The sequence below is a fragment of the Acinetobacter sp. YH12069 genome (assembly GCF_013419675.1).
Lineage (GTDB): Bacteria > Pseudomonadota > Gammaproteobacteria > Pseudomonadales > Moraxellaceae > Acinetobacter > Acinetobacter amyesii.
The window spans coordinates 1-57,671 of the sequence record NZ_VOZS01000010.1; the positions used below are offsets into that span (position 1 = coordinate 1).

Annotated in this window: 53 protein-coding genes and 1 pseudogene (1 of these 54 running past the window's edge); 19 read left to right on the forward strand and 35 right to left on the reverse strand. The window is 41.3% G+C overall.

Annotated features, from left to right (window positions below):
• Positions 1-158 precede the first annotated feature (158 nt).
• The 3 genes from FTU16_RS08785 to FTU16_RS08795 all read left to right on the forward strand — a co-directional run bounded on the left by FTU16_RS08785 (position 159) and on the right by FTU16_RS08795 (position 1,484).
• Positions 159-521 carry an ASCH domain-containing protein gene (locus FTU16_RS08785; RefSeq protein WP_180010189.1) on the forward strand — a complete coding sequence of 121 codons (363 nt, stop codon included), beginning with the start codon at positions 159-161 and terminating at the stop codon, positions 519-521.
• A gap of 75 nt (positions 522-596) precedes the next feature.
• Positions 597-1,100: a DUF6586 family protein gene (locus FTU16_RS08790; RefSeq protein WP_078189695.1), complete on the forward strand. Its 504-nt coding sequence runs from the start codon at positions 597-599 to the stop codon at positions 1,098-1,100.
• Positions 1,101-1,205: 105 nt separating this feature from the next.
• Complete coding sequence (locus tag FTU16_RS08795; protein ID WP_078192732.1) at positions 1,206-1,484, forward strand: hypothetical protein; 279 nt, start codon at positions 1,206-1,208, stop codon at positions 1,482-1,484.
• A 78-nt stretch (positions 1,485-1,562) separates the two neighbouring features.
• On the opposite strand, the gene FTU16_RS08800 is transcribed toward FTU16_RS08795, so the two are convergent.
• The 5 genes from FTU16_RS08800 to FTU16_RS08820 form a co-directional block, all read right to left on the reverse strand.
• A complete protein-coding gene (locus FTU16_RS08800; RefSeq protein ID WP_078192731.1) occupies positions 1,563-1,805 on the reverse strand; it encodes a hypothetical protein in 243 nt (80 codons plus the stop codon).
• Positions 1,806-1,992: 187 nt separating this feature from the next.
• The gene (locus tag FTU16_RS08805; protein ID WP_180073299.1) at positions 1,993-3,711 is read right to left on the reverse strand and encodes a cation:proton antiporter; all 1,719 of its coding nucleotides are present in this window, start codon (positions 3,709-3,711) and stop codon (positions 1,993-1,995) included.
• A 142-nt stretch (positions 3,712-3,853) separates the two neighbouring features.
• Entirely contained in the window at positions 3,854-4,009 is a 156-nt protein-coding gene (gene rpmG / locus FTU16_RS08810; RefSeq protein WP_001205031.1) for a 50S ribosomal protein L33, read from the reverse strand.
• A gap of 12 nt (positions 4,010-4,021) precedes the next feature.
• Positions 4,022-4,258: a 50S ribosomal protein L28 gene (rpmB, locus tag FTU16_RS08815; protein WP_000048256.1), complete on the reverse strand. Its 237-nt coding sequence runs from the start codon at positions 4,256-4,258 to the stop codon at positions 4,022-4,024.
• A 162-nt stretch (positions 4,259-4,420) separates the two neighbouring features.
• Positions 4,421-5,869, reverse strand: a complete 1,449-nt coding sequence (locus FTU16_RS08820; RefSeq protein WP_180163097.1) for a coniferyl aldehyde dehydrogenase — start codon at positions 5,867-5,869, stop codon at positions 4,421-4,423.
• Between the two features lie 116 nt (positions 5,870-5,985).
• Between FTU16_RS08820 and FTU16_RS08825 the strand changes: the two genes are divergently transcribed.
• The 5 genes from FTU16_RS08825 to FTU16_RS08845 all read left to right on the forward strand — a co-directional run bounded on the left by FTU16_RS08825 (position 5,986) and on the right by FTU16_RS08845 (position 9,666).
• Positions 5,986-6,687: a TetR/AcrR family transcriptional regulator gene (locus FTU16_RS08825; RefSeq protein WP_078189690.1), complete on the forward strand. Its 702-nt coding sequence runs from the start codon at positions 5,986-5,988 to the stop codon at positions 6,685-6,687.
• A gap of 79 nt (positions 6,688-6,766) precedes the next feature.
• Entirely contained in the window at positions 6,767-7,633 is an 867-nt protein-coding gene (gene purU, locus FTU16_RS08830; protein ID WP_078192727.1) for a formyltetrahydrofolate deformylase, read from the forward strand.
• 210 nt (positions 7,634-7,843) lie between these two features.
• Entirely contained in the window at positions 7,844-8,608 is a 765-nt protein-coding gene (locus FTU16_RS08835; RefSeq protein WP_180010194.1) for a TonB family protein, read from the forward strand.
• Positions 8,609-8,638: 30 nt separating this feature from the next.
• The gene (locus FTU16_RS08840; protein ID WP_168377886.1) at positions 8,639-9,262 is read left to right on the forward strand and encodes a MotA/TolQ/ExbB proton channel family protein; all 624 of its coding nucleotides are present in this window, start codon (positions 8,639-8,641) and stop codon (positions 9,260-9,262) included.
• Positions 9,262-9,666: a biopolymer transporter ExbD gene (locus FTU16_RS08845; protein WP_078189686.1), complete on the forward strand. Its 405-nt coding sequence runs from the start codon at positions 9,262-9,264 to the stop codon at positions 9,664-9,666. Before FTU16_RS08840 ends, FTU16_RS08845 begins: the two co-directional genes overlap by 1 nt.
• A gap of 86 nt (positions 9,667-9,752) precedes the next feature.
• Here FTU16_RS08845 and msrA read toward each other — a convergent pair whose 3' ends face one another.
• The 5 genes from msrA to thyA form a co-directional block, all read right to left on the reverse strand.
• Positions 9,753-10,277, reverse strand: coding sequence for a peptide-methionine (S)-S-oxide reductase MsrA (gene msrA / locus FTU16_RS08850; RefSeq protein WP_180163098.1), 525 nt, complete (start codon positions 10,275-10,277; stop codon positions 9,753-9,755).
• 159 nt (positions 10,278-10,436) lie between these two features.
• Complete coding sequence (locus FTU16_RS08855) at positions 10,437-10,895, reverse strand: META domain-containing protein (protein ID WP_168377884.1); 459 nt, start codon at positions 10,893-10,895, stop codon at positions 10,437-10,439.
• An 84-nt stretch (positions 10,896-10,979) separates the two neighbouring features.
• On the reverse strand, positions 10,980-12,050 hold the full coding sequence (locus tag FTU16_RS08860) for a DUF4105 domain-containing protein (protein WP_168377883.1): 1,071 nt from the start codon (positions 12,048-12,050) through the stop codon (positions 10,980-10,982).
• 27 nt (positions 12,051-12,077) lie between these two features.
• Positions 12,078-12,590: a dihydrofolate reductase gene (locus tag FTU16_RS08865; RefSeq protein WP_168377882.1), complete on the reverse strand. Its 513-nt coding sequence runs from the start codon at positions 12,588-12,590 to the stop codon at positions 12,078-12,080.
• Positions 12,591-12,689: 99 nt separating this feature from the next.
• Positions 12,690-13,532: a thymidylate synthase gene (gene thyA / locus FTU16_RS08870; RefSeq protein WP_180163099.1), complete on the reverse strand. Its 843-nt coding sequence runs from the start codon at positions 13,530-13,532 to the stop codon at positions 12,690-12,692.
• A 560-nt stretch (positions 13,533-14,092) separates the two neighbouring features.
• On the opposite strand from thyA, the gene FTU16_RS08875 reads away from it, so the two are divergent.
• On the forward strand, positions 14,093-14,605 hold the full coding sequence (locus tag FTU16_RS08875; RefSeq protein WP_168377881.1) for a peptidoglycan amidohydrolase family protein: 513 nt from the start codon (positions 14,093-14,095) through the stop codon (positions 14,603-14,605).
• 21 nt (positions 14,606-14,626) lie between these two features.
• Here FTU16_RS08875 and FTU16_RS08880 read toward each other — a convergent pair whose 3' ends face one another.
• From FTU16_RS08880 to lgt, 3 genes are all read right to left on the reverse strand, one after another.
• Positions 14,627-14,995, reverse strand: a complete 369-nt coding sequence (locus tag FTU16_RS08880) for a hypothetical protein (RefSeq protein WP_180010198.1) — start codon at positions 14,993-14,995, stop codon at positions 14,627-14,629.
• Positions 14,996-15,388 (reverse strand): hypothetical protein, encoded by a 393-nt coding sequence (locus FTU16_RS08885; RefSeq protein ID WP_180004560.1) that lies wholly within the window; start codon positions 15,386-15,388, stop codon positions 14,996-14,998. It abuts the gene before it with no gap.
• A 156-nt stretch (positions 15,389-15,544) separates the two neighbouring features.
• A complete protein-coding gene (gene lgt / locus FTU16_RS08890; RefSeq protein WP_180088993.1) occupies positions 15,545-16,357 on the reverse strand; it encodes a prolipoprotein diacylglyceryl transferase in 813 nt (270 codons plus the stop codon).
• 93 nt (positions 16,358-16,450) lie between these two features.
• On the opposite strand from lgt, the gene FTU16_RS08895 reads away from it, so the two are divergent.
• Positions 16,451-17,230 carry an NRDE family protein gene (locus FTU16_RS08895; RefSeq protein WP_180163100.1) on the forward strand — a complete coding sequence of 260 codons (780 nt, stop codon included), beginning with the start codon at positions 16,451-16,453 and terminating at the stop codon, positions 17,228-17,230.
• Between the two features lie 42 nt (positions 17,231-17,272).
• Here FTU16_RS08895 and FTU16_RS08900 read toward each other — a convergent pair whose 3' ends face one another.
• From FTU16_RS08900 to tatA, 4 genes are all read right to left on the reverse strand, one after another.
• Positions 17,273-19,489 carry a PhoX family phosphatase gene (locus tag FTU16_RS08900; RefSeq protein WP_180163101.1) on the reverse strand — a complete coding sequence of 739 codons (2,217 nt, stop codon included), beginning with the start codon at positions 19,487-19,489 and terminating at the stop codon, positions 17,273-17,275.
• 221 nt (positions 19,490-19,710) lie between these two features.
• Positions 19,711-20,481 (reverse strand): twin-arginine translocase subunit TatC, encoded by a 771-nt coding sequence (gene tatC, locus FTU16_RS08905; RefSeq protein WP_180163102.1) that lies wholly within the window; start codon positions 20,479-20,481, stop codon positions 19,711-19,713.
• Positions 20,478-20,954, reverse strand: a complete 477-nt coding sequence (gene tatB, locus FTU16_RS16625; protein ID WP_180163103.1) for a Sec-independent protein translocase protein TatB — start codon at positions 20,952-20,954, stop codon at positions 20,478-20,480. Before tatB ends, tatC begins: the two co-directional genes overlap by 4 nt.
• Before the next feature lie 12 nt (positions 20,955-20,966).
• On the reverse strand, positions 20,967-21,188 hold the full coding sequence (gene tatA / locus FTU16_RS08915; RefSeq protein WP_168377874.1) for a Sec-independent protein translocase subunit TatA: 222 nt from the start codon (positions 21,186-21,188) through the stop codon (positions 20,967-20,969).
• Positions 21,189-21,329: 141 nt separating this feature from the next.
• Between tatA and FTU16_RS08920 the strand changes: the two genes are divergently transcribed.
• Positions 21,330-22,211, forward strand: coding sequence for a permease (locus tag FTU16_RS08920; protein ID WP_180021189.1), 882 nt, complete (start codon positions 21,330-21,332; stop codon positions 22,209-22,211).
• Positions 22,212-22,247: 36 nt separating this feature from the next.
• Here FTU16_RS08920 and FTU16_RS08925 read toward each other — a convergent pair whose 3' ends face one another.
• From FTU16_RS08925 to FTU16_RS08970, 10 genes are all read right to left on the reverse strand, one after another.
• Complete coding sequence (locus FTU16_RS08925) at positions 22,248-22,541, reverse strand: hypothetical protein (RefSeq protein WP_180124483.1); 294 nt, start codon at positions 22,539-22,541, stop codon at positions 22,248-22,250.
• Between the two features lie 65 nt (positions 22,542-22,606).
• Entirely contained in the window at positions 22,607-23,230 is a 624-nt protein-coding gene (gene rdgB, locus FTU16_RS08930) for an RdgB/HAM1 family non-canonical purine NTP pyrophosphatase (protein WP_180055642.1), read from the reverse strand.
• Between the two features lie 104 nt (positions 23,231-23,334).
• Positions 23,335-23,925, reverse strand: coding sequence for a tetratricopeptide repeat protein (locus tag FTU16_RS08935; RefSeq protein ID WP_078189669.1), 591 nt, complete (start codon positions 23,923-23,925; stop codon positions 23,335-23,337).
• Positions 23,922-24,515 carry a methionine biosynthesis protein MetW gene (gene metW, locus FTU16_RS08940; protein WP_067763682.1) on the reverse strand — a complete coding sequence of 198 codons (594 nt, stop codon included), beginning with the start codon at positions 24,513-24,515 and terminating at the stop codon, positions 23,922-23,924. The genes FTU16_RS08935 and metW overlap by 4 nt, the downstream gene beginning before the upstream one ends.
• Entirely contained in the window at positions 24,515-25,675 is a 1,161-nt protein-coding gene (locus FTU16_RS08945; RefSeq protein WP_168377871.1) for a homoserine O-acetyltransferase, read from the reverse strand. The genes metW and FTU16_RS08945 overlap by 1 nt, the downstream gene beginning before the upstream one ends.
• A 104-nt stretch (positions 25,676-25,779) precedes the next feature.
• A complete protein-coding gene (gene leuA, locus FTU16_RS08950; RefSeq protein ID WP_111884051.1) occupies positions 25,780-27,477 on the reverse strand; it encodes a 2-isopropylmalate synthase in 1,698 nt (565 codons plus the stop codon).
• 263 nt (positions 27,478-27,740) lie between these two features.
• A complete protein-coding gene (locus FTU16_RS08955; protein ID WP_180109018.1) occupies positions 27,741-28,841 on the reverse strand; it encodes an alpha-hydroxy acid oxidase in 1,101 nt (366 codons plus the stop codon).
• A complete protein-coding gene (locus FTU16_RS08960) occupies positions 28,838-29,521 on the reverse strand; it encodes a Fe2+-dependent dioxygenase (protein ID WP_180007181.1) in 684 nt (227 codons plus the stop codon). The genes FTU16_RS08955 and FTU16_RS08960 overlap by 4 nt, the downstream gene beginning before the upstream one ends.
• A gap of 97 nt (positions 29,522-29,618) precedes the next feature.
• Positions 29,619-31,907, reverse strand: coding sequence for a catecholate siderophore receptor Fiu (locus FTU16_RS08965; protein ID WP_180163104.1), 2,289 nt, complete (start codon positions 31,905-31,907; stop codon positions 29,619-29,621).
• Positions 31,908-32,208: 301 nt separating this feature from the next.
• Entirely contained in the window at positions 32,209-34,419 is a 2,211-nt protein-coding gene (locus FTU16_RS08970) for a TonB-dependent receptor domain-containing protein (protein WP_180163105.1), read from the reverse strand.
• 273 nt (positions 34,420-34,692) lie between these two features.
• Between FTU16_RS08970 and tig the strand changes: the two genes are divergently transcribed.
• The 4 genes from tig to FTU16_RS08990 all read left to right on the forward strand — a co-directional run bounded on the left by tig (position 34,693) and on the right by FTU16_RS08990 (position 39,041).
• Entirely contained in the window at positions 34,693-36,024 is a 1,332-nt protein-coding gene (gene tig, locus FTU16_RS08975; protein ID WP_180163106.1) for a trigger factor, read from the forward strand.
• Between the two features lie 194 nt (positions 36,025-36,218).
• Positions 36,219-36,824 carry an ATP-dependent Clp endopeptidase proteolytic subunit ClpP gene (gene clpP / locus FTU16_RS08980; protein WP_078192707.1) on the forward strand — a complete coding sequence of 202 codons (606 nt, stop codon included), beginning with the start codon at positions 36,219-36,221 and terminating at the stop codon, positions 36,822-36,824.
• 29 nt (positions 36,825-36,853) lie between these two features.
• Positions 36,854-38,164, forward strand: a complete 1,311-nt coding sequence (clpX, locus tag FTU16_RS08985; protein ID WP_078189661.1) for an ATP-dependent protease ATP-binding subunit ClpX — start codon at positions 36,854-36,856, stop codon at positions 38,162-38,164.
• A 163-nt stretch (positions 38,165-38,327) separates the two neighbouring features.
• A complete protein-coding gene (locus FTU16_RS08990) occupies positions 38,328-39,041 on the forward strand; it encodes a DUF2846 domain-containing protein (protein WP_180111322.1) in 714 nt (237 codons plus the stop codon).
• Positions 39,042-39,169: 128 nt separating this feature from the next.
• Here the strand turns inward: FTU16_RS08990 and FTU16_RS08995 are convergent, their stop codons facing one another.
• From FTU16_RS08995 to FTU16_RS09020, 6 genes and pseudogenes are all read right to left on the reverse strand, one after another.
• The gene (locus FTU16_RS08995; RefSeq protein WP_078189659.1) at positions 39,170-40,696 is read right to left on the reverse strand and encodes a fumarate hydratase; all 1,527 of its coding nucleotides are present in this window, start codon (positions 40,694-40,696) and stop codon (positions 39,170-39,172) included.
• Between the two features lie 660 nt (positions 40,697-41,356).
• On the reverse strand, positions 41,357-42,259 hold the full coding sequence (locus FTU16_RS09000; RefSeq protein WP_180065182.1) for a hypothetical protein: 903 nt from the start codon (positions 42,257-42,259) through the stop codon (positions 41,357-41,359).
• Positions 42,243-43,093: pseudogene (locus FTU16_RS09005) on the reverse strand (DUF2515 family protein). Before FTU16_RS09005 ends, FTU16_RS09000 begins: the two are co-directional and overlap by 17 nt.
• A gap of 140 nt (positions 43,094-43,233) precedes the next feature.
• Positions 43,234-45,375: a phosphate acetyltransferase gene (gene pta / locus FTU16_RS09010; protein WP_078192701.1), complete on the reverse strand. Its 2,142-nt coding sequence runs from the start codon at positions 45,373-45,375 to the stop codon at positions 43,234-43,236.
• A 59-nt stretch (positions 45,376-45,434) separates the two neighbouring features.
• Entirely contained in the window at positions 45,435-46,652 is a 1,218-nt protein-coding gene (locus FTU16_RS09015) for an acetate kinase (RefSeq protein WP_180163107.1), read from the reverse strand.
• A gap of 493 nt (positions 46,653-47,145) precedes the next feature.
• Positions 47,146-48,411 (reverse strand): glutamate-5-semialdehyde dehydrogenase, encoded by a 1,266-nt coding sequence (locus FTU16_RS09020; protein WP_180163108.1) that lies wholly within the window; start codon positions 48,409-48,411, stop codon positions 47,146-47,148.
• 303 nt (positions 48,412-48,714) lie between these two features.
• Here FTU16_RS09020 and FTU16_RS09025 point away from each other — a divergent pair, with 303 nt between their 5' ends.
• Positions 48,715-50,043 (forward strand): alpha/beta fold hydrolase, encoded by a 1,329-nt coding sequence (locus tag FTU16_RS09025; RefSeq protein WP_180004547.1) that lies wholly within the window; start codon positions 48,715-48,717, stop codon positions 50,041-50,043.
• Between the two features lie 27 nt (positions 50,044-50,070).
• Here FTU16_RS09025 and FTU16_RS09030 read toward each other — a convergent pair whose 3' ends face one another.
• Both FTU16_RS09030 and nagZ read right to left on the reverse strand, forming a co-directional pair.
• Complete coding sequence (locus FTU16_RS09030) at positions 50,071-50,940, reverse strand: class I SAM-dependent methyltransferase (RefSeq protein WP_168378408.1); 870 nt, start codon at positions 50,938-50,940, stop codon at positions 50,071-50,073.
• A gap of 130 nt (positions 50,941-51,070) precedes the next feature.
• Positions 51,071-52,093, reverse strand: a complete 1,023-nt coding sequence (gene nagZ, locus FTU16_RS09035; protein ID WP_180163109.1) for a beta-N-acetylhexosaminidase — start codon at positions 52,091-52,093, stop codon at positions 51,071-51,073.
• Between the two features lie 200 nt (positions 52,094-52,293).
• On the opposite strand from nagZ, the gene FTU16_RS09040 reads away from it, so the two are divergent.
• The 3 genes from FTU16_RS09040 to FTU16_RS09050 all read left to right on the forward strand — a co-directional run.
• Entirely contained in the window at positions 52,294-54,504 is a 2,211-nt protein-coding gene (locus tag FTU16_RS09040; RefSeq protein WP_168378410.1) for a carboxy terminal-processing peptidase, read from the forward strand.
• Between the two features lie 436 nt (positions 54,505-54,940).
• Positions 54,941-57,007 carry an EAL domain-containing protein gene (locus FTU16_RS09045; RefSeq protein ID WP_180163110.1) on the forward strand — a complete coding sequence of 689 codons (2,067 nt, stop codon included), beginning with the start codon at positions 54,941-54,943 and terminating at the stop codon, positions 57,005-57,007.
• A 240-nt stretch (positions 57,008-57,247) separates the two neighbouring features.
• On the forward strand, positions 57,248-57,671 hold the 5' end (the start) of the coding sequence (locus tag FTU16_RS09050; RefSeq protein ID WP_078192693.1) for a peptide chain release factor 3. It continues 1,169 nt past the right edge of the window; the window shows 424 of its 1,593 coding nt (coding positions 1-424); the start codon lies at positions 57,248-57,250; its stop codon lies off the right edge, out of view.

Sequence of the window (57,671 nt, forward strand, 5' to 3'; positions counted from 1 at the left end):
AGAATTATCCAAGTGAACTTATTCGAAAGGAAGTATTTGAAATCGCTATTCTCACCAGACAAGAGGGTGATAAAACAAGAGGAACCTCAATTGAGGTTCCTCTTGTGATTTTTGTGGGACAGCAGTGAGCGTAACGCTCCTTTTTTTATCGGTGATCTATGAAAAAACGCTACTCGGCTTTGTCTATTGTTGCGCCATCTGGTTCGAACATTGCGTGTGGGCTTAAAACGCTTGAAGTCCGCTCATGGCAGCCCGAACATTTGCCTTTAAAAGATTTAGTGATCGTGGAAAATCAACGCTACTTACATGAAAGCGGAGAAGAAGATTTTGGACGTGCGGTGGCGATGGTCGATGTGTATGACGTTCATGCATGGACTGAAAATGAGATAGAGCAAGCGCAGGCGACATATTGGGCAGCAGGATATTGGGCTTGGCGTCTAGAAAATATCAGGATGATCCATTGGGATATGCCTGTTCCTGCCAAGCGTGACATTTATTTAATTGAAATCGATCATCCATAATATTTATTGTGAATTTCCTAAAAATCCGTTTAAGCTTATTCATGTAGAAAAATGCCAAAATTTAGGGAATTGTTCATGTCTCGTGTTGCTCGCTTTCATGCTGATCGTACCAATCAAAAGTTATATTTTACCCGTCTTGCATGTCAGCAAGCTGAGCAGACCGATCATGTTCAACAAGCTCAGGCTTATCGCGAAGCAGCAGTTTTTCATTTGCATGGTGCAGTACTTGCGTTTTTACAAGAGTTGGTGCGTTACTATCGTTTAAATGATCCTGCGCCCACGTTAAAGTCGATTGAAACGCTGATGGCTGAAAAAGGTCAGGTATCACCTGAAGTGACTGTTATGCAGCAATTGGCAAAGCAGGGCTTTATTGCAGAGCTGAAACGCGCACATCGTATGTGTCAATATGCACCTGAACCGTCTGCACCAGAGCCAGAAGATGAAACGTCTTCAAATTTAATTATTAAAGTTACCCAAACACCGCAAGCATGGTTGCCAGATACCGCTATTTTGCGTGAATGGCATCGTGATCTAACTCAATTAATTGATGGATTTCGTAACGAGATGGTGGAGTTCTAATTGGACTATTGCTACTTGAAATAAATTTATTTAACCCGATATAAGATTATCTAAGTAATACAAAGTGCAGATGCCTTTATCACCATGTTGCGCATGGAGGGATATATGTCTATAGAACAGTTGAAAGAACTCTTTGGGAACCAGGAAGCAATTTTAGAGCTGGTTCAATTGGAAGGTGGTGAGTTGGCATTGCGTAATGCAGGCTCAGAAAAAGAGCCTTTGGTGACTATCCAATTCAATGAAGAATTACGCAATATTTTGGGCGATCAAATGAGTGTGATCGCTCAGCAAATGATTCAGGCTGCATTGTTTGGTTTGTTAGAAAAACAAGTGGATGAATGGCATGCCGAAGTGGTTGATGAAAAGCCCAAATATATGAGCTAATCATATAGCTGCTGACTTTGCGGATCATGATAATGAAAACGCACCTTTCGGTGCGTTTTTTTATGCCCAAAATGACACTTAGACTGTGCCCAGTTCAGTAGGTGAGATCAGTATCGAACCTAAAAATACAATAAAGACCCCGATGAGCTGTAAGAAAAAAGGATTTTTGGCATCTTGCCAATACAGAATCAGAAAGACGATGGAAATGGGATAAAACAATAGACAGCCCAGTCCCCATAAAATACTGGTTTTAAATGCAGCGATGAGAAAGCCCAGACCGCCAATTAAAATAATGGCAAGGCCTAAATAGAGGATGTACATGTTTTTCTCGTTTCTTGTTTGAAGTATTTAACATGATGCTTCGTTTGATGCTCATTTTATCAATATGTTTTTTAAATTCAATTATTTGTAATTTTAAAATTACTGAATTATATCAATTAAAAAAAGGCGATGCTTTAATGCATCGCCTTTTGGGTTTTGCTCATAAGAACTTAATTAGGCACTTAGTTTAGTGTGTCGGAGTTTGGTGATGGGCAATTTGGATTTGATTTAAAATATGATTGCTCATATTTTTCGCCATTTCCTCTTTGGCATAATAAACCTCACCGATATTGTCACGACGAATGACTTCAGCTTCTTCTTTACTTTCCGCACACACCAATACTTGGATAGAAGGATTCAGCATTTTGGCAATATCGACAATTTTATGAATATCTAAAATATCCATAGGTGAAATGACCAAAAGGCGTGCGTGTTGAATATGGGCCTGAATTAAAACACCCGGTTCTGTTGCTACACCGGATACCGCAGCGATGCCTTTTTCCCGCAAGTTTTCCACGATTTCACGGTTTTCTTCAGCAATAACCACTTTAATGTTTTCATTCATTAATTCACGGGTAATACGACGACCGACTTCACCATGACCAATTAGTACCACCTGATCACGTAGATAATCCTGTGAGACCTCATCCGGCAACATAGCTAATGGGTCACTACTACGTTCCAGTAATCGGGCCAAATTCGAGCGCTCACGGATGAGTCGCTGCATAGGCTCGATGGCTGAAAATACAAATGAGTTGAGTGTAATCGAGATTAAGGCACCTGCCAGTATCAGGTTTTGTCCTTCCATAGAAAGGAGGTTTAGAGATACACCTAAGGTCGCCAAAATAAATGAGAACTCACCAATTTGCGCCAAGCTTGCCCCAACGGTTAATGCGGTATTGATGGGGTAGCGGAAGAACAACACCAATGCCATTGCAGCTATGGTCTTACCAATCATGATAATGCCGACCACAGCTAAGACGTGAAGCGGTTGTTCAATCAAGATCCGTGGATCAAACAGCATGCCAACGGAGACGAAAAACAGAATCGAAAAAATTTCACGAAGCGGAAGGGTTTCTTCTTCTGCACGGTGACTAAAGTCAGACTCTTTGACCACCATGCCGGCAAAAAATGCGCCCAGTGCCATGGATACACCAAATACCTTGTAGGCACCAAAGGCAATAGACACGGCTGCTGCAACCACGGTGAGCGTGAATAATTCACGTGAGCCTAAGCGTGCAACCACTTGCATAATCATTGGCACTAAACGTTTACCAATGATCAGCATGAAGGCAATAAAGCCAGCAACTTTGAGTAAAGTTAGACCTAAGGTCAGCCAAATATTTTCATCAGCACTGCTTTCTGTGAGCGGTTGGCCGCCAAGGAGTACGGCAGTAGCAGGCAGAAGGACGAGGACCAAAACCATCACCAAGTCTTCAACCAAGAGCCAACCCACGGCAATTTTACCATTGACGGAGTTGAGCAAGCCTCGATCACCTAAGGCTTTGAGTAGAACGACAGTACTTGCACACGACAAACTTAAGCCAAACACTAAAGCTGAACCCATGCTCCAGCCCCAAAGCATGGAAATTCCCATACCGAGTAAGGTCGCCACTGCAATTTGTAAAATGGCACCGGGGAGGGCAATACGACGGACTTGCATCAAATCATTGAGTGAAAAGTGCATACCCACGCCAAACATCAGGAACATGACACCGAGTTCGGCCAATTGGTTAGCGAGATGGATATCGCCAACTACCCCTGGTGTGTTTGGGCTAATAATAATACCGGCAATCAGATAGCCGATGAGGGGAGGAAGTCGCAGGCGTGCAGCAATATAGCCAAAAATTAAGGCAAAACCAAAGCCAACAGCAAGTAATATTATGAGTTCTACATCATGAGGCACTAAAAACTCCTTAAGCCTAAGTTAAGGGTAAAAAAGACAAGCACAAAAAGTGCCAAAAAGCATTTTGAAAGTTTAGCAATTCGAATAAAAAAAATGCAAAAAAAAACGACCTAAGTAGGTCGTTTTTTTCAAAAAACTAAAATTATTTGATTTTAGCTTCTTTGAAGATTACGTGTTGACGGATTTTTGGATCAAATTTTTTGATTTCCATTTTTTCCGGCATAGTACGTTTGTTCTTAGTGGTAGTGTAGAAATAACCTGTACCAGCAGAAGAAACTAGGCGAATTTTATCACGCATGTTCGTAGCTCCTTAGATCTTTTGACCTTGAGCACGTAGGTCAGCAACAACCTTTTCGATGCCCAATTTGTCGATAATACGCATACCTTTAGTAGTTAGACGAAGACGTACGAAACGTTTTTCGCTTTCTAACCAAAAACGGTGGTGATGCAGGTTCGGCTCGAACCGGCGTTTAGTTTTGTTGTTGGCGTGTGAGACGTTGTTACCAACGACTGGACGCTTGCCGGTAACTTGGCAAACCTTAGACATGGTGTAACTCCATTGATTTAGCCAACAGCAAATCTGTATGGCCAGTCAAAAAAAACATTGAATTCATTCAAGGGGCGTTTTATATCAAAAATGCGCTTAAAAGACAAGCGATTTTGCATAAAACGAACGATCACCTAGTGTGATCGTTCATGCCTTGATCGTTTATCGAAGAAGTGTCTTCGAAATCAGTTTGTGGATCGGCTTATTGAACGGTGGAAGAATGAATTTCAAACTATAGAGTTTTGGATTCGACATCACCGAGCGTTCATGCGACAAACTGAAGAAACCTTCTGGACCATGATATTTACCCATACCCGAAGCCCCCACACCGCCAAACGGCAGGTCATCTTGAGCAACATGGGTTAATACCGTGTTTTGTCCGAAATGTCCTGAATGGGTACGTGTTGCGACATAGTCGGCACGTGCCTGATCAAAGTCGAAATAGTATAAAGCAAGTGGACGAGGACGGCTATTAATAAAAGCAATAACCTCGTCAATTTGATCATATTCCATGATCGGAAGGATCGGACCGAAGATTTCATGCTGCATAATTTGCATGTCTGGAGTGACACCGGTTAAAACAGTAGGTGCAATTTTACGTACAGCATCCACATCTTCATTTTGTGGGTTAAAACTGATGATTTGTGCGCCTTGATCACGTGCATCTTCTAAATAACCTTGTAGGCGGTTGTACTGCTTGTCATTAATAATCGAGGTGTAGTCCTGATTATGGGCAATACTTGGGTACATGGCTTCAACGCACACTTTATAGTGATCTAAAAATTCAGCCGTTTTACCACGAGGTAAGAACACATAGTCAGGTGCAACACAAGTTTGACCTGCATTCCAAAGTTTACCAACAGCAAGACGCTGTGCGACATCTGCTAGGTCAATAGACGGATGAACCAATACAGGTGACTTTCCGCCTAATTCTAAAATCACCGGAACTAAATTTTCAGACGCTGCCGCCATGACGGTTTTACCGACATTGGTCGAGCCAGTAAAAATCATTTTGTCGAAGGCAAGGTGACTAAACGCATCTGAAATTGGGCCACCACCGTTGACGACTGCGACCAATTCTTGAGGAAATGCTTCTGCGAGGGCTTTTTCGAGCACATCACCAAATGCCGTAGAGGCACTCGAAATTTTGATCATGGCATGGTTGCCCGCAGCCAAAGCACAAATCAGTGGGCCTATAGAAAGAAGCAGTGGGTAGTTCCATGGCGTAATAATGCCGACGACACCAAGTGGTTGATATTGCACCCATGCTTTTGCAGGTTGGTGAATAATCCCGACATGGCGTTTGGATGGTTTCATCCAGTCTGTCAAATGCTTGCTATAATATTTGATGTGTTCAAGACAGGTAAGTAACTCACCAATCTTGGTTTCACCGATAGAACGGTTACCATAGTCTTGATTAATTGCATCAGCAAATTGATCTTGATACTTAACTAAGATACGCTTAAGCCGAGCCAAACGGTCAATACGTTCCTTCGCTGTAGGCAATGGGTAACGTAAATACGCTTGTTTCTGCTGTTCCAACATATTGTTGAGATGCTGGTGATCAAAAGAATGTGGTGTCATTGAAGTTGTTTTTGTCTGACTATTCATGTCGCACGACCATATCCAAATTAGCGATTAATTAATTTTTAGAGTAAATACTCTAAATAGTCAAGTTACTTTATGTGTTAGTGTTCTAATGCTTTGAAATAAATGGTTGTTTTAGGATGTCTCACACCAAAACCTTAAAAACGAAAGAACGTATTTTGCAGCTGAGTTTGCAGTTGTTTAATGAGCGTGGCGAGCGTTCAGTGACAACCAATCATATTGCTGCTGAACTGGGAATGAGCCCAGGTAACTTGTATTACCATTTCCGAAATAAAAGTGAAATTATTAAGGAATTAATGGAGCAATATCAGCATGAAACGCTAGAAATGTTAGCGCTTCCTGATGATCGTCAGCTTGATGCCAATGATAAAATTCGCTATTTCCAAGTGTTAAGTAGCCAATTATGGGCTTATCGCTTTTTACATCGTGATGTTTATCACTTGGTCGAAAATAATGAAGATTTCCGCAAAATGTATCCACGTTTTGCCGGTCAAGTCATGCAACAAGGGCAGAAAATTTATCGTGCCTTTGTTGACGCAGGCTTAATGCAGATGACCGATTCTGAAATTGAGGCCTTAACCATTAACTTGTGGATCGTGCTGACCAACTGGACCAACTTCCTTTATATGTCTGGCCATATTACTGACTCAAACACTTTGGAAGAAAAGTGGGTGTGGCAAGCACTACGACAAATGGTGTTCTTAGAAGGTGCATATCTACGTGGTGAAAGCCGTGAAACCTATGAGCGATTGCTCGAAACTTTAGGGCCGTCGGACTTATTTGCAAGTCTTTCAAACGCAAAGCATCAGGTTACTGAATAAGACTATTTAGTCTGGCTTTAAAAAGCGTTAGAATACTCGGCTCTTTTTTCAATTTAACTGATTAGTGATATAAACCAACATGAATATGTCGACCGCTAACACAGCACGCTTACTCATTACCTGTGAAGATAAACCGGGGATTGTGCAAGCTGTATCGAGCTTTTTGTATCATCAGGGAGCAAATATTACCGCACTTGATCAATACGCGACTGAAGCTCAAGGGGGGCGATACTTCATGCGTGTTGAGTTCGAATTGGACAATTTACAAAGCCGTAAAGAAAGTCTAACTCAAACATTTGCGAGCAATGTTGCTGAGCGTTACAACATGCACTGGCGTTTAGCTTTAGTCAGTGATGTGAAGAAAGTCGGTATCTTGGTGTCTAAAGTTGACCATGCATTGCTTGAACTGTTGTGGCGTCATGCACGTGGTGGTTTGCCATGTGAAATCACCAAAGTCGTGTCTAACCACGATGCTTTACGTGAATCTGTAGAAAATTTCGGTATTCCGTTTGAAGTTGTTCCTGTAAACAAAGAAAACAAACGTGAAGCTTATGAGCAAATTGATCAATTGATGCAAGGCAATGATTTATTGGTTCTTGCTCGTTATATGCAAATTTTAGACGAAGAATTTGTTCAAAAGTGGGAGATGAAAGTGATCAACATTCACCATTCATTCCTCCCAGCCTTTGTTGGTGCGAACCCATATAAGCAAGCGCATGAAAAAGGCGTGAAACTGATTGGTGCAACAGCGCACTATGTGACTGCTGATCTTGACCAAGGTCCGATTATTGAGCAAGACGTAGAGCGTGTCAGTCACGACTTTACCGTTGAACAATTGCGTGAGTTAGGTCAGGACGTAGAGCGTAATGTACTCGCACGTGCAGTCAAATGGCATCTTGAAGATCGTATTATTGTCGATGGTAATAAAACTGTTGTATTTCAATAAAACGAGATGAATTTTTGAATAAAAGGGCATACTTTAGGTATGCCTTTTTTATATTATGATTAAAAAAAGTCATTAAATCTGACGAATTAATAGTTGCAAATGAAAACACTTCTCATTTATTATTGCCGTACTTTAATTGTGCTAACCGATGAGCATGATTGTATTTTTGACAAAATAAATGCAATCGCTTCTTCAAGGTAACTGAGTTTAATGAGTCAATCTCCCGCTCCAATGATGCAATCACCTAACCCGATGAAAAAGAAAATCATTACTGCGCTTCTCGCTGTTGTGGTAGGGCATATGGGGGTATTGTGGGCGGTCAGCAATATGAAAGCACCAGAACTTAAACCGATCGAAAAAGATCCGATTAAAGTTCGCTTTGTGAAGATTGTTGAAGAGAAAAAACCTGAACCTCCGAAGCCAAAACCAGAACCGAAGAAAGAGCCACCAAAGCCAAAAGAAGTTAAAATTGTAGATAAGCCTTTACCACCTCCACCGAAGAAAGTGGAAAAAGTGGAACAGGTGAAAAAGAAAGATGCGCCGAAACCAACTGTTGAAGCGGTCAAAAACGTACCACCAACACCTGTTGTTTCAACTGTGGTTTCTGAAACGAAAGTCGTTCGTGTTGAACCAACACCTCCGGCACCTGTTGCACCACCACCTGCGCCTCCAGCACCACCTGCGCCACCGACACCTAAAATAGTCAGCATCGGTAATGGTGTCAGTTGGATTAAGAAACCTAATGTTCAATTTGAAGATGGTGAATTAAAAGCGTCGTGTACAGTTGAAGTTGCGATTGCAGCAAGTGCTGAAGGTAAAGTCGAATCAGCAACGATTAAAAACTCGACTTGTGGCGCTGCTGTAAACCGTAAAGTGACTGCTGCAGTGAAGCGTGCACGTTTATCCAAATATATTGATAATGGTGTGGCAACTCCGACGCGAGTTGATCAACCATTTAACTTTAAACTTAATTAAGATTCCGGCTAACCCATTAGGAGTTCGAATATGAACTTTTCAGTTTATTGGCAACATGCAGATGCAGTCAGCAAAACACTGTATTTCGTGTTACTTGCAATGTCGATTGCGACTTGGACGATCTTCGTTCTTCGTATTATGGGCACACGTCAGCTCAAGCAAGTGGCATATAACCACCTTGCAGATGCACTAAGCAAACTGAAAGCGAAATTTGCTCCTTTGGCTTTTGAACAACGTAAGGCTGTGGCTGAACAAGCATTACTACGTCAAATTTCGGTAGAAAAAGCTAATGCTGAAAAAGGCGTATCTGTATTGGGTACGATTGCTTCAATTGCACCGTTCGTAGGTTTGTTCGGTACAGTGTGGGGTATTTTCCATGCCCTTGTAGCAGTGGGTAAAAGCGGTCAAGCGGGTTTAGCGCAAGTGGCAACTCCAGTCGGTGAAGCTTTGATCATGACCGGTCTTGGTTTGGCTGTGGCGATTCCTGCGGTATTGGCTTATAACATCTGTGTTCGTTTTAACCGTACACTGTCGAATGAATTGCAAGATCAAGCACATGGTTTATTGATTGACACCATGTTGCAGCAAGATTCTGCTGCGAAGAAAGAAGACGTGAAAACTGCGCAGCAAAGTTTAGCTGGAGGTCAAGCTTAATGGCTTTTCAATTGGGTGAAGACAACGATGCTGGCATGAATGAGATGAACCTCATTCCGCTCATCGATATTATGTTGGTATTGATGATCATCTTCTTGGTGACTGCGACTGTTGCCAACCCATCAATTCCATTAACCTTGCCACAAACGACTGCAGAAGTGATTGATCTGCCGCCTGAAAGCGTAACTATCAGCATTAACTCAGCGGGTGATATCGCTTGGAATGGTGATATTGTCACGCTCGAAGATTTAGAAAGTCGTCTAAATACAGCTGGTCAGCAAGAACGTAAGCCTGCATTGGTCTTAAAAGCTGATAAAGAATCACGTTATGACACAGTTGCGCAAGTGATGTCGCGTGCGAGTGGAGCCGGACTCAGCGATATCGCCTTTGCCAGTGATAACTAAGCACTGAGCAAAGATAACTAAAAAAAGCGACTGAAATGTCGCTTTTTTTATGTCTTTATTTTGAAAATAGATGCCGTTTAATTAGATCACTCAGGTTTGAGTAGGTCTTGAAATTTGCTACGTAATTTCATGAGTTTAGGTGGTATTGAAAAATTACAATAACCTTGGTTTGGGTTACGTGCAAAGAAGTTCTGATGATATTCTTCGGCAGGGTAGAAGGTTGGCATTGGACTCAGTTCAGTCACGATATTGACGCCTTCAGCTTTTAATTCTTCAATACGTTGTTCAGCGATTTGCTTTTGTGATTCGTCCTGATAGAAAATCACTGATCGATACTGTGTGCCGACATCATTGCCTTGACGGTTCAGCGTGGTTGGATCGTGGGTTGCGAAAAATACATCCAGCAATTGGCTAAAACTGATTTGGCTGTCATCAAAATTGATCTGAATGACTTCTGCATGTTGGGTATTTCCCTCACAGATTTGCTCATAGCTTGGATGCTGAGTAATTCCCCCTGCATAACCACTGACAACTGTTTGCACGCCCTGAAGTTGTAGAAAAACTGCTTCTACACACCAAAAGCATCCACCACCAAATACCGCTTGTTGCATAGTGAAATCCTATCTTGTTCCCTGATGTTTAATATGGGGTTATAGCTAAAAACTGCAATGTACGTCTGTATACTAATCACAAGTTTATGTGCATTAAATGTCTCTGGCATGACTGAACAGTGAATAAAAAAGTCTGCCGAAGCAGACTTTTAAAATGATTTAACGCGGTTGAACAGCGCTTTCATATTGAATTAATAAATTGCCATGACGGTCTAGTAATTTCAATGTTTTTCCAAATACTTGATAATGCGTTACTTTTTCGAGTGCTGCATGGTACTGTCGGTCTAGCCCATTGTTATTGAGACAAGCCATCTGTGTCGCTGCAATCGGGCCAAACGTTATGGTGTCTTTGCCAGCATTATAGCCGCCCATTATACGATTACAGCCATCTGCACCTGAGACACGTTTTGAAGCCGCATCGAATTGAATGCTTGGAATATTATGCGCATTGGGTGCTGTTTTGATTGGGGTGTTGCCAATCTGAGTGGCAATCCAAGTACGGTTTTGTAATAGGTTTAAATTTTCAGTTATGGTGTTGTCTTGTGCAGGCATGCTTTCACAGCCTGTCACCACTAAAGTTGAAACCAAAGTTGCAGCAACAAATATTTGTTTTAGCATCGGAATTTCCCCGTGGAAGCATTTCAATTATCTAAGCAAATATCGCACAGATAAGCTAGCCATATTTGTATCAATATTTAAGAATTACAATTGATTGGCGCTTGGATTAGACTGTGAATGCGGCAAACCTTGTCGAATTAATTTGGAATATTGTTCACTGCTCAGTTGCTTAATTTGAGAGACGCGGGGGTTAACATGGGCTTTTTGATACCATGTTTTCATATCCCAATTTTGGTCTATGGCATGGAGGTCGTGCAAATAATTCGGCAAATAACCGGATGCAAATAAGCGGTAATCGGTTGGAAGTTGATGTTTGGAAACCGCTTGAATCATGTCAAACACCAGTGTTGTACAATTACTAGTGAGTGTGTTGTACCATTTGGGTTGAGTCTGCAGTTCATCGGCTTTATGTAGATATTCAATAAACAGCGCCTGCATTTCAGATTTTGGCATGTTTACGGGGAAGAAATAGACCTGTTCTCCGCGTGTATTGCTGCGGGTATAGATAATATCTTTTTCATCTGATGCAATGAGGCTCAGTTCATATTTACGGAAAAAACCACCAATCGCAGAGAATTCTTCATTTTTCTCTTTGCGAATTTCAATCGAAAACGTCAGCGGTGGTCGGTCAGCAAAATCAAAAGTGACCAGTGTATGGGCAATTTGCGGTCCCATCCAATACGAGGTAATGATGTTGACGCCATTGATTTGACTCAGGTCATATTGGCGGGTTTCCCAGTGCGGGGTATAGCTGCCATCGGCATGCCAGTCGAAATTACGCACATTGTGCAAGGTGACAAGATTGCCTTGCTTTTCATAATGTAGAATTTCTGCTACTTCAGGATTCCATTCACGATCTTGGCGTGCTTCCATGCCAAAATACCAAAATAGACCACAGATAAAGCCCACAATATAAATCAAGACATCTTTACGACGGCTAAAAAAGTGTTGGGTAATATAGATGCCTAAAATGCTCAGGGCGAAAGCAATCCAGATCCCAATGATAATGCGGCTGCCTAACCAGCCTGCCGGTTGCTGTATCCACAGGGCGGCACAGAGCCAAATCGAAGAACAGAGGACAAACACACTAAATAGAGAATGAAGAATACTTCGCCCTATTTTTTTGAACATTGCTTGTTGGTCACTCTGTTGCATATTTTTCTTTTAGCTTAAGATTTTTCTTTATTTTCGGTAAGTTGCGAACTCAAAAGCAATCCCAGTTTTGTCGTCGATATGTTGTTCTGACGCCACTTTTTGAAAGTCCGCAGGAATTTCAGGATAATGCGCATCACCTTGAACATCGAGTTCAACATGCGTGAGTTCTAAACGGTCTGCGATGCCGATGGTTTGCTTAAAAATTTCACCACCACCAATAATAAACAAACTCGTTGGTTTTTCTGAACTCGCGACATCAGCAACAGCTTGCGTTAACGCCTCGTCGATACTATATGCGACTTTGGTGCCTTCAAATGACCAATTGCTATCTCGTGTAATGACCCAATTGACACGCTTCGGTAGGGTACGTCCCATAGACTCTAGGGTTTTGCGTCCCATGACCACCACACCGCCTTGGGTGATGGCTTTAAAGTGCTGTAAATCGGCAGATATATGCCACGGCAAATCATTACCTTTACCAATGCAGCGCTGCTGATCCATAGCGACAACGTGCACGATTTCTAAATTTTGAAATGCCATAGTTTGAACTCAAATAGCCGAATTATTTGTCGTCTATTAGAATGCAAAATCCCGCTTGAGGTAAAGCGGGATTTTGCTTTTCACTTGGGATTTCTGAAATTAAACCGCAACAGGGGCTTTAATCGCAGGATGTGATTCATAACCTACGATTTCAATATCTTCAAATTTAAAATCGAAAAGATCGGTAATTTCAGGATTGAGTTTTAATTGGCACAGACCCATTGGTTCACGTGTCAATTGCAACTGCGCTTGTTCGAAATGGTTGGCATATAAATGTGTATCCCCACCGGTCCAAACGAAGTCACCTACACCTAGACCACAAACTTGCGCAATCATATGTGTTAACAGGGCATAGCTGGCAATGTTAAACGGCACACCCAGGAAAACGTCAGCACTACGTTGATATAATTGGCAAGATAATTTTCCGTTTTGAACAAAAAATTGAAACAAGGTATGGCATGGTGGCAATGCAACATTACCTGCCTCATTTGGGTTCCAACCAGACACGATTAGACGACGAGAGTTAGGATTGGTTTTGATTTCATTGACCAACCATTTAATTTGGTCAAAACCATCTTGTTCATATAGGCCATCGGCTTTTTGGGTTGCACCGAAATTACGCCATTGATGACCGTAAACAGGACCTAATTCGCCAGCAGGACGACCAAAACGCGCAGTTTGTTCTGCTGTAGACCATTCATCCCAAATGGAAACTTTATTGTCTTGCAAATATTGAACATTGGTATCGCCTTTAAGGAACCACAACAGTTCAATCACGATAGAGCGGAAATGAACTTTTTTGGTGGTGAGTAAAGGGAAACCTTGAGAAAGATCGAAGCGCATTTGATGACCAAATACAGAACGTGTTCCCGTACCCGTACGGTCGCCCTTGTCGCCGCCGTTGTCGAGAATGTGTTGTAAAAGGTCTAAATACTGGCGCATGTCTCTCTCATAATTTGCTAAATTTCTTGTGGCACATATTAGCTTGTTTTGCGTGAGGAAGGAACTGCGATGGGTACTTGAATATGGTCAGGTTTAAAAAATCAAAATCATACGGTGTTTATTTGGTGATGAGAAAATTTTGTAGGCAACAAGCGCTGGATTTTCTGAGTTGAAGACGTCTATTCATAACAACTACATCAAGTGTTAACGAGACTATATGTCTGTTAAATCAAGCATGAGCTTAGAAGACTTAAGCTCTATTGTTTACATATTAAGCGATGTTACATTCGCAGCGTTGAAAAAAATACAGATAAGTTTGATTAGAAAATAAACGTGATTTTTCTCATTGTGAAGAGATGATTTTGGGCTATTATTTCTGAATAAGAGTTTGATATCAAAAATAAATATATTTGAATTAAAAATAGACGGTCGTATTTAAATGTGAAGATTTGTTTAAGAAATCTTACATTTTTTACATGAAAAAACATGATTTACGCGGTACTATCACCCTCGTTAAAATTTTTGAATGCCTAAATATAGGCGGGAGTGTGGGTTAAAGAATGGCTTATGATCACAATGTAAACTTGAGTGAAGTGCATGCTCCAGTTCAGGCAAATATCATAATTCGTTCTCAGGCGAGTAAAAATACGGGCAAGTCCAATACCACTCAAAAAGCAGCGACTAAAAATGTGGTATCCCGCAATGGTCAGCGTATCGATATCGATCGTTTGACTGGATTTTTACAAGGCATTACCCGCCAAAGAAGTACTCAGAAATGTGCCCGCAGTGTTCGTTTAGCACTTGAGTCCGCAGGGGCACGTTTTAACGGTCACCCCGTTGCCGCAGCAGATTGGGGCAGCACATTACAAAAAATTGGTTATCAAAAAATTAATTTAGCGTTTGATCGACCAAAGAAAGGCGATATTTATATTATCGACCGCAATCAAAGTAGCCGTTATGGTCATATCGCAGCATATTCAGGTAAGGATTGGGTGTCTGATTATCGTCAAGCGGGTTATGCGGTCTATCGAACTCCAAATGTGAAATACAGCTATTACCGCTTAGCGGATTAACAGCCCATGGCTGCAAAAAGGTTAGTCTTCAAACCTTTTTGCACGCTGACTGTAGATCGAGACGATAAATAATCCAATTGCCGCAAAGCCCATACATTGCAGCGCTAAAATCCAGCGTTGCTCATTGGGTAGAAAATAAATTAAGCACACTAAACATAAAATTGGCAAACTAGCCAAACCCCATTTTAATGACGGAGACAGTGTTTTTAGTTTGTCTTGTCTGAGCTTATAAAGCAGATCAATCATCAAACCAATGGCTAAACTTATGCCCGCAAAGCGGGGATCAAGTTGTTTTTGTTCAGCGCATAGAAAAATAAGCACACAGGTACTGATACAAATGAAGAGCTTGATTTGTCGGTTACAGCGCTCAGAGTACCAAAACGTCAGCATTTAAACTTTACCTTGGGGTGAAGTTTTCTCGTTTTTATTCAGTAGAGAAATCGGGGAGAGCAGGCAGATCGCCAAAGCCATAAAGCCAATGCCTTGAGCACCCGGAATCAAAATTTCACCCTTATTCATGTTGATAAAAACCAATGCTAACAGCAGTGCAATCGGTATCCAGGTCAATAAACGATAGAGCAAACCTGTTGGGTTTTTTGCTGCAAAATGAATCTTGCAATAACGACAAATCAGGAAAATGACGCCTGTACCCATGAACATTAGAATGGCTTGAAGTGTTAGGGGTTCCATCCAATACAGAACACTGGTCAGTACGACCATCGCAATAAAAAACAAGATTTTTTTAAGTACAGAAACGCTGGGGTTAAACCAAAATTCAAGCATGGATCGATAGTTTAAAAATAAGCTGAATAAACTTTAGCACAGATCAGTTGTCTAATTCAGTCACTTCATGTGCAGTAAATGCGTATGAAGGAGTAAATTTCAGCGCATAAAAAAGCGAGGCTTAAACCTCGCTTGCTTAAAGACATTTAGAAAATATTAATGACTTTTTTGTGGACCCCAGTCATAGATTTTTTTCTGGTAGGCATACCACATCATCCATAGGCCAATCAGAATCATCGGAACCGTCAGGAACTGACCTTTACTCATCCATCCAATGAACAGTTGACCATTGTCCGGCTCACGGAAGAATTCAACGGTGAAGCGTGCGATACCATATCCGATAAGGAACAAGGCTGAAACGGCATAACGTGGACGAGGTTTTGAACTAAACCACCACAGCACGATAAACAGAATTAAACCTTCACAGAGTGCTTGATAAAGCTGCGACGGATGGCGCACCAACTGAAGTGGATCGGTTGGGAAGATCATACCGAAAGCAAAATTTGGGTCAGTCACTGCACGACCATATAGTTCGCCACCAATAAAGTTGCCAATACGACCAAACATTAAGCCTGTCGGAACGCAGGGTGCAATAAAGTCGAGGGTCTGGAACCAAGTCATTTTATATTTCTTGCACCACAGTAACATGGCAATCATGACACCAAGGAAACCGCCATGGAAGCTCATGCCGCCTGTCCAAACTTGGAATAGCCACAATGGGTTGGCAAGGAACTGATCGAAACCATAAAAGAAGACATAGCCAAAGCGTCCACCAATCACGACACCTAATGCACCGTAGAAAATCAGGTCAGAGACCATTTCTGCGTTCCAGCCGTCACGTTGTTTTGCGCGGTAGCTTGCCAAGCCCCATGCAAATAAAAAGGCCAATAAATACATCAGACCATACCAGTGAACTTGTAGTGGCCCCAGTGATATCGCCACAGGGTCGATATTTGGATATGTCAGCATTGCTGTTCCTTGTCATTATGTTTTGCACAGATTTTAGCTGAATGTGCTGAAAAATGTTGTACATTCAATGTGTAAAGATATTGAGAGTTGAATATGTGCATTGTGGCTTTTGCTTGGCAGGTCTTGGATGACATGCCACTCTGCCTGATTTCGAATCGTGATGAGTTTTATCATCGACCGACGGCAGGCCTAAAGCAATGGGTAGATAGTCCGATTATTGCAGGGCAGGACTTACAGTCTGGTGGAACATGGATGGGGATAACCGCTCAAGGGCGTTGGGCGATTGTGACCAATTTTCGTGATGGTCGTGATCAGACCACATATCCCACTTCACGTGGCGCTTTGATTCAGCAATTTTTAGAATCTGAGCAAACGCCCATTCGGTTTGCGCAAGCACTGGAACAAATCCAATGTAATTATGCTGGCTTTAATTTATTCGTTGGCGATGCCACTCAAGCCGTTTATATGAGTAATCGCGGTGAAGGGCCACAAGTCTTAGCCAAAGGGGTGTATGTCACATCTAATGGTTTAATGACTGAACATTGGGAAAAGACCCGACATTTACGCAAACGTTTCACGCAAGAATTTTTGCCGATGCTACAAAGCCAGCAACCACAGGCGGATATAGACGCCGCTGCGTGGGATATTTTGGAAGATGAACGTAAAATCATTCCAGCATTGTTACCCAATACTGGGATTCAGGCGGAAATGGAACATTTGTTGTCTTCAACCTTTATTCAAAGTCCAGTGTATGGCACCCGCTGTTCAAATTTATTATGTATACGGGATTCACAGTGGCATTGGCAGGAAAAACAGCAGCAGGGTGAGCAACAAGGACAGATCACCCAGATAGAAGTGCATTTAAAGCCATAAAAAAAAGCCGACGATTCGTCGGCTTATTTTTTTAGAGGTGTCTTATGCGGTTTTTTGTGTTGGCTGAGCTTGTTCTACCGCTTCGCCAGCAATCACACCACCATCTTTACGGGTGATGACAACGGTTGCAGAACGTGGACGTGAGGTGGCTGCTGCATTGGTTTGTGATGCAGGCCAGTGGCTGGTCGGTTCAGAATAGGATGCTGAATCTTCACCGGGATGTTGCACATTGATAAAAATCGCTTTGTAGTCAGGTGTCATCGTCACACCTGTGATTTCACACTCTTTTGGTCCAGTCAGGAAGCGACGTAAGTTTTCATCATTCAGCTTTGCCCCCACAATGGTTTCTTGACCCGATGAGGTCGTAGCTTTTGTGCCATCACCGACTTGACCTGGAAGTGCAGCAAGCATCATACAGTTGGTGGTATCGGTATAAGCACCGTCATCGGTTTGAATCCATAACACACCACGTGGGTCGAACCACATCCCATCGGGTGAAGACAAGTCATTGTTGTCATTTAGACCAGATAAGTTAATGTTGCTCGCCATTTTTGCTTCAGCACCAAACAGGTAGATATCCCAAGTAAAGCTGAGTGCTGTGGTTGTATCACCATCTTCACGGAAACGGATAATATGACCGTTGACGTTGCCTTTACCACCTTCTGGGTCGGTGTAGTTACGAGGGTTGGCTGCATCAAGTGCATGTGCTGTACCACGGTTCGAGTTATTGGTGAGGGTCACATAGACTTCACCATTGTCTGGATGTACAGCGACCCATTCAGGACGGTCCATTTTGGTAGCACCGACAGCATCTGCGGCAAGACGTGCGAAGGTCAGCACATCTGCTTGTGAGCTAAACGGATACACGCTGTTGCTTTGGTTTAAACCATTGACGTTATAGCTCAATTCAATCCATTGACCTTTGCCGTCATTGTTAAATTTGGCAACGTATAACTTACCGTTGTTCATGTATTTGTCACCTGCAGCATAGCCACCGTTGACATCTTTTTTATTCCATTTTTGGTCGGATACAAATTTATAGATGTATTCACCGCGTGAGTCATCACCCATGTAAAACGCGAGGTTGTCATCTTCACGTAAGCGACTTGCACGGCAGTCTTCATGTGCAAAGCGACCCAGTGCTGTACGTTTTACGGGGTTTTCACGACGGTCAAATGGATCGATTTCGACAATCCAACCAAAGGTGTTTGGACCATTACGATAATCTTCTGCTGCCTGAGTACCGGTAACATTCGCCGACCAACGGTCATATAAATCTTGAGACTCATTACTTCCAATCGCTGTTTCCCAACCATAGCGCGAGTTCGCACCCGCTTTTAGGCCATAACGGTTGAGTGCCACAATTTCAGCCGGACTACGTTTGGCATCATCGTCTTTTGCACGAGCGAAGTAACCAATGAAGTTTTCTTCTGTCGTCAGGTAAGTGCCCCACGGGGTATAGCCATTACCGCAGTTGTTGTGTGTACCACGGGTTTGCTGGCCATTGGTTGAAAATTTCGTGCAAACTAAGCTTGAGCCTGCAACAGGGCCTTTAAAGTCCATTACGGTCGATGCGGTAATACGACGGTTAAATGGAGAGTTTTGTACCAGTTTAACGGCTTGAGTCTTGCTGTCTTTTTCAATTTGAATGACAGAAACACCGTGTGCATTGACTTCACGGATAACTTCATCCTCAGGGCGACGACCTTCCACTTTGGTTGGGCCTTGCGGGTGCAAGAAGGTCGGGTTGATGTATTCATGGTTCATCACCAACAAACCTTGGTCAGACTGTTTGGCATCATAACGTCCAGAGGTGGTATTTAAACCAAAGAAGCTCATACCGTCATGGCAGTCACCAGAGCGGAATTGGAAGCTCGGGCCAGAAGGAACATTGTTATCATCCCACGCTGGGTATGCAGGGTTAATCGAGTCACCCATCGCATATAGCACATGCGCTTGATAGCCTTCAGGAACAGTCACGATATCGTCTAAATTCTTTTTCACTGGTGTGAAATTGAACTTGGTCGGTTTTTGATTTGGATCAGTGACAGGTGGTTTGGTATTGCTATTTGAACCTGAGTCATTGTCATCATTACACCCCGTTAATGAAGATGCTAATGCAAGTGCGACTGCACCACTCGCAGTCTTGGTAATCAAGCTACGACGGCTGATGCGCTGTTCTAAAATGTCACGAAAATGAAGGTTATCCGAAGTGTTGTTATCAAGTTCTTGATCTTCGTTATATGGCATGTTTGTCATGAATTTAAATCCTGGCAAAGGTGTGCTGGGTAAAAGTTGATCACATAAAACTATCGATAAAATATGACAATGCTTTGAAGCTAATGTTGCAAACTGATGAAATAGGCGTTTGGCTTTCACGGCGTGAAAATTGCAAAACATTAAGATGGGCGCATAAAAAAAGAGGCTATCTCAGCCTCTTAGGTGTAAAACTCACCAAAATTGTCGAAACATATGTCTATTTAAGTTGCAGATGCACGTCGTTTTTCAATCAGCTTGCCAAAAAATAAACCTAGCTCGAACAGCATCCACATGGGAATGGCCAACATGATCATCGAAAGCGCATCGGGTGGCGTGGAAAACATGGCGACAAAAAAACAGCCGACGATAATAAAACGACGCTTCTCCACCAAGGTTTGAGTAGACACCACCCCGATCAAAATCAAAATTAACGTGATGATAGGAATTTCAAAGGTCAGTCCAAACACCAAAAATAGCTTTAAGCAGAAACTTAAATAACTATTGATGTCAGTCATAGGGGCGACTGTTTCAGGGGAAACACTCATAAAAAAATGTAGGATGGACGGCAGGGCAACCCAATAGGCAAAGGCAATACCGGCATAGAAGAGGACGATACTGCCGAATAATAAGGGCATCGCCAAATGCCGCTCTTTTTCATACAGTGCAGGTTTGATGAAGGCCCAAAGTTGATAAATCACGAAAGGCATCGCGAGCATAAGCGCGACAAAGAAATTTAGCTTAAACGGCGCCATAAAGGTGGCGGTCACATCCGTTGCGATCATGGATGAGTTCATCGGCAACTGCGCACGCAGAGGCTCTGACATCAATTGATAGCTTTGATTGGCAAAGGGTAGTAAACAAAAGAACAGAATCAAAATAAGTCCTGTAATTTTGATCAAATGCCGACGCAAAATCACCAAATGTTTGGTGATCGGCATTTCTTCCAAATCAGGCACAGTGTTCTGTGAATTATTCAGTGAAAGATCTGTCATACGGCCACCTGATATTCTGCTAATGCATCGGTCGAGCTTAATGCAGCAGATTGATCTGTTTTAATTTCGTGCTTTATTTTCATTTGGGGTGTAACTATGGCAAAGATCGTGCTCTGACCACGTTCGATGTACTGATAACGTGGGGATAAATTTTTATTGTCAGGTAGGACGGCTTCTTGTTGTTTTTGCGCAGTCTGTTCTATGGGGTGTTGCGTTTGTTGCAATTCATTCATCTGCGCTTGCATACGCGCTTCGAGCTGTTGAATACGTTGCATTTCTTTTTGCATTTCTTCACGAAGTTCGGACATGCGAAGCTCACGATCAATATCTGTTTGCACGTTACTGATCAGTCGTTTAACTTTCCCGTACCATTTACCTGCAAAGCGGATACCTTCAGGCAGTTTTTCCGGGCCAAGTACGATCAGCGCAATAATGCTGAACACCAGTAATTCGCTAATACCAATATTAAGCATTATGACAACTCCTTAGCTTTGAACTGAGGAATTGGTTTTATTTTGAGCTTCATGCTCTAGCGTGCGAGGCTCATTAAGCTGTGTCTTTGCTGCGTCTTCATCACGCATCGATTTTTTGAAATCTTTGACAGCGCCGCCGACATCTTTGCCCAAGTTTTTTAGTTTTGATGTACCAAAGAGTAAAATCACCACAATTGCAAAAATCAGTACATGCCAAATCGATAGTCCAGCCATCTTGTTATCCTCTTGTTGGTCTGCACAACATTTCAGCAGTTGTAGATGACAGTGAAGTGACCAAGATGTTGCAGTTTAAAGACAGCCGCGAAGCTTATGTTCAGTGTTACTATGCATGGATTGAGCAGTGAGGGTGGTGTAGTGGCGTTTCTTCTTCCGATATTGGGTTTTTTAAGTGGTCTCGGATTGGCATCATTATCAGGAACCGCATCGCTCAAATCGATTTTCTCTAGCTTACTTGCACGCTGTTTTATTCCAGCCGTAATCATCTACAACATGGTGTTCTATCAAGCAGGCAGTTTAGCGCTCATGCTCTTTAGCTTTAGTGTTGCCGTGCTGATGTTTTATTTATTTCGCTGGCTGTTAAAAGATAGTTTACGTGCCTTGTGTGTCAGTTATTTGAACTTGGCTTGGCTGGGTTTTCCTTTTGCCTTAGCACTGTTTGGCCCTGAAATTAGTGCAGCGATGGTGGCTCTGTATGTCGGTGGCTCTATCTTTGGCAATATGTGGGCCGTGACAGCCGTCAGTTCAGCCCAATTACCATGGTCGAGCGTGATGCAAAAAGTGGCGATGTCTCCCCCTGTATTTGCCTTGATGATTGCAGGCGTCTGTCGAATAGTTGGACTGCAGCATTTAGAAGAACATCAGATCTTAGATTGGCTCTATCAAGCTGCAAAAATTGGAATGAGTTTCACGGGGATGTGTGTCTTAGGCATGTGGCTGCGTCAAACCAAGGTACAATGGCGTGATCTGATGAACAGTAGTCGTATTTATGCGATGAAACTCACCGTTGGCGCGGTGATCTGTAGTTTGAGTTATGCCTTTCTTCCGATTCCCCAGATCGAGAAATATATTGGGGTGATGTTTATGCTGTTCTGCTTACCCCCTGCAGCGAATATTGTGGCTTTAGAAACGCATTATCAAGGAACAGGCACTTCGGCGCGTTATATTGCTTCAGGCACGATTATGAGCTGCATCGTCGTTAGTATATATGGGTTAATTTTGCATCTTTTTTCGCTTTAAAATGAAAAGTGAATTATAGATGCCCACAAAGGGTGACTACTTGAGCTGTTTTCGAATCTGCCAATCACGCACGAGGGCATATATCATCGCGATACCTATCAGGCCTGGAAATCCAACCTGACCTTGCGACAGATTAAGCATGATCGACAGTACGATCAACACTGCAAAAATAGCGTAGGTGGCACGAAAGCCTGAGGTGAGCGGGTAGGTTAGTTGCACATGGCAATGAGGGCAGCTTATTTTTTGAAAACCAAGAAAAGAGCGTGTTGGGATTTCAGTTGAGGTGTGATGACATGCGTTGCATATGATCTGTATCGGTTGAAGTGCCATAATTATTCTATTTTTATTCAGGGATTGGAGTTAATCTTTGGCATTAAGATTAACTCCAATTTAAATTATTTCAAACTTGCTTTAAATAATTTCATCGCCTGACCACGATGGCTGATTTTATTTTTTTCTTCTTTTGATAATTCAGCACTAGAAACATTCAGTTCTGGCAGCCAAAACAGTGGGTCATAGCCAAAGCCATTTTCACCACGTGCTGCTTCCATCACTTCACCGCGCCAAACACCTTGGAAAATTTGTGGGAGTGGGTCTTCTGCATGTTGGACCAAAGCCAAGACACATACAAACATCCCTTCGATGGCTTCACCCTCTTTACGGAGTGGTTTGAGGTCAGCAAGCAACTTGGCATTGTTAGCGGCATCATTGCCATGTTCACCTGCATAGCGCGCAGAGTAAATCCCTGGTGCGCCACCGAGTACAGGAACGCAAATGCCAGAATCATCTGCAATGGCTGGCTTGCCTGAAATTTTCGATGCGTGACGCGCTTTGATAATGGCATTTTCAACAAAGCTTAGACCGTCTTCGATGGCATCTTCAATGTTCAACTGACCTTGTGGAATCACTTCAACAGGAAGATTAAGCTCGGCAAACATTTTTTCAAATTCTGCAATTTTGCCTTTGTTATTACTTGCAAGCACCAAAGTGCCTTGAGATAACCAATCAGTTGAAGCCATGTGAATATTCACCATAAAACAAGATTTGAGGCTATTTTAACAAGATGCTGTGGCTGACAGGCAATAAAAAAGCACCCGAAGGTGCTTTTTAAGATTCAAAAAACTTATTGCGCTTGAATCCATTTGTCTGCACGGTCACGTGCTTGACGAATTTGGTCTTGGCTTAAGTTGGCTGCCAAAGCGGTTTTCTTACCTTCAGACAAGCTAATCACTTTGTTGTCGAGCATGCCATCACGAGTAGAAAGCTCATACCATTGGTATGCACCCATGTAGTTTTTCTTTTGCTCTTCCATCATGGCTAAGTTAAAGCTTGCGCGGTTATCACCACGGCTGGCTGCTTTTTCGAAATATTGACGAGCAAGCGCTTCATCTTTTTTAGTCCCAATGCCATCAGCGAGCATACGACCCACATTGAGCTGAGCTGCAGATAAACCTTGATCGGCAGCAGCTTTGTACCATGCAAAAGCTTGACGTTCATCTTTTGCAACGTCTTTACCTTGTTGATATTTAGTGCCTAAGTAAAACTGAGCACCAGGCTGACCTGCTTTAGCAGCTTTACTTAAGCTGTGAATATCCATAATTGAATATTGTGCAGCTTGGCTAGAAACTGAAGATGATGGAGCAACATAATCCGCATGGGCTTGTATGCTAAAAAGTCCAATCAGTAGCGTCGTGCTTAATAATAATTTTTTCATAGAGCGCTCACTCGATAAATTGCGACTTCACCAAATAGATTTGGGAGACGTTTACTCAGTAAACTATCTTGTTGATCCCCATTCACGGCAAGTCGGTTAATAATCCGGATGTTATTTTCAGCACACAGCGCTTCAAAATCACGGAAAGTACATAAATGAATATTGGGCGTGTTATACCACATATAGGGTAACGCGTCTGAAACAGGCATCATTCCTTTTAATGCAAGGAAAGAACGAGTCTTCCAATGTGCAAAGTTTGGAAAGGTGATAATGGCCTGTTTCCCCACACGCACCATGTCTCTTAAAAGAACGTCTGGTGCATCTACAGCTTGCAAGGCTTGTGCCATAACCACATAGTCAAAAGACTGGTCGGCAAAGCGACTTAAACCTAAGTTCAAGTCCTGTTGGATGATATTTAACCCGCGACTGACCGCAATTGCAATCTTTTCTTGATCAATTTCTAAGCCATATGCACGAATATTGTGCTTTTTGCTCATATGTGCAAGCAGTTCACCGTCACCACACCCTAAATCGAGTACGCTTGAATCTGGTTTAATCCAACGTTCAGCCAGTTGATGATCAATACGCATTAGTTGGTCTCCTTCGGTGTTTCTTGCAGGTGTTTTACACCGCCTAGGAATGCACGTAAGCTTTTCACATATAACGGAATCGGGAACAAGAAAGAGTCATGACCTTGTTCAGCATCAATATCCACATAGCTCACAGGCTTATGATTACTAATTAATGCATCTACAATTTCTTGCGAACGAGCAGGGGTAAAACGCCAGTCCGTTGTAAATGAAACAACTAAAAATTGACACTTGGTTTTAGACATCGCGGTTTTTAATGATTGCTCATATTCACGTGATGGATCGAAATAATCTAAAGCCTTGGTCATGATCAAATAGGTATTGGCATCAAAGTTACGGCTAAATTGCTCACCTTGATAACGCAAATAACTTTCGACTTGGAATTCGACGTCAAAGCCATACATAAATTTACCTGACTTTAAGTCACGGCCAAATTTTTGTTTCATGGCTTCTTCAGAGAGGTAAGTGATATGACCGACCATACGGGCCAAGATCAAACCTCGCTTAGGATAACTATCATTTTCTAAATAGCGACCATCATGGAAATCAGGGTCAGACAAAATCGACTGACGCGCCACTTCGTTAAAGGCAATGTTTTGCGCAGACAGTTTTGGTGTACTGGCAATAATCACGCACTTTTGTAAACGATCTGGATAGTCCACAGACCATTGTAGAGCTTGCATGCCGCCTAAAGAGCCGCCAATCACCGCATACCACTGCTGAATCTCTAAACGATCAGATAACATGGCTTGGGTTTTGACCCAGTCACGGACAGTCACTAATGGGAAATCAGGACCATAAGGGCGATTGTCATTTTCAGGATTTGGAGAGGTCGGTCCAGTAGAACCGCTACAGCCGCCAATATTATTTAGTGCTACGACAAAGAATTTTGACGTATCAATGGCTTTGCCTGGTCCAATACATGCATCCCACCAACCCGGCTTACGGTCATCTTCATGATGATAACCTGCAGCATGGTGATGGCCTGACAGTGCATGACAAATCAAAATTGCATTGGATTTGTCTGCATTCAGTTCGCCATAAGTTTCAACCATGAGCTCAAAACGTGGGAGTATGCGATCGCATTCGAGCTCTAACGGCTCTTCAAAAATAAACTTTTGTGGGGTAACTAAGCCCACTGAGTCAGCTGGAAAAGACACAGGAATAATTCGCCTTAAATCTTTAGTATGAATAATAAAAGGATACCACTTGAGGGTATCCTTCAAAAGTCATTTTATTGCTATTTGATATTTATAGCATTGAATTAGACTGCAGCAGCAATCACTTGTTCAGTACTCAAAACACCTTGTTCAATTAAACGGTTAGTGCTGGCAATAATCGCCTCGATAGATGCGGTCACGATGTTGTCATGCACACCTGCGCCGAATGCAGACTTACCTGTACCTTTCACTTGAAGCTCAATCAACGCCAAGGCTTTAGCATGTGCGCCTGAACTGATGCTACGTTCTTCATAGTTCAAGACATCAATCGGTAACTGCAAGGCATTTAAGATGGCAGAGATTGGGCCGTTGCCTTCACCGCGTAATTGCTGGATCTCACCGTTCACTTCGACATCAAGCTCAATGACTTGTTTGCCATTTTCATCATGTAAGCGGTAGTTTTTCGCCGCATAATGCGTATCTTTGGCAGCCACATAAGTGTCTTTAAACAATGACCAGATCGCTTGCGCAGAAATCTCAGTACCGTCTTCATCTGTTTTTTGCTGTACGATTTGCGAGAATTCAATTTGAATACGACGAGGCAACACCACGTTGTAATTTGATTCTAACAAGTACGCAATACCGCCTTTACCAGACTGTGAGTTGACGCGAATCACGGCATCATAGTCGCGGCCCAAGTCTTTCGGGTCGATTGGCAAATAAGGCATATCCCACATTTCTTCGTTCTTTTGGAACTCGAAACCTTTTTTAATGGCATCTTGGTGTGAACCAGAGAACGCGGTGAAGACCAAATCACCAGCATACGGATGACGAGGGTGTACCGGCAAGCCTGTGCATTCTTCAATGATTGAAATGATTTCGTTAATGTTTGAGAAATCTAAGTTTGGCGCAACACCTTGGGTATACATGTTCAATGCAATCGCTGCAACGTCCACGTTACCTGTACGTTCACCGTTACCAAACACACAACCTTCGACGCGGTCAGCACCAGCCATAATGGCCAACTCAGAAGCGGCAATACCACAGCCACGGTCGTTATGACAGTGCACAGAAATAATCACACCGTCACGGCGTTGAATGTTACGGTGCATCCATTCCACTTGGTCTGCATAGACGTTCGGACCTGAAACTTCAACCGTTGCAGGCAAGTTTAAAATCACTTTGTTCTCTGGAGATGCTTCCCAAATTTCAGTGACCGCATCACAGACATCTTTAGCAACTTCTAATTCTGTTGCAGTAAAACACTCTGGACTGTATTGGAATACAAATTCAGTTTCAGGCTGTTTTGCAGCGTATTCTTTGACTTTCGTTGCGGCATTAATCGCTAATTGTTTTGCACCAGCAACGTCAACATTCAACACTTTATTGCGGAATGTTGGCGAGTTTGAGTTGTAGATATGCACGATGGCACGTTTTGCACCTTGTAATGATTCAAATGTACGTTGAATCAAATGATCACGTGCTTGAACCAAAACTTCGATGTACACATCATCAGGAATATGACCGCCTTCGATCAACAAACGCGTGAAATCAAAGTCGATTTGTGATGCAGAAGGGAAGCCGATTTCAATGTGTTTGAAACCAATTTTCACAAGCATTTGGAACATTTTAAACTTTTGTTCAATGTTCATTGGCTCGAAGATCGCTTGGTTACCGTCACGAAGGTCGGTACTCATCCAGATCGGCGCTTTATTGATTTCGTTATTTGGCCATTGACGGTCTGGTAAGTCTACACGTTGGTACATGCGACGGTATTTTTTGCTTGGATCTGCCAACATCATGTGAAAACTCCTTATAGCACCGTGGATAAATGTCGTGGATAAACGGCAAGGTACTACTTATATAGATTGTGTCTATTCTAGCAATTTACAAGTTTAATTTCGGAGTCTTTAGTCGAAAGTCGAAATAAATCCGTAAAGATTCACATGACTTAGCTTTACCGTAAGCTCGTAAATGTATAACTAAATATTAGTCCATATATTCCGGAAATAATTTCCTATTTTTGCGTCAAGATGCCATTACTAGAAAATATTTTTCTATAAAATTAGCTTTTTTGAAAAATATAATCTTTATTGATCTCATCGACGGTGGCTGTTCCCATCAATGCCATCGTAATCTCAAATTCTTCTTTCAGTATTTTGAGTACATGGGCAACACCTAAAGCGCCCGCTGTAGCTAAACCATAAATGCAAGGACGTCCAACTAATACGGCAGATGCACCCAAGGCTATCGCTTTAAACACATCTGAACCACGACGAATACCACCATCATATAAAACTGGGAAATCCTGAGGCACAACTTTTTTAATCAGTTCTAAGGCGATGAGTGGGGGAATGCAACCATCCAGTACTCGACCACCATGATTCGACACAATAATGCCCTGTACGCCGTGTTGCAGGGCAAGTTCAGCATCATGTGGACTAACAATGCCCTTTAAAATAATCGGTAATGAGGTGTTTTGACTGAGCCAAAGGATATCCGCCCATGTCGGCGCGATTTTCATCAGACCTTGAAATAATGGGTGTTCATTTTGCTTGCTTTGAGGTTGTTGAATAAAATGATGAGGCTGCGGTTCATACTTAGGAAGTTCAAAAAACGCATGTCTCTCTCGGTCACGAATTCCTGAATGTGGAGAATCAACGGTCACCACAATCGCTTTAAAACCATGTGCTTCTGCCATTTTGACCAGTGATAATGACTTTTCGCGCTCACCTTGCCAATACAATTGGAACCATTTGAATGGATTGCCCTGCTTTAACTCACGCATATCTGTATTGGTAAACGTACTGAGGATCATATTGCTGCCAAGGACTTCGGCGGCGAGGGCTGTTGCAGCTTCAGCATCAGGATGAAATTGTTGTTGATGTCCGATCGGGGCAACAAAAATAGGGTGCGGGAAACGTTGCCCTAAGATTTCGATTTGGGTATGACCTTGGGTCAGATCTCTGAGCATACGTGGTAGAAGTTGTATCTGTTCAAACTGAGACAAATTGCCACGTACACTGTGTTCATCCATAGAACCACCTTGTAGGTATTGCCACACCATGTGTGACAGGTGCAGTTCAGCCTGTTTTTCGTAATCGGCAATGGTTTGTAAATGAGCAGGAATCTGAGTCAGTGGTTGCAATGGAGAATGTTGACTCATAGAACTGCCCATTGACGTAAAAGATTATGGTAGTGATTCGTCAGTTGTAATATTTCTTTGCTATCGCCTAAATTTTGTCGTAATTGCATAATGGTCTGATCTAAATTAAAAAGCATGCTTCTTTGCCAATCATCTTTGACCATGCTTTGTACCCAAGTACAAGCTGCTATACGGGAGCCTGAAGTCACAGGTTCAACACGATGTAGACTGGTCGCTGGATAAATAATTGCATCGCCAGCATCTAACTTAACTTCATGTTCACCATAAGTATCCTCAATGATCAGTTCACCACCTTCATATTCATCGGGTTCTGATAAAAAAATGGTCATTGAGACATCTGTACGCACAGTTATATTTTTTTCATGATAGTAATGGATTGCATTATCGACATGATTACCGTAGTGACCGGTATCTTGGTAGCAATTGAAAAGCGGAGGCAAGATTTCTTTAGGTAATGCAAAAGATTGAATGAGCAGACTTTCTTTAATTTGCGGTAATACTTGCTGACTTAACTGCTGATAGAGCTGACTGTTTGAATTGATTTGTAAATTTTTTTTGATGTTTTGAGCTTGTGCTCCGGCCGAACTTTTTCCTGAAACCCACTGATTATCTTGGTTCATCGCTTGTCTGATGCTTTGAACGTGTTGCTTTGAAAGGACATGAGGGACATGAAGAAGCATAATTTAACCTTAATCTAATTTTAATCAAATCTACATAAGATAAGCATAAATAAAAAAGCCTTAATACAAGATTAAGGCTTTTTTTAGAATATTTAATTTAGAACTTAAAATTAAATGTTAAGCGATAGTTACGTTCAGCACCTGCGATGTAACGTAATCCACCACGGTTGATGCTGTTAATGTAGTCTTCATCAAATAAATTGTTGATGTTGAATTGAATCCCTACATTTGGTGTTGCTTGGTAACTAACCATTGAGTCAAATACCCAGTAGTCAGGGATGACAGCAGGACCGACCTGATTGCCATCTTTGTTTTTAGTCATTTCACCATTGTAACGCGCGCCGCTACCAATGCTCCATTTATCCATATTGTAGGTCGTCCACAATGTGAATGCATCAGAAGGCGTAAATGGCATATTACTTGAACCATCTGCTGAAACTTGCTGGTTACTCGCAGCTTGGGTTACATTTTTAATGTCTGTTTTTTGATGTGTATAACCAGCAATAACTTGCCAATTGTCATTTAAGTTACCAATCACGCCAAGTTCAACACCTTTAACTGATTTTTCACCAGTTTGGTAGTATTCTTCACCATCTTTTTCCAACTCATTTGTGAGTTCAGTTTGGAAAAGTGCACCTGTTAAGAGTAAACGGTTGTCAAAAAATTCCCATTTAGCACCAACTTCAATGGTTTCAATTTCTTGAGGATCAAGATCTAAGTTGTTATTGCTGCTCGCTGAACCAGATGGGGCAAATGCATTGGCATTACCAATACCGTCACCACCTGTAATAGTACCCGGTGCTTGTTGTTGGATGGCGTAGTTAGCATACAAGCCACCGTTTTCAGTTGGTTTATATAGTGCCCCAACTTTCCAGTTGAATAGGTTGCCGTCATCTTTAAAGCTTTGTGCAACATAATTTGCCGGTTGACCTGAAGCAGCCGTATTCACAAATGTATCGGCATCAAGTTTATAACGATCTAGACGAACGCCACCATTCACAGAAAATTGTGGTGAAATTTCAATAGTATCGAAGGCAAAAATAGAGTAGGTATCCATTTGAGCTTCAGAATCACCATTACCATTGGTATTTCTGACTAAAGCGGTATGTACAGTGCCTTGTGGGTTATACAATGAACTTGTACCGGTAACCGTAGCAGTCCAACCACGTGTTTTCATTTCTTCACGTGTAAATTCAACCCCTGTACTGACATCATGTTTTAAGCGACCTGTATTGAAACTTGTAACCAAGCTAGTTTGGTTAGTTATAATTTCATTTTCAGTATCACTATTATTTGCACTGCCTGAAACGCGCATCGCAGTAGGATCATTCAGGTCAGTTGACGTTGTAGTGAAGGCATTACCTGAGAATGTCGTTAAATATTGATGCTCTGTTTTGCCCCAACGAGAAGTATTTTTGATTTTCGTATTTTCTGATAAATCATACTCTAAACGAGCAGTTGCCATGTCCGCAGTGACATCATCAAAATCTTCAGGTGCACCATAATAATTTGAAGTATCAACTTTATGGCTATTTAGATATGGCGCAAGACTTTTAATACTTGCATTCGTACTTTTATTTGCATCAAACCCTGGTAAACCTACAGTTGGGATACCACCATCCAAGACATTGTCTTGTTCAATATGTAGATAGTCTAAGAAAAAGCGAAGATCTGTGCCTAAACCAAAGCCTGCTGAAAGTGCAACAGCCCATTTTTCATTTTCAACACCGTCACGACCAATACCGTCTGAGTTTTCACCCATGGCATTAAAACGGATGGCCGTTGTATCGTTTATTGCTTTATTAATATCCGCAGTTGCTCGGTAATATTCATCTGAGCCGAAACCAAGAGTTGCATTGTTAGCGTCTTGAAGTTTTGCTTCTTTTGTTGATAAATTAATTGAACCTGAGGCAGCTGTACGACCATTATCTGTACCAGCAGGGCCTTTAAATACTTCAATTTGTTCGTAATTAAACATGTCTCGAGTAACGTTACCCAAGTCACGTACTCCATCGATGAAGATACTATTTGCTGTATCAAATCCACGCATGGTAACAGCATCACCAGTATTCATTCGTCCGTTTTCACCTAGGGAGAATGTGCCGACACCAGGAACGTTTCGAAGTGCTTCTGTTAGGGTCGTTGCATTTTGTTCTTTTAATACTTTCTCAGGGATAATGGCCATAGTCTGAGTCGTATTTAGTTGAGATTGCGTAAACTTATCTGAAGACGCTTTTTCTACTTTATAATTCTCTTTATTTACAGTTTGATTAATCGTCTCGAGTTGGACAGCTTTTTCTTCAGCCATTACATTGCCTGCAATGATTGAAAGTGATGAAGCAATCGCTGTAGAAACAATTTTCTTACGTGTTTTAATGAAGGCCATTTCGAACCCGATTCGGAGTAGTGAATTTGTATGCGAATAATAATGATTCTTATTTGTTCTTACATCTTTATGTAATTGTTATTCACGATAAATAATCGTATCGTGATAGCCCTATTTAATGTAATGATATAACAAGTATTAATTAAGTATCTGTTTTTTATTAAGTATTGATAAAACATATTATTGGTTTGTAATTGATTGAGATTACAAATATAGCCATGATTATGAATTAAATAAGAATAAATCGTAAATTGTTGATGTAAAAAAACCTGCCGAAGCAGGTTTTTTTATAAAGTGTTATTTAGAATTTAAAGGTTGTACTTAATTGTACGCGGCGGCCTTCTTGAGTATTGCTATAACGGTTGTAATAGCTATTTGCGACTTTCTCATAATCGTTAAAGTCTTTATCAAAGACATTGTACAGAGCAACACCAATATCCCAGTTTGGCGTGACATTAAAGTTTGAACCGACATGTAATAATGCGTATTCCTTGTAGTCACCAAGGGCATCATAAACCTGTTGATTCGCTGCAGTTAGATTGTCATAGGTTGAGGTGAAACGTGCACGTTCACTTCGATACTCACCACGCGCCCATAAATTCATAAAGTCAGCAGCTTGCCATTTAAGCGACGCATTAACTATGTGTTCTGGTGTGTCATTAAGTACAGGATTGCCTAAACTGCTATCTTTAATTTCAGTTTCAGTCCACGTGTAGTTCAGTCCAAATTTCCAATTATCGGCAAATGCCCAGTTTAAACCAGCTTCAATACCATAGACTTCAGCTTCTTCGGCATTCACAGGGCGAGTCACATTCCATGAGTCTGCTGTGCCACGGTTATAATCCATCACCCATGGCGTTCCAACCGATGCCATGAAAGCTTCACAGTCAGCTTTAGACCAATTAATACCCGAAGTCGTTGTGTTATCAGTATTACAGCTAATTTCCTTATTACCCGTCATAATCTTATCTTCGATTTGACTAAAGAAAGCCGTAACGTTGAAGTCAAAATTATGATTGGTTGAGAAATATGTACCAAATTCAAAGTTTTTACTGGTTTCAGGTTTTAGATTTGGGTTACCAAAAGTTGGTGTACGACCCTGACCACTGACATTGACCACACCGTCAGTTAAGCGTTCCAAACGTGGGGCTTTATAACCCTCACTATATCCGCCTTTGAAGGTCCAGTTTTCATGTGCATTCCATACCAAATATGCACGTGGCGTCCAAAAATCACCAAACGTATCGTGGTCGTCATAACGAAGACCAATTGTTAATGCTAGATTGTCGTTCAGCGACCAAGTATCTTCGGCAAATAGACCCAATTGCTCAAAAGAAACTTCTTTTTTTACACGTAAACCATCACTGATACTGGCTTCCCACCATTGACCGCCTAGAGTAATACGGTGGTCTTCAAAATGTTGAGTGGTAAATTTAGTATCAAAAATCGTATCTTCACTTTCTAACACACGAGGAGTGATGGCTGTTGACATCCCTTGTGCACGTGCAGGAATTAAACGTCCAACCGTTTCTGTTTGAGTATTGATAATACTTGACTCAAGTTTACCAATAGCATTATTCCAAGTATGTGCGAGGATCATTTTCTCACGGTTATATTCTTGAGCATCACCATAACCACCGTTTGCGCCAAGCGTCCCTAATTGACCTTTGCTATTGTCATACCATTGTTCAGTTTTTTCATATTCAACTGAAATATCATGGTCGCTGTGCGGTGTCAGGGTTAAGCGAGCACCGATAGTTTCTAGATCAGATTTAGTTGGGCTATTTCCGCCACTAAGTTCAGCACCAGTATCATCGTCATCACTACGTATTAAATCTGATTGATCACGTTCCGCTTTACGTGCACGGATTTGTAAGCCCAATAAATCTTGAATGATTGGCCCTGTTAAAAATGCATCGACAGCGCGTTGGTTACCAAAGTCTGAGTGATTTGGCAGTACTGTGCCTTCTAACGTGACCGAACCTGTCCATTCTGGTGAAACTTTTTTGGTAATGATATTGACTACACCACCAATTGCATCAGAACCATATAAAGTAGAAGCTGGTCCGCGGATGACTTCGATGCGTTGGATAGCCGAAACAGGGGGGATAAAACTATTATTCGACTCACCAAATCCATTAGGGGCAATGTCACCTGTACTATTTTGTCGGCGGCCATCAATTAAAACCAAGGTATATTCGGCGTCCATACCACGAATACGAATATTTAATCCGCCGGTTTTCCCTGCTGTAGGGCTAATATCGACACCTTCTACATCACTTAATGCATCTGCAACGGATGTAATTCGTTTATTTTTTAAGTCTTCAGCCGTAATCACGGTAATTGAAGCAGGAGCATTCTTGATCTTTTGTTCAAAGCCCGCTGCAGAAACAACAATGGTCTCCATCTGTTGAGCTTGAGATTCAGCCGTTTCAGCATGTGTGAAACTCGCAGTGGTTACAATTGCCCCAATTAAAGCAGTGGAAAGTGGGTTGAGATTAAAGTTACTCATAAAAGAATTCCAAGTATGGACGAGATAAATATATGAAAATAAATTAAAAAATATAGCATTAAGAATAATAGTGAGAAAGTTTCTCATTTGCAATGATGAATTAAAAAATAATCAATATTTATGCAAGAAAAGCTGAAAAATTCTAAAAATAAGAAGGGCATCCATGCCTGAATTTATAGTGTTATAATCCATTTTTGTATATCTTTAATTGTTGTCATATAATGTGGCACTTTTTTTTAAAACTGTTTTAACTAACAAATTATCGAGGAAGCCATGCAAGTAACTTCTGAAGCGGTTTCGGGCGTTGCCCGTCGTTTAAATGTATCTGTACCGACGAGCCGTATTAACGAGCAGTTTGAAGCTCGCTTGAAACGCACTGCCAAAACTGTGAAGATCAACGGCTTCCGTCCAGGTAAAGTACCTGTAAACGTTGTTCGTCGTGAATACGGTGCTGGTATCTATCAAGAAGTTGTAAACGACATCATTCGTGACACAGTATTCGAAGCGATCCAACAAGAAAAAATCAATGCTGTTGGTATGCCAAACATTGAAAAAACTGAAATGAAAGATGATGCTTTAGTTTATGAAGCAACTGTAGAAGTTTATCCAGAAGTTGAAGTTAAGTTCGAAGGCCTAGAAGTTGAACGTAAAGCAACTTCAGTTGACGACAAAGACGTTGAGAAGATGATTGAAAATCTTCAAAAACAACGTGCTTCATGGGCTGAAACTAAAGGCATGGCTAAAAAAGACATGCAAGTAACTTTCGACTTTGAAGGTACTGTTGATGGCGAGAAGTTTGAAGGCGGCGCTGCTGAAGACTTTAAACTCGTACTTGGTTCTGGTCGTATGATCCCTGGCTTCGAAGACGGCATCGTTGGTATGAAGAAAGGCGAAGAGAAAGTTATCGACGTAACTTTCCCTGAAGACTACCAAGCTGAAAACCTTGCTGGTAAAGCTGCTCAGTTCAAAATCACTGTTAAGCTTGTTGAAAAACAAAAACTTCCAGAAGTTGATGCTGAATTCTTAAAAATCTTCGGTCTAACTGAAGAAGAAGGCGTTGAAAAACTGAAAGCTGACGTTCGTAAAAACATGGAACGTGAAGTGAAAAACGGTCTTCGTAACCAAGTGAAAGGTGCAACTTTTGATGCACTTGTAGCTGCAAACGAAGTAGAACTTCCAGAAGCAATGATTGCTCAAGAAATTGACCGTCAACGTCAACAAATGATCCAACAATTCACTCAACAGTTTGGTGCTCAAGGCGCTAAAGCGTTTGATTCAAGCATGCTTCCAGATGACCTATTCAAAGAGCAAGCTGAAAAATCAGTTAAACTTGGCGTATTAGTAAGCAAAGTATTGGCTGAAGCTAAACTTGAAGTTGATGCTGCACGTGTTGATGCTTACATCGAAGACATGGCTTCTTCTTACGAAGATCCTAAAGAAGTAATTGAATACTTCAACAACGATAAACAGCAACGTGCTCAAATCGAAGCTGTTATTCTAGAAGACCAAGTTGTAGATCACATCTTAGCTTCTGCTAAAGTAACTGATACAACTGTGAGCTATGAAGACTTATTGAAAGAGCAACAAGCTCGTCAACAAGGCTAATTTCTAGCTTTCAAAAAAAGGCGCATTAAGCGCCTTTTTTTATCGAAATTTGCCCCCAAATAAGTTGTCCTGATTTCACAATGCTTATGAAAAAAATATCTGTTATTTAATTGGGAATCTTTTGCAATTTCGACAAATATCCCTCATATTGTGAATTATGGGTTGAGTCAGAAAAATTTAGGAATAAATAACGTATGTATGTTCCAACAATTGAAAACGCACTAGTGCCAATGGTGGTAGAACAGTCATCTCGTGGCGAGCGTTCTTTTGATATTTATTCACGCCTTTTGCGTGAACGTGTGATTTTTTTAACCGGTGAAGTTGAAGACAACATGGCAAATTTGATTGTTGCCCAAATGTTGTTCTTAGAAGCAGAAAACCCAGATAAAGATATTCATTTATATATCAACTCACCAGGCGGTTCGGTTACTGCGGGTATGGCGATTTACGATACCATGCAATTTATTAAACCTGATGTTGTGACTTACTGCATGGGGCAAGCAGCATCGATGGGTGCATTCCTGCTTAACGCCGGTGCTAAAGGCAAACGTTACTGTCTTGAAAATGCCCGTGTCATGATTCACCAACCACTCGGTGGTTTCCGTGGTCAGGCATCTGACATTGAAATTCATGCACGTGAAATTCTATTCATCAAAGAACGTTTAAATCGTTTAATGGCAGAGCATAGTGGTCAAGACTACGAAACTGTTGCTCGAGATACTGACCGTGACAACTTTATGACAGCGCAAGCTGCGAAAGAATACGGTCTTGTGGACGAAGTTTTATCTAAACGCCCATAAGTTTTAAAGAATTAATTATTGGAGTGAATATGTCCGAACATCCTCAAGGACAAAAGCATTGTTCATTTTGCGGTAAAACGCAGTCTGAAGTCGGGAAACTGATTGCAGGTGAGGACGCGTACATCTGTAATGAGTGTGTGGACGTATGTCTTGACCTAGTTCAGACCAGTCAGCAAGTTGAATCAAATGACTGGGCAACTCGTCCTTTACCAAAACCGCATGAAATCCGTGCTGCGCTTGACCAATATGTGATTGGGCAAGATGTTGCGAAAAAGACCCTCTCTGTTGCGGTATACAACCACTATAAACGCCTAAAAGTTGGCACCAGTGGTAAAAAACCAGAAGACGGAGTAGAGATTTCGAAAAGTAACATTATGTTGGTTGGACCAACAGGTTCAGGTAAAACACTGCTTGCTCAGACACTTGCGCGTCTTTTAGATGTGCCATTTGCGATGGCAGATGCAACGACTTTAACTGAAGCCGGTTATGTGGGTGAAGACGTTGAGAACATTGTTCAAAAACTCCTTCAAAAAGCCGATTACGATGTAGAAAAAGCACAAAAAGGCATTATCTATATCGATGAAATCGACAAAATTACCCGCAAGTCTGAAAACCCATCGATTACTCGTGATGTATCGGGTGAGGGTGTTCAGCAAGCGTTATTGAAAATGATCGAAGGTACGGTTGCGTCGATTCCGCCTCAAGGTGGTCGTAAGCATCCGCAGCAAGAATTTATTCAAATTGATACTTCAAATATTCTGTTTATCTGTGGTGGCGCATTCTCTGGTCTAGAGAAAATCGTACAGCAGCGTCAGGAAAAAGGTGGTATTGGCTTTACGGCTGAAGTGCGTAAGAAAGATGAAACTAAAAAATTATCTGACTTATTCCGCCAAGTTGAAGCGACAGATTTGGTTAAATTCGGTCTGATTCCTGAATTTATTGGTCGTTTGCCAGTCATTGCAACCTTGGAAGAACTCGACGAAGAAGCATTGATGCAGATTCTGACTGAACCAAAAAATGCATTGACACGTCAATACCAATATTTATTTGAAATGGAAAATGTTGACCTCGTATTTGAAGACTCAGCATTGCGTGCCGTGGCTAAAAAAGCCCTTGACCGTAATACGGGTGCACGTGGTCTACGTTCGATTTTAGAAAATTCATTGCTTGAAACGATGTATGATCTACCAAGTCGTTCAGATGTGGGTACGGTTGTCGTCAATGAAGCGGTGATTAATGGTGAAGCGGAACCTGAATTTAAATCAGAACGTCAACCAAAGAAAACTGAAGAAGCTGCACCGAAGTCAGATTTAAAAGTTGTAAACTCTAAATCTGCTTAAGCGCTATTCGTCTGAAACGTGTGTAAATCCAAGATTTGCACACGTTTTTTATTTCCAAAAATAAAGGCAGAATGTTAATCTCAGCAGGATGGCGTGGATGCCTGAATGTAAAAAACTGAAAACAAAAGTGTAAAAATAAAAAAAGACGCAGTGAGGGATAATCATGCGTGGAGTTGCAATTCTACTTTTAAGCAGTGTAGCGCTGCTGGGTTGTCATGGAAAATCAGCCGTTGAGCAAACGTCATTGGCTTCAACATTAAAGCCTGTGGATCCTGAAAGTACACCGGGTCATATTGAGCAATATCGATTGGGTATGTTTACCATTGGTGGTTGGGTCAATCAGAAACAAGGCCGACATTTTCAAGAAGTAAAAGCTCAGCATGACCAAGCAGCGATTGTGTATTTATATCGTCCAGACAGTAAATGGAATCGTCAAGAAATTGTGGCCAGCAGCTTATTTCTGAACAGTGAGCGTATTCCAAGTTTATTGAATAATCATTATTACTGGGTGGAGTTACCGGCAGGGAATTACCGCTTATCGTCCAGTCGCCCTTTGGGGGTGAATCATTTTCAAAAGCCTAAATATTTAGACTTTGATGTTGAAGCAGGTCAATCCTATTTCATCAAATATGATGAAGAGAATTTATCCAGTAAAAGAACGGTTTCAGGGCCATTGCTGCTCATGCCTGAAAAAATTGGTCGAAATGAAATCGCATTTACAGAGTTGAAATCCAACAGTTTTAACTTTGTGGCAGAAGATCAAAACACTGGAAAAGTGCGGAAAAGTGCGCAGAAGTTGAAGGCACCTCATTATGATCCTGCGGAAGATGTACAGTTGACCAAGCCTTTTAAACTGTGGAATCCATTAACTTGGTAATGTAATTAGCTCGTGTTTTTTAGTGTAGGAAAATATTAAATAGAGAATGTCATTCGGCAAACAGCCTAAATATTGACATTAAAAAAGCACCCGATGGGGTGCTTTTTTAGATCTTGAATGTGGCGAAATTAGTTCGCAGCAGCATCAACTACTGGGATTTTACCAATTTTTGCTTGCCAGATTTTTGGTGCAGTTGCGTGTACAGAAGTACCATTCACGTCAACAGCTACCGATACAGGCATGTCTTTTACAACAAATTTGTAGATCGCTTCCATACCTAAGTCAGCAAATGCTACAACTTCAGCTTCACGAATCGCTTTCGATACTAAGTAAGCAGCGCCGCCGACAGCCATGAGGTAAGTCGCTTTGTTGTCTTTGATTGCTTCAACAGCAGCAGGACCACGATCCGCTTTACCAATCATACCGAACATACCAGTTGCTTCAAGCACTTGACGTGTGAACTTATCCATACGTGTTGCAGTTGTTGGGCCAGCAGGACCAACGACTTCGTCACCGACTGGATCAACAGGGCCAACGTAGTAAATAAATTTACCTTTTAGGTCAACTGGAAGTTCTTCACCTTTGTTTAACATGTCAACCATACGTTTGTGCGCAGCGTCACGACCCGTATAGATTGTACCGTTAAGAAGTAGTGTGTCACCTGGTTGCCAAGAGTTCATTTCTTCTTGAGTGATGTTATCTAAGTCAACACGTTTAGACGTTGATGAATCCCAAGTTACTGCAGGATAGTCTTCAAGGCTAGGCGCTTGAATATGCGCTACACCTGAACCGTCTAATTGGAAATGTGCATGACGAGTTGCAGCGCAGTTAGGAATCATACCCACTGGTTTACCTGCAGCGTGACATGGGTAGTCTTTGATTTTGATATCAAGAACAGTCGTTAAACCGCCAAGACCTTGAGCACCAATACCTAAAGCATTTACTTTTTCGAAGATTTCGATACGAAGTTCTTCGATTTGGTTTTGTGGGCCACGACGAAGTAATTCGTCCATGTTGATTTCTTCCATCAATGCTTCTTTTGCAAGCATCATGGCTTTTTCAGCAGTACCACCAATACCGATACCGAGCATACCAGGAGGACACCAACCTGCACCCATTGTTGGAACAGTTTTAAGTACCCAATCTACGATAGAGTCAGAAGGGTTAAGCATTGCAAGTTTAGATTTGTTTTCTGAACCGCCACCCTTAGCAGCAACAGTAATATCAACTTTATTACCCGGAACGAGTTTGTAGTGAATTACAGCAGGGGTGTTGTCTTTGGTATTTTTACGACCAAAAGCAGGATCAGCTAATACTGATGCACGAAGAATGTTTGAGTTTTCAAGATAACCTTGACGTACACCTTCGTTAATTGCATCGTCTAGGCTCATGGTTAAATCAAATTTAACGTCTAAGCCCACTTCAAGAAATACGTTCACAATACCCGTATCTTGACAGATAGGACGATGGCCTTCTGCACACATACGAGAGTTAATTAAAATTTGTGCAATCGCGTCTTTTGCGGCTTTGTTTTCTTCACGGTCATACGCACGGCTCATCGCTTGGATGAAGTCCTGTGGGTGATAGTAAGAAATGAACTGAAGCGCATCTTTTACCGATGTGATCAAGTCATCTTGCTTGATAATAGTTGTCATACAAATATCTCTTGAGCGGGCTGATAGCTAGCGGGCTAAATTATAAGACAAAAATACAGTTGTGTGGGTATTTCGCTTAATCTTTGGCCGAAAGTTTAATAGGCTTAAACAGCGCCATATTTAACTGTCATAAATGGCCTGAAAATGACATTTTAACTGTCATATTTCATGAAATATTTGTCACATAACTAGAGGAGGAGATATGTTTTAATTTTTAAGATATTGAAAATAAACAATATTTATTATTTTTGAAAATTTTATATTTGTCATATAACTGTCATATAACTTTTACATAATGACGTCATCAAAGTTAGAGTGTGAATTATATGGTTACTCCAGTGTTGTCAGTTATTGGTTTTTCTCTATTTATCGCAGCAACTTGGTTCTACGGTCAACAAGAAGATCAAGCCTAAAGCTTTATCTTCTTTTTTTTTTGCTTTAAATTTTATAAAAATAATATTCTTCTTCAAATCTTCAAATCTTCAAATCTTCAAATCTTCAAATCTTCAAATCTTCAAATCTTCAAATCTTCAAATCTTCAAATCTTCAAATCTTCAAATCTTCAAATCTTCAAATCTTCAAATCTTCAAATCTTTAGTTTCAATGATCAATTTTGTGTAAAAGTGCTTTAAAATTGAGTCTAAACGCGACAACATTTGATTATTTAACATATTGCCAAACATCAGGATCTTCATAATTTTCATCGATATGGTAGCCTTGTACTATAACTTCTTTTTCATCAATTTCTCTTGATTTTTTATTTCTTATCAGCTCATTTGCAAATGCTTGTTCTAACTCTTTTGAGGTCATTTTGTAAGTATCAATATTATTCTCTGAATCATCCATTGAATTTCTTTCATCATAACGAATCGTATTGAAAGCATAACGAACCATATATTGTTCTTTACCATCTTCAGTTTTTTGAGTTTGTTTTATACTCAGATCCAAAAGGATACCATTGGCATATAATCGGTAGCCTATAGTGTTCCCTCCAACTGTATTTATTATCTTTTTCCATTCTTCATAATTAAAGATATAAGTCGGGTCAATGACATCACCTGATTTCATTAGATATCGAATATTATCTTCCTTTGCTATTCGTGCAGAAAAACGATAGAAATAATTTTTCCATTCGGCCTGATTTATACGTCTCATTAAGTCAACATAAGCTTGGTGGGCTTGTTCAGGACGTACAAATTCCTCTTTGTTTAGCCCTGCATTAATATCAAGCCCTTGTATTCCATCCTCATTATTAAACGATGTTCCTAGAACTGAAAATACATGATCTATCACTAAGCTATTCTCACCATTTTCAACTTTAATCTGACCTAAGTTGGGTGGTGTAAAATCTAACTCTCTAAAACCTGCTCTAGATGGATGACTATCGGGACGCCCAAGATTATGTTGAGAAAAATCTTTAAACCCTTGTTGGCCTAAATGTAAACTAAAACGCTGTTGATTCATGACATTATTATTCTCTGTATTTTTTGCACTAGGTTGACAAGCTGAAAGGAGATAACCCACCATAAAAATAACAATGCAGTAATTAAATTTTTCCATCATTACTATCCTTTCCAACTGTAAAATTAGCTTTGCTATCGCCCCATTTCGCAATAATTTTTAGTTCTTCTTCTAAAAAGTATCTTCCTTTATCACTTTGCATTAAACGATGATATTTTTCTGCTGCTTTTTTAATCCATTCCATACGGCTATCATAATTGGCGACTTTAGTGTTTGATAATGGTTCGCTGTATACTGTTTCTGGTACCTTATCGAGTACACCGGCGTGTCGCCCCTGATATTCTCTTTCCATGTTTTTGATATTATAAGAACTCGGCAGAATACTTTTCAATTTTGGTAGATATTCAAAAGCACTTTTAATTTCTAAAGTGCTTTTAAGTTTTTAATTATGGGTAAACAATTTGACCAAGGAACGTTTATAACTTCTTCTTTAATATGAGTAAATTTGGAAACATCACGTTGAGTTCGGCATTGATTAAAAGAGGATGAAGACATGCTCAAAGCATAATGCCAAGGTGCAATATCCATAAATAGCCATAAGTTACCTTTTGCAAAAGTATGTACAGGATCACGAATTACCCCTAGTGGAATCCATTTATATTCCCATGCAGTTAAACCATGTTTAAAATGGCAGCTAAGATTTTTTGAAACAAATGCACCTAAGCCCATCCAATAGTAACGGCCAACTAAATCTTTGTTTCGATGTTTTTCTTTTTCTAGATAAATATTGGCATAAACTGAAGCAAGACGTCACGCCCTAGCTTCATATCCAGGCTCTAATTTATGTAAATTTTTCCTTTTATTTTTTAAATTAGATATGTGTATCAGAGCTTTGATTTCTTTTTTTAAGCGAAGAATGAATATATTATTGGTCATGTACCAAATACTCAAAATTCAGCCATAGAATTTAAAAGAAATTTCCACTAATTCTGAGCCATTTTTAATATAATAGAAGTTATATAAAACAAAAAACCACCCAATCTTTCGAAAGGGTGGTATAGAACTCGAAACTAAAATTAAGCTTCTTGCTGTTCAGACTGAATTGCCGTTAATGCAATGGTAAACACGATGTCATCGACCAATGCGCCACGAGACAAGTCATTTACAGGCTTGTTTAAACCTTGCAGCATTGGGCCAACACTGACTACATTTGCAGAACGTTGAACTGCTTTATAGGTTGTATTACCTGTATTTAAATCAGGGAAAATAAACACATTGGCACGACCAGCCACTTTAGAGTCAGGTGCTTTAGAACGTCCCACACTTTCCACCGATGCAGCATCGTATTGAAGCGGGCCATCAATGAGTAAATCTGGACGGCGTTCTTTGGCAATGCGTGTTGCTTCAGCCACTTTTTCGACATCTGCTCCTGCACCTGAAGTACCTGTTGAATACGAAATCATTGCGATACGTGGGTCAATACCAAAAGCTTTCGCTGAATCTGCAGATTGAATCGCAATCTCTGCAAGCTGTTCTGCATTTGGATCTGGATTAATGGCACAGTCACCGTAGACATAGACTTCATCTGGTAACAGCATAAAGAATACAGAAGAAACCAATGAATAATCAGGTGCAGTCTTAATCAATTGGAATGCTGGACGCACTGTATTCGCCGTAGTATGTACTGCACCAGATACAAGGCCATCCACTTGATCGAGTGCAAGCATCATGGTGCCTAAAACCACGGTGTCTTGTAGCTGTTCGCGTGCTTGTAGATCATTGAGTTTGCCTTTACGCAGCTCAACCATTTTAGGCACATAGTTTTCACGAATCAGGTCTGGATCAATGATTTCCAAATCATGAGGAAGTTCGATATTACGTGCTTTTGCAACTTCAATCACGGCTTCAGGTTTTGCCAATAAAATACAGTGTGCAATGCCACGTGATTGACAAATGGCAGCCGCTTGAATGGTCCGTGGTTCATCACCTTCAGGTAGAACAATTCGTTTTTTCGCAGCAATAGATTTTTGTACCAATTCATGACGGAATGCAGAAGGGGACAAGCGTGGTTGATATGAACCATTTAATACTTCAGTAATCCATTCAGCATTGATGTGGCTTGAAACAAAGCGGGTCACTTGTTCTGCACGTTCTACGTCATCGACAGGAATTTCATTGCCTAAATTTGAAAGTTGTTGTGCCGTTTCAAAAGTGCTTAAAGGCGTATGTAAAATCGGTAAGCCTTGCTTAATCGCAGTTTGGCAGAAATCCAAAACTTGTGGGTTCGGTTGATGGTGTTCAGTCAAAACCAAACCGGCAAGTGGAATACCATTGCTACTTGCAAGGCTAGAAGCCAACAACACATCAATACGGTCAGAGGCGCTGATAATTAGTTCGCCTGCTACAAATTTGTGAAGTTCATGTTCAATATTAGAGGCAACTAAGCTGCTATGTAGTACGCGTCGATGAGCAGCATCGCCTTGGTTGATCCATTCTGATTGAATATGCGTCGCCAAGTCAGACATGCGCGGTACGCTGAGTGTATTACTAAATGGAACGAGGCCAATGACAGGTAGCTGTGTAGAACCAATTTGCGGATTACTTTGTTGTAATTCGAGCACAAATTTATTGGTATCACTGATTAAACGCAGATTTGGATCAAGCGTGACAGGAATTTGCGCAGATTCTTCTGGCAAACCACGTGTGCGCATAAACAAAACGCCCGCAGTACGTTCAGATGCTGCACCACCGAATTGGCGTAGAGAACTGTCAATTTTCTCAGCAGTTTTCGTGGCATTTTGAATATCTGCTGTGCTGACAATAATTACTTTAGCATCAAGAGCTTTTGCTAATGTCGCGTTGAGCTCTGAGGCAAAGTTATCACGGCTGTTTGGAACCAAGCCTTCAACAATAATTAGGTCATGTTTTTTTGCAATTTCACGGTGCAAACGAACCGCTTCTTCGAGCAGTTCATCACTTTCATCATGACTGAGTTGCTTCACGATGGTGGCATGATGAATGGGTTCTACCGTTTCATTATTAAATAAATGACGATAAAGAGCCGTTGTACGGTCTACAGTATCTGCGACATTTTCCTGTGAAAATGGTTTCAGAAAACCTGCTTTGACCCCTTGGCATTCCAAAGCATAAATTAAACCTAAGCATGCAGATGTTAAACCTACACCTTCCCCAGTTGGCACGAGTAAAATTGTTTTCATACGGTGTCTAAATTAAAGCTAAAAATTAATATTGAAGGCGAAGGGGCTGATGCGATTGCTTATGCAATCGCAGCTTCAGCATCAAGCTTTTTTGTAGCAGACGCTGTCACCTCGTCTACAACATGCTCAGTTTCTTTGGCAATACGGCCTTCTTCATCGGTAGGAACAACCCAAATTTGTGGGCCAGTACCGTGGTCAATACGACCTTCCGTACCGCGTTTTAAGTTGTCATTTAATTCTTTACTAAGGTTGAAACCAAAGTGTGGTAAGTATGAAACCGTTTTTTCACGAATGTAGGCAGAGTTTTCACCAATACCACCGGTAAAGAATAAACCGTCAATACGTGGTAGACCACAGCTGAGACCTGCTAAAGATTTTGCTAAACGGTAGCAGAATACTTCAATGGCAAGCGCGGCATCTTCGTTACCTTGTTCTGATGCTTCGATCAATGTACGCATGTCATTTGATAGATCAGACAAACCGAGTAGGCCTGATTGGCTGTTCAGCATTTTGTCGATTTTGTAGATATCCCAACCTAAGTTGCTCGCAAGGAAGCTGTGAATACTTGGGTCAACATCACCACTACGTGTGCCCATAACCACACCTTCAAGTGGTGTTAGACCCATTGACGTATCTACAGATTGACCATTCCAAATCGCACAAGTCGAGCTACCATTGCCTAAGTGAGCAGTTAACCAGCCACCTTGTTTAAAGCTGCCTGCCAACATTGAGCCACGCTCAGATACGTAGGCATGGCTAGTACCGTGGAAGCCATAACGACGTACGTTATGCTGTGTGTACAAGAATTTTGGTAATGCATAGCGGTATGCATGAGACGGCATGGTTTGGTGGAATGCTGTATCGAATACGGCTACTTGCGGAAGTTCAGGGAACAAACGCATGGTTGCTTCGATACCCACCAAGTGAGCAGGGTTATGCAATGGCGCAAGCGGTGTAGCTTCACGAATACGTTCAATAATTTCTGGTGTTAATAGCTCAGCTTTGGTTAATGTACCGCCGTGTACCACGCGGTGACCAATCGCTTGAGGATTATGGTGAGCCAAACGCTCTAAAATAGTTTCGAGGGCTTTTTCATGGTCAGCATGTGGAATAGACAGCTCAAGCGCAGCACCACCCGTAGTGACCCCTTTAATACGTGCATCAGCAGAACCTAGGTTCTCGGCCAGACCAAAAATACGATCTTCACGGCGCTCAGAAACTAACGCATATTTGATAGAAGAAGATCCGCAGTTAATTACTAATACTGATGTAGACACGTTTAAATACCCGAATTCTAATTGAAATACTTATCCATAATGTTGATCTGATTGCAGTTGTATTGATTGATGCAATTTAGATCTGTGATGATGTTTTATCATGGGTTTTTTTATCGTCCTAGATAGACTTTAGGAGATTAGACTTAAGCACTATCGACCCTGAGCACAATAATAATTAAAATTTATCAGTTCATAGTTTTCATTTATTAATAAAATAATCCTCAAAATTTATACGATTTAAGAGATATACATAGAACATAACATGCGGTTGCTGCGCTGTAATCCTAAAATTGTTGCAAAAAAGCAGGTAAATTGAACTTTTCTTATTCTTCTTAAGCATTTAATTGTCAAAAAATCTGTTTTCGATTCTAAATCCTGTGTGTTTGCAGGATTATATTTCAATATGTGAACCCTGGGTCTAGTTTTTTAAATCGCAATAAAAAAAGCTGTGCCTTTACTCAGAAAAGCACAGCTTTCATTGTCTTATTGGGTGTTATTGGCGAATTTGACCATCACCAAACACAATCCATTTTTGAGAAGTCAGACCTTCAAGACCGACTGGCCCACGTGCATGGATTTTATCGGTTGAAATACCGATCTCAGCACCAAGACCATATTCAAACCCATCTGCAAAACGAGTCGAGGCATTGATCATCACTGAACTTGAATCTACACGCGCCAAGAAATGACGAGCCAGACTAAAGTTTTCGGTAATGATTGAGTCGGTATGGTGTGAGCCATATTTGTTGATGTGCTCAATCGCTTCATCTAAGCCTGTAACGACTTTCACCGCCAAAATCGGGCCTAGGTATTCGGTGTACCAATCTTCCTCAGTCGCAGGAACAATCGATTCACCCAAGATGCGCTGCGTTTCAGCACAGCCACGTAGTTCTACTTTTTTCTCAGCATAGAGTTCAGCAATGCGTGGTAAAAATTCTTCAGCGACATTTTCATCGACGAGCAAGGTTTCCATGGCATTACATACGCCATAACGGTGTGTTTTGGCATTGAGCGCAATAGGTAATGCTTTTTGCAAATCAGCTTGAGCTTCCACAAAAACATGGCAGTTACCATCAAGATGTTTGATAACAGGCACGCGTGCATCATTGGTGATACGTTCAATTAAGCCTTTGCCACCACGAGGTACGATCACATCGACATATTCAGGCATAGTAATTAATTGACCAACCGCGGCACGATCTGGGGTATTAATCACTTGAACGGCATGTTCAGGCACACCTGCGGCAGTTAAGCCATGCTGAATCGCAGCCGCAATCGCTTGGTTAGATTCCAAAGCTTCAGAACCACCACGTAAAATAATCGCGTTGCCTGATTTAAGTGCTAAAGATGCGGCTTCAAGCGTTACATTCGGTCGAGATTCGTAAATCATGCCGACAACGCCTAGCGGCACGCGCATTTTGCCAAGCTGAATACCTGTCGGACGAAAGGCCATATCGGTTATTTCGCCAATCGGGTCAGTCAGTGCGATCACATCTTTTAGACCTTGGAGCATGCCTTTAAAGCGTGTGGGGGTAAGTTCTAAGCGATCAAGTAGAGCACTATCCAAGTTGTTGTTATGCGCTTTGGTCATATCCACTTGGTTAGCTGCCAAAATTGCAGTTTCACTGTTTTGTAAAGCAGTATAAATTGCTGATAAGGCATTATTTTTAGTCTGGGTAGAAGCCCCTGCGAGCACACGTGATGCTGTGCGTGCTTGCTGTCCTACCGTTTGCATATATTGTTCAATAGACTCTTGCATAGCGGTTTGATCACTTAGAAATTTCAACTCGATATTAACAGCCTGTGACTGAACAATGAAGCACTTAAGTGCATATTCGGTTACTCATATTGACCAGAATTAACATTTTGAAATTGTTTTTAGAACAAAAGTAGATAAGCGGCGGGGATATCAGTTGCTTGTAAAATGAACCTCTGTATAGAATGAAACAATAGCGACATTGAAGTCGTACAAATAACGATTAAAGAGCAGGACGCTAAGTCGAGCAGAGTCTCTAAATGAATTCCTGACAATAAAAATAAGGCAGGAATGGAGGAAAGGAATATGAATTCCATTATCCAAATGGATCCCACCGTACAGGAAAGTACGCATTACAGTTTTTTCGATCTGTATGACAAGCAAAGCTTTAAACAGCCTGCCAGAACAACATGGATTGATGGCTGGAAGGTCGAATATATGGCCATTGCACAACCTGAAACCATTCATCGCACACCGATTGTTATTATTGGTGGGGCATTTCAAAACTTTAATTCCTACAAATATTGTGTCGAACAACTATTTGCGGCAGGCCCTATTATTTTAATTGATTTACCCTCCATGGGCTCAAACCAGCAAATTACCAATGTCGATACTGCGGTGTCAGCAGGGACTTTAGAGTTGGGTGATCTGGCGCAGATGTTGGGCGTTTGGTTGGATATCGTCGGGCTAGAAAAAGTATCCGTGATGGGGATGTCACTAGGTTCAGTGGTGGCAGCAGGTCTGGCCGATCAACGTCCTGAATTGATTGATCGCATGATTTTAATGGGCGTGATGCAAAAAACGCGCAAGAGCTGGCGCATGTTGCTTGAAGAATCCTTGCACTTAATGAAAGAACAGCGCATGGATGAATTTGGTCAAGCGGTGATTTTGTATTTGGTCAATCATGCCAAACTGGATGTGACGCGGATGTCACCGACAGCGAAGCGTTTGTTCTTTAGACAAATGGCTGAATTCACCAATACCGAACAAGAGCGTTATGACATTAACTGTAATCGTTTGCTGCGTTTGCAAGACGTGCCGATTCCACAGTGTGATGTATTGGTGTCATGCGGGCAGTACGACAGTTTTACTTTGCCACATGAAAATGCGGGCTTTGCATTGCAATGTCCGAATATGCAATTTGCTATGATTGCCAATGCGGATCATTTACCGCAGTTGCAACGCCGTAAGGAAACCATGAATTTGTTTGCAACTTATCTACGCGGTGAGTCTATTCAGCAGTTGGACGGGATCATTCCAATGAGCCGTGAGCAAATGCAAAATATTGAACGCCGTGGCGAAGCGCGTGTAAGTGTACAACAGCCATTCACGCATTTATCTCATCGCCATTCAGACCTTGTGGTTGATACTCAAATTATGGATTTAAATTATTTTGGTGTGTTGTTGAATGTGCAGGCTGAAATGTTGGACTCCATGCACGCATATCCACGAGATTTGGCTTTACATCTAGAAGACGAAGAAGGTGAGTTTAAAATTGAATGTCTCATCTTTGACGTTGTGGATACACAGGTTCGCGCTTTGTTTAAGCATGGTAGTTTTGAGTTGGCAGAGCGCTTATTACGCTTTGTACAACGCCAAAAAGAAGATGTATTGTTATTAGAAGCCGTCAGTTAAAACATGAAAAACTAAAAAAACAGCGCTTTAGCGCTGTTTTTTTGTTTTGGCATGGACCATCCAAACCAAATCGCCACAGTGCTGCTCTGCATCGTGGAAAGGAATCACTTGTTCATGTTGCTGTTGTGGAAAGTATAAGGCCGGCTGAACGACTTTTACTTCTTCAAATCCTGTATGGGTGAAAAACTGCTGTAATTCAGCAGGGGATTGAAAATGAAAAGTAAAAGCGCTGCGAGACATGACTTTGAGTAATTTACTACTGGCCCAAATAAAACGTGCTAAACGGTTTTTAACGGGTTCTGGATAGATGTCGGTCAGATAATGTAATTCCTGAAACGAGGCGCCATATTCGGTGATCCCTTGCAATAACTTATTCAGTAGGGTTTGATCAAAATAATTAATCAGACCTTCGCTAATCACCACCAAAGGACGTTCAGGGTCAAAACTCTGAAAAATACGTTCAAAATCTTGAGTGAAAATGTCCCCAGTTAAGACCTCGGGGGCATGCGGGTCAATCTGTTTGAGTGCCTGTGTTTTGATTTTTGCCATATCTGGCAAGTCGAGTTCACGATAGTCAATTTCAGGATGCTTGGTGCGAAAATTCCAACCGCGCGGGGAGAGGCCACAGGCAATTTCAAGGACTTGTAGCTGTGGATATTGGGTAATGAGTTGATCTAAATGTTGATCGATCATGGCATGGCGCTGTTTAAGCGTCGAACGCATGCTACCGCCCACATTTTTTTCTGCCCAGCTTTCTAAAGGATGGACTAAACGTGCTAAAAATTTGCCTTTACGTGTGGCAAAAACGGGATGCGAAATCCCCATGCTGTACCAAATATAGCCAGTGTAATGTGCAGTAAAAGAAATATGTCGATGTTCCGATAAACTTTGTGTCATGTCGTCCTGACCTAATGTTGTTTTTATTGGCAATTTTTGTATAGCGCCGAAGCATTTATTTTGTCTTCATCATAAATCAAAAAGGAGCACCTTGTCGTGCTCCATTTTCTAGAATTTTGAAAGTCTTGGATTAGCAATATTGATTTTTAAAATCCACAATACGATTACGCACGTTTTGCCAGTCCGCCCCGAGTTCAATGTTTTGTCCAATCTCAATTTGTGGGATTTTTCCGCGCATACGTTCTAGGCGTTCCTGATTTGGAAGAGCTAAGTTTTGGATCCCATCAAGCGCAATGCATGCAGATTCACGGTTATTACACACGAGGCCCATATCACAACCTGCATTTAATGCTGCTTGCATACGAGCATCTGCACCGCCAGCGACACAAGCGGCTTGCATGCTTAAATCATCGGAGAATAAAACGCCATCAAATTGGAGCTCTTGACGTAAGACCTTCTGAATCCAATACAGTGAGAAACCAGCAGGATTAGGATCAATATTTTCATAAATCACATGCGCAGGCATTAAGGCATCAAGCTGTGGTTGCAGTTGAATAAAGCTTTGCATGTCTTTTTGATAGATTTCTTCATAACTACGATGGTCAATAGCAGCAGCGATATGTGAATCTGCTTTCACCGAGCCATGGCCTGGGAAATGCTTACCTGTAGATGCCATCCCCGCACGTTTCATACCTTTTAAGAAAGCACTTGCCAGTGGAATGATGTCTTGCATATTTTTGGCAAAACCACGGTCACCAATCACATCACTGACATCATTTAGGTCCAGCACTGGTGCAAAACTAAAATCGATGCCGACCGCAAGGACTTCAGCTGCCATCAACCAGCCACATTGTTCAGCCAGTTCAACAGCTTTTTCAGGTTCAGTTAAGTAAAGTTCTCCAAACTTACCCATAGCTGGTAGGAGTGTGAAGCCTTGTTTTAAGCGTTGTACACGACCACCTTCCTGATCGACGGCAATTAAAATATCAGGACGAATTTGACGCATATGGTCGGTCAGGGCACGAACTTGTTCAGGAGATTCAATGTTACGACCAAATAAAATCATGCCGCCAACTTGTGGTGCCTGTAATAGTTCAATATCTTCTTGGGTGAGTTCTGTGCCAGCAATGTCGAGCATTAATGCGCCAATCATATTCGGTGTCCGTGTTGGAATTTTTAAGGAAAAACAATACCTGAATTCTGCAATGATTTGCTACACTTTGTCAGCAGAGAATATGATAAAACTACACGACATAAACATATTAAGTTGTTTAAGATTTTGAATCTATTCAATTCAGGTCGAAAACCAACACGGTAATATTGGTCTTAATACCAAGGAAGTACAAATTATTTATGAAACTTCAAACATTAGCTTGTGCCGTTGCGATTGCGACAGGTGGATTCTTTTTCACTCATGTGGTGAATGACGCAATTGCTGCCAATAATACAGAAGCAGTGAGTGCGGGTACTATTCAACCCACTCAAGAACAAGCCTTGGTCTCACGTCAGCTTGCAACATTGGTAGACCGTCAACACTATTTAAATCAGCGTTTAGATTCCAATACCTCTAACCGTATTTTAGATTTTTATATTGATAGTTTAGACGCTGAACATACGTTGTTCTTGGCATCGGACATTGAAAATTATAAAAAACGTTATGGCTCAACTTTTGGCGCAAATCTCAAAGCGGGCAATTTAACAGGGCCGTATGCCATTCATGCGCAATATCGTGAGCGCTTAAAACAGTTCTACACCTATATGTTGGAAGAGCTGAAAAAGCCACAAAATTTAAATCAACCGAATAGCTACATCGAAACCGATCGTGAAAAAGCGCCATTCTTTAAGTCGACAGAAGAACAGCGTGCGCATTGGAATAAAATGTTGGTCTCTCAGCTGATCAATTTAACCATCAGCAAAGAAGAAGAGAAAGCCAAACAGAAAGCCTTAAAAGATGACCCAACACTGGCAAATGGTCAAGATTTAACTGGTCCGGAAGATTTAACACCTGAACAGACTTTAACCAAGCGTTATACGCGTCAGTTAGAGCGGATTAGTCGTTTAAAAAGCGATGATGTGCTTGATAAAACTCTGAATGCCATGATGTTGACGTATGATCCGCACAGTAACTATTTTCCGCCTGTAGATGCGATGGAATTGAACCGTCAAACCACGTTGCAATTGGAAGGGATTGGGGTGTCGATTCGTCCTGAACGTGGTAACGAAGACTACACCAAAATTGAAACGATCGTGGAAGGTGGTCCAGCCAGTAAGTCAGGGCAAGTCAAGTCGGGCGATCGCATCGTTGGTGTTGCTCAAGATGGCGACAAAATGGTGGACGTGATCGGCTGGCCGAGCAATGAAATTGTCGGACTGATTCGTGGTAAACGTGGCACCAAAGTGACTTTACGTTTATTGGGTGCTGGTGCGTCCATGAATCAAGCGCGAAATGTCACGATTGTACGTGATGTAATTCAAGAAGAAGATGCAGGCGTGCGTTCACGTACCGTTGAAATTGAACGTGATGGCAAAAAACATAAGTTTGGTGTGATTGAAATTCCATCGTTTTATTTAAATTATCGTGCACGTCGTGCGGGTACAGACTACCGTTCTGTGTCGGAAGATACCAATAAAGCCTTAAAAACATTAGATGCGCAAAATGTTGAAGGCATCATCATTGACTTGCGTAACAACCCAGGCGGCTCACTTGAAGAAGTGGCACGTATGCTTGGACAAGTGATTAAATCAGGTCCAGTGGTGCAAATCCGTGATGGTAATGGCAATGTCAGCGTGTTTGAAGATGATGATGGTGGCGCGCAAACTTATGCAGGCCCATTGGCGGTATTGATTAATTTGGCTTCGGCTTCTGCGAGTGAAATTTATTCTGCTGCGATTCAAGACTATGAGCGTGGTGTGGTGATTGGTAGTACCACAACGGGTAAAGGAACAGCGCAGGTACAACTTGACTCTTTAGCCTATGGTCAAGCAACCTTAACGCAACGTAAATTCTACCGCGTGACTGGCGGTAGTACCCAGAATAAAGGGGTCGTACCGGATATTAAGCTGGTCGATATTTACAATGAAGAGTTTGGTGAGCGTAAATCGAAAAATGCTTTACAGTGGGATACTATTCCAACCGCACCGTTTAAACGTGAAGGCTCGATCCAAGCCTATGTTCCCGATTTGATTAAGTCATCTCAGCAACGTGTCAGCATTGATCCGCAATTTAAATATTTAGAACAACGTACTGCGATTGCGAAAAAGACAGAAGAGCAAAAGCGTGTGGTGCTTGACTTAGCGAAGCGTAAAGCCGAGCTGTTGGCACTAGAGCAAAAGTCTTTGGATGCTGAAAATCAGCGTCGTAAAGTGGTGGGTCAAAAACCTTATGCCAACTGGGAAAGCTACCAAGCGTCTATGGATGCATTGGTGGAGGCACGTGCAAAAATGAAGGCAAACCAGCGTCCAGCACTGCCTGAAGAAGAAGTCTTTGTGACGGAAGCAGCAAACGTGCTAATGGACTATGCCAAATTACAAGGCAAAACGCATACAACAACAGCCAAAAAGTAAGTAATTCATCCATAAATAACATTGAGATGATTGCTTGAGTTTTTGACAGAAAAGATGAATTTATCCATTGAGAAATAGCGAGCTACGGCTCGCTATTTTTTTGTGAGTAGGGCGGTGTTCGATTTAAATCTAGAAAGCAATCTATAAATGATTCTAACTTATTCATTTTATTATGGTTAGAAACTGTTCTAAAATAAAAACCACCTGATGCATTTTTTATCAAAAGTTTAAGTTTTAGTGAACTTCATCAAGCTTTCTTTTTTTAAATTAATCAGTTGCTTAAAATCTTGAAAGAAAGACTTGACCATTATCGTAGACTAATAGATTCTAAGGGAAAATAAGTAAGTAATTGAAAACGTAACAAGTTAAAGGGAAGAGATAGATTGGGTAATTCGGTTAAAGAAAGTGCCACGATAACCTAAGCGGAACGCTTGATATGACCCATATTCATTATGATTACAATCTGGTCGTTGGTTCAATCGTAGTTGCATTATTAAGTTGTTACTTAGCGGTTTCACTCGAACAAATGTTGTTTCGTGGAACACGACCAAGATATGAAAATGTCATTTTATTATTCAGCGGCGCAATTTTAGGTGCTGCGATTTGGTGCATGCATTTTATAGGCATGATGGCCAGCCATTTGCCTTCAAATTATAGTTTTGATACCAGTCTGACCCTAACTTCCTATTTTATCGCCTTTGTCGCGTCCACTTTTGCCGTATGGTTAACCACACGACTGACGCTACCATTTCCTCGTTTAATTTTAGGCTCCGTATTAATGGGCCTTGGCATTTCCGGAATGCATTACACGGGGATGCTGAGTTTAGACGTTCAGGGTTATGAGCAACGATACGAACCTTTAATTGTTATCTGTTCAATTTTAGTTGCGATCTGTGGCTCGTGTTTGGCATTTTGGCTAACATTTAAAAATAAATACTCGCCAAAACGTAACATCATGAATGCTTTTGTTGCGGTCATGCTGACTTTTAGCATTGTCGCTATGCATTATATTGGTATGGCAGCTGTTGATTTTGTACCGCTAAACTCGATGGATGTATTGGTTGCGGCTCAAATTAACCATAATTTATTGCTATTTATTGTCTTATTTGTCACCAGTTTATTGTTGATGGCGGCCTTTAGCGTTGCAGTACTTGAGCAACGTTTAGAACATCGCAGTTTGCAATTGATGCGCGCAAATCGAGAACTGGCTAATCAAGCGGTACAGGACAATTTGACCCGTTTACCTAATCGACTATTTTTGGCTGAATATGCACATTTTCTATTTACAGAGCATCGCTTAAGACAAGATAAAATTGCTTTTATTTATATTGATATCGACCGTTTTAAAGCGGTCAATGATGTGTTTGGACACCATGTAGGTGATCAACTACTGATTCAAATTGCCACACGCATTCACCGTTTAATTAATGATCAAGCCAAATTGCTACGAATCGGTGGGGACGAGTTTCTGATTGTGCTTGAGTCAGCAAGCAATGACTCTGCCACAGCAATGTCTGAAAAAATATTGGAATTGATGCAAGAAAGCTTTTTGATTGCAGGTAAGGAAATTAACATTTCAGGCAGTATTGGTATTGCGATGTACCCTGAACATGGTGCGAACTTACAAGACCTACTGATCAATGCAGACACCGCAATGCTGAGTTCGAAGTATCAGGGGCGTAATACCTATTCATTTTTTAATTATACCGCCGACCAATTTGAAGAAAAAAGTCAGACGAAACTGATCAATGATTTGTATAAAGCGGTAGAAGAACAACAGTTTATCTTATTTTATCAGCCAAAATTTAATGCCGCTGATCGTGAAATTTGTGGAGTAGAGGCCTTAATTCGTTGGAATCATCCAACTCTAGGTATGTTGACGCCAAATAAGTTTATCAATGGTGCAGAAAAAACTGGACTGATTATTGCCATGGGCTATTGGGCGCTTGAAGAAGCCTGTAAGCAAATTCAGCACTGGGAAAAGCTGAATATGCCGTTGTATCCGATTGCGGTCAATTTATCAGCGATTCAGTTTGAACATAAACACTTATTTAGTACTTTAGAGTCGCTTTTTGCACGGTATGAAATCAACCCGTCACATTTAATTATTGAAATTACCGAGTCAACAGCGATGCATCATATCGATGCCAGTATCTTGACTTTTGAACATTTGAGAAAGATGGGAATTAAAGTTGCGATTGATGACTTTGGGACGGGACATTCAAGTTTCTTGTATTTAAAAGAACTGCCTGTAGATGAGCTGAAAATTGACCGTGAGTTTATCCGTAATTTGAGCGTCGGTTCTAAAGAAGAAATTATTTTAGAAAGTATTATTCACTTGGCAATTCGACTGGGTTTAACGGTCACTGCAGAAGGTGTAGAGACAGAACAACAAGCAGAAATTTTAAAACGTTTAGGTTGCCAACAGTTGCAGGGCTATTTGTTAGGAATGCCGATGCCAGTGGCACAGCTTGAAGAACGCATGAAAATGAAAGTTGAATAAAGTCCTCGTAGTCTGATCGCATTGCCAATGAGTGAGAAAAAAAGACAGAGAAATGCTTTATATCGTCGATAAAAACAGGTCGTCATCCAATGTAAAACATCAAGACACGCTACGCTAAGATTTTGACTCAACCCGATGTGGTTGATTATTTTTAATGGTCAATCTGATACAATATCGCCAATTTTCCATATTGATCAGATCTGATCTTTTGCACTGCGAGTTTTGCAGTAGGTGTCTTTCATGAGTTTTAAAGAAGAATTAGCGACACAGGTCGCTCAGCGACGTACTTTCGCTATTATTTCCCACCCCGATGCCGGTAAAACCACAATGACAGAAAAACTGTTGTTATGGGGACAGGCGATTCAGGTTGCAGGTATGGTAAAAAGCCGTAAATCTGATCGTGCGGCAACGTCTGACTGGATGGAAATGGAAAAAGAACGTGGTATTTCGATCACCACTTCTGTTATGCAGTTCCCGTTTAAAGACAAGATGATTAACTTGCTCGACACACCAGGGCATGAAGACTTTTCTGAAGATACCTACCGTACATTAACTGCTGTTGACTCTGCGCTTATGGTGATTGATGGTGCAAAAGGTGTCGAAGACCGTACGATCAAATTGATGGAAGTGTGTCGTATGCGCGACACGCCGATTATTTCATTCG

Coding starts and splice junctions, on each gene's coding strand:
- FTU16_RS08855 (WP_168377884.1), bottom strand. CDS start 10,895: ATGCTAAAACAAATATTTGTTGCTGCAACTTTGGTTTCAACTTTAGTG.
- clpP (WP_078192707.1), top strand. CDS start 36,219: ATGTATGTTCCAACAATTGAAAACGCACTAGTGCCAATGGTGGTAGAA.
- FTU16_RS08885 (WP_180004560.1), bottom strand. CDS start 15,388: ATGCTTGAATTTTGGTTTAACCCCAGCGTTTCTGTACTTAAAAAAATC.
- msrA (WP_180163098.1), bottom strand. CDS start 10,277: ATGCAACAAGCGGTATTTGGTGGTGGATGCTTTTGGTGTGTAGAAGCA.
- FTU16_RS08965 (WP_180163104.1), bottom strand. CDS start 31,907: ATGGCCTTCATTAAAACACGTAAGAAAATTGTTTCTACAGCGATTGCT.
- clpX (WP_078189661.1), top strand. CDS start 36,854: ATGTCCGAACATCCTCAAGGACAAAAGCATTGTTCATTTTGCGGTAAA.
- thyA (WP_180163099.1), bottom strand. CDS start 13,532: ATGCGCCAGTATTTAGACCTTTTACAACACATTCTCGACAACGGCGGC.
- tig (WP_180163106.1), top strand. CDS start 34,693: ATGCAAGTAACTTCTGAAGCGGTTTCGGGCGTTGCCCGTCGTTTAAAT.
- FTU16_RS09040 (WP_168378410.1), top strand. CDS start 52,294: ATGAAACTTCAAACATTAGCTTGTGCCGTTGCGATTGCGACAGGTGGA.
- FTU16_RS09045 (WP_180163110.1), top strand. CDS start 54,941: ATGACCCATATTCATTATGATTACAATCTGGTCGTTGGTTCAATCGTA.
- FTU16_RS08935 (WP_078189669.1), bottom strand. CDS start 23,925: ATGAAAAAATTATTATTAAGCACGACGCTACTGATTGGACTTTTTAGC.
- pta (WP_078192701.1), bottom strand. CDS start 45,375: ATGAAAACAATTTTACTCGTGCCAACTGGGGAAGGTGTAGGTTTAACA.
- metW (WP_067763682.1), bottom strand. CDS start 24,515: ATGCGTATTGATCATCAACTGGCTGAACGTTGGATTAAACCAGATTCA.
- tatC (WP_180163102.1), bottom strand. CDS start 20,481: ATGACAGATCTTTCACTGAATAATTCACAGAACACTGTGCCTGATTTG.
- tatB (WP_180163103.1), bottom strand. CDS start 20,954: ATGCTTAATATTGGTATTAGCGAATTACTGGTGTTCAGCATTATTGCG.
- FTU16_RS08865 (WP_168377882.1), bottom strand. CDS start 12,590: ATGGCATTTCAAAATTTAGAAATCGTGCACGTTGTCGCTATGGATCAG.
- FTU16_RS08845 (WP_078189686.1), top strand. CDS start 9,262: ATGGCTTTTCAATTGGGTGAAGACAACGATGCTGGCATGAATGAGATG.
- FTU16_RS08785 (WP_180010189.1), top strand. CDS start 159: ATGAAAAAACGCTACTCGGCTTTGTCTATTGTTGCGCCATCTGGTTCG.
- rpmB (WP_000048256.1), bottom strand. CDS start 4,258: ATGTCTAAGGTTTGCCAAGTTACCGGCAAGCGTCCAGTCGTTGGTAAC.
- leuA (WP_111884051.1), bottom strand. CDS start 27,477: ATGATGTTGGCAGATCCAAGCAAAAAATACCGTCGCATGTACCAACGT.
- FTU16_RS08990 (WP_180111322.1), top strand. CDS start 38,328: ATGCGTGGAGTTGCAATTCTACTTTTAAGCAGTGTAGCGCTGCTGGGT.
- FTU16_RS09000 (WP_180065182.1), bottom strand. CDS start 42,259: ATGATGGAAAAATTTAATTACTGCATTGTTATTTTTATGGTGGGTTAT.
- FTU16_RS09025 (WP_180004547.1), top strand. CDS start 48,715: ATGAATTCCATTATCCAAATGGATCCCACCGTACAGGAAAGTACGCAT.
- FTU16_RS08800 (WP_078192731.1), bottom strand. CDS start 1,805: ATGTACATCCTCTATTTAGGCCTTGCCATTATTTTAATTGGCGGTCTG.
- FTU16_RS08860 (WP_168377883.1), bottom strand. CDS start 12,050: ATGCAACAGAGTGACCAACAAGCAATGTTCAAAAAAATAGGGCGAAGT.
- rdgB (WP_180055642.1), bottom strand. CDS start 23,230: ATGGCTTCAACTGATTGGTTATCTCAAGGCACTTTGGTGCTTGCAAGT.
- FTU16_RS08790 (WP_078189695.1), top strand. CDS start 597: ATGTCTCGTGTTGCTCGCTTTCATGCTGATCGTACCAATCAAAAGTTA.
- FTU16_RS08880 (WP_180010198.1), bottom strand. CDS start 14,995: ATGCTGACGTTTTGGTACTCTGAGCGCTGTAACCGACAAATCAAGCTC.
- tatA (WP_168377874.1), bottom strand. CDS start 21,188: ATGGCTGGACTATCGATTTGGCATGTACTGATTTTTGCAATTGTGGTG.
- FTU16_RS08825 (WP_078189690.1), top strand. CDS start 5,986: ATGTCTCACACCAAAACCTTAAAAACGAAAGAACGTATTTTGCAGCTG.
- FTU16_RS08895 (WP_180163100.1), top strand. CDS start 16,451: ATGTGCATTGTGGCTTTTGCTTGGCAGGTCTTGGATGACATGCCACTC.
- FTU16_RS08970 (WP_180163105.1), bottom strand. CDS start 34,419: ATGAGTAACTTTAATCTCAACCCACTTTCCACTGCTTTAATTGGGGCA.
- rpmG (WP_001205031.1), bottom strand. CDS start 4,009: ATGCGTGATAAAATTCGCCTAGTTTCTTCTGCTGGTACAGGTTATTTC.
- FTU16_RS08900 (WP_180163101.1), bottom strand. CDS start 19,489: ATGACAAACATGCCATATAACGAAGATCAAGAACTTGATAACAACACT.
- FTU16_RS08960 (WP_180007181.1), bottom strand. CDS start 29,521: ATGCTTCTTCATGTCCCTCATGTCCTTTCAAAGCAACACGTTCAAAGC.
- FTU16_RS08820 (WP_180163097.1), bottom strand. CDS start 5,869: ATGAATAGTCAGACAAAAACAACTTCAATGACACCACATTCTTTTGAT.
- nagZ (WP_180163109.1), bottom strand. CDS start 52,093: ATGATTGGCGCATTAATGCTCGACATTGCTGGCACAGAACTCACCCAA.
- lgt (WP_180088993.1), bottom strand. CDS start 16,357: ATGCTGACATATCCAAATATCGACCCTGTGGCGATATCACTGGGGCCA.
- FTU16_RS08835 (WP_180010194.1), top strand. CDS start 7,844: ATGAGTCAATCTCCCGCTCCAATGATGCAATCACCTAACCCGATGAAA.
- FTU16_RS09030 (WP_168378408.1), bottom strand. CDS start 50,940: ATGACACAAAGTTTATCGGAACATCGACATATTTCTTTTACTGCACAT.
- FTU16_RS08840 (WP_168377886.1), top strand. CDS start 8,639: ATGAACTTTTCAGTTTATTGGCAACATGCAGATGCAGTCAGCAAAACA.
- purU (WP_078192727.1), top strand. CDS start 6,767: ATGAATATGTCGACCGCTAACACAGCACGCTTACTCATTACCTGTGAA.
- FTU16_RS08995 (WP_078189659.1), bottom strand. CDS start 40,696: ATGACAACTATTATCAAGCAAGATGACTTGATCACATCGGTAAAAGAT.
- FTU16_RS08795 (WP_078192732.1), top strand. CDS start 1,206: ATGTCTATAGAACAGTTGAAAGAACTCTTTGGGAACCAGGAAGCAATT.
- FTU16_RS09020 (WP_180163108.1), bottom strand. CDS start 48,411: ATGCAAGAGTCTATTGAACAATATATGCAAACGGTAGGACAGCAAGCA.
- FTU16_RS08925 (WP_180124483.1), bottom strand. CDS start 22,541: ATGGCACTTCAACCGATACAGATCATATGCAACGCATGTCATCACACC.
- FTU16_RS08955 (WP_180109018.1), bottom strand. CDS start 28,841: ATGAGTCAACATTCTCCATTGCAACCACTGACTCAGATTCCTGCTCAT.
- FTU16_RS08875 (WP_168377881.1), top strand. CDS start 14,093: ATGGCTTATGATCACAATGTAAACTTGAGTGAAGTGCATGCTCCAGTT.